Source organism: Desulfonatronum zhilinae, assembly GCF_900182865.1.
In the GTDB taxonomy this organism is placed as follows: Bacteria; Desulfobacterota; Desulfovibrionia; order Desulfovibrionales; family Desulfonatronaceae; genus Desulfonatronum; species Desulfonatronum lacustre.
The window spans coordinates 57,451-115,121 of sequence record NZ_FXUJ01000010.1 but is presented as its reverse complement, the minus strand read 5'-3'; the positions used below and the strand labels follow the sequence as shown (position 1 = coordinate 115,121).

The 57,671-nt window shown below is 56.1% G+C and carries 41 protein-coding genes (2 of these 41 only partly in view); 9 read left to right on the top strand and 32 right to left on the bottom strand.

Annotated features, from left to right (window positions below; translation table 11 throughout):
• From AC559A_RS09950 to AC559A_RS09925, 6 genes are all read right to left on the bottom strand, one after another.
• Positions 1 to 1,409 carry the 5' portion of an XrtA system polysaccharide chain length determinant gene (locus AC559A_RS09950; protein ID WP_498817808.1) on the bottom strand. 151 nt of this gene lie to the left of the window's left edge, so only the first 1,409 of its 1,560 coding nucleotides appear in the window; it begins with the start codon at positions 1,407 to 1,409; its stop codon lies beyond the left edge, outside the window.
• Positions 1,410 to 1,618: 209 nt separating this feature from the next.
• Entirely contained in the window at positions 1,619 to 2,416 is a 798-nt protein-coding gene (locus tag AC559A_RS09945) for an XrtA/PEP-CTERM system exopolysaccharide export protein (protein ID WP_498817807.1), read from the bottom strand.
• Between the two features lie 173 nt (positions 2,417 to 2,589).
• Positions 2,590 to 3,945: a TIGR03013 family XrtA/PEP-CTERM system glycosyltransferase gene (locus AC559A_RS09940; RefSeq protein WP_498817806.1), complete on the bottom strand. Its 1,356-nt coding sequence runs from the start codon at positions 3,943 to 3,945 to the stop codon at positions 2,590 to 2,592.
• Between the two features lie 22 nt (positions 3,946 to 3,967).
• Positions 3,968 to 6,634 (bottom strand): XrtA/PEP-CTERM system TPR-repeat protein PrsT, encoded by a 2,667-nt coding sequence (prsT, locus tag AC559A_RS09935; RefSeq protein ID WP_498817805.1) that lies wholly within the window; start codon positions 6,632 to 6,634, stop codon positions 3,968 to 3,970.
• A 317-nt stretch (positions 6,635 to 6,951) separates the two neighbouring features.
• Positions 6,952 to 7,638, bottom strand: a complete 687-nt coding sequence (locus tag AC559A_RS09930; RefSeq protein WP_498817804.1) for a CAAX prenyl protease-related protein — start codon at positions 7,636 to 7,638, stop codon at positions 6,952 to 6,954.
• Between the two features lie 238 nt (positions 7,639 to 7,876).
• A complete protein-coding gene (locus AC559A_RS09925; RefSeq protein WP_498817803.1) occupies positions 7,877 to 8,665 on the bottom strand; it encodes a THxN family PEP-CTERM protein in 789 nt (262 codons plus the stop codon).
• Between the two features lie 558 nt (positions 8,666 to 9,223).
• On the opposite strand from AC559A_RS09925, the gene pepA reads away from it, so the two are divergent.
• Complete coding sequence (pepA, locus tag AC559A_RS09920; RefSeq protein WP_498817802.1) at positions 9,224 to 10,102, top strand: flocculation-associated PEP-CTERM protein PepA; 879 nt, start codon at positions 9,224 to 9,226, stop codon at positions 10,100 to 10,102.
• Positions 10,103 to 10,192: 90 nt separating this feature from the next.
• Here the strand turns inward: pepA and AC559A_RS09915 are convergent, their stop codons facing one another.
• From AC559A_RS09915 to AC559A_RS09880, 8 genes are all read right to left on the bottom strand, one after another.
• Positions 10,193 to 12,250, bottom strand: a complete 2,058-nt coding sequence (locus AC559A_RS09915) for a ThiF family adenylyltransferase (protein WP_498817801.1) — start codon at positions 12,248 to 12,250, stop codon at positions 10,193 to 10,195.
• 46 nt (positions 12,251 to 12,296) lie between these two features.
• Positions 12,297 to 14,588 (bottom strand): efflux RND transporter permease subunit, encoded by a 2,292-nt coding sequence (locus tag AC559A_RS09910; protein ID WP_498817800.1) that lies wholly within the window; start codon positions 14,586 to 14,588, stop codon positions 12,297 to 12,299.
• A 187-nt stretch (positions 14,589 to 14,775) separates the two neighbouring features.
• Positions 14,776 to 16,314: a DUF1302 family protein gene (locus AC559A_RS09905; protein WP_498817799.1), complete on the bottom strand. Its 1,539-nt coding sequence runs from the start codon at positions 16,312 to 16,314 to the stop codon at positions 14,776 to 14,778.
• A 322-nt stretch (positions 16,315 to 16,636) separates the two neighbouring features.
• A complete protein-coding gene (locus AC559A_RS09900) occupies positions 16,637 to 17,407 on the bottom strand; it encodes an outer membrane lipoprotein-sorting protein (RefSeq protein ID WP_498817798.1) in 771 nt (256 codons plus the stop codon).
• A gap of 233 nt (positions 17,408 to 17,640) precedes the next feature.
• Positions 17,641 to 18,540, bottom strand: coding sequence for an N-acyl amino acid synthase FeeM domain-containing protein (locus AC559A_RS09895; protein WP_498817797.1), 900 nt, complete (start codon positions 18,538 to 18,540; stop codon positions 17,641 to 17,643).
• The gene (locus AC559A_RS09890; protein ID WP_498817796.1) at positions 18,537 to 19,433 is read right to left on the bottom strand and encodes an N-acyl amino acid synthase FeeM domain-containing protein; all 897 of its coding nucleotides are present in this window, start codon (positions 19,431 to 19,433) and stop codon (positions 18,537 to 18,539) included. The genes AC559A_RS09895 and AC559A_RS09890 overlap by 4 nt, the downstream gene beginning before the upstream one ends.
• A gap of 57 nt (positions 19,434 to 19,490) precedes the next feature.
• A complete protein-coding gene (locus tag AC559A_RS09885; protein ID WP_498817795.1) occupies positions 19,491 to 20,528 on the bottom strand; it encodes an SDR family oxidoreductase in 1,038 nt (345 codons plus the stop codon).
• 255 nt (positions 20,529 to 20,783) lie between these two features.
• Positions 20,784 to 23,660, bottom strand: coding sequence for a putative bifunctional diguanylate cyclase/phosphodiesterase (locus AC559A_RS09880; RefSeq protein WP_498817794.1), 2,877 nt, complete (start codon positions 23,658 to 23,660; stop codon positions 20,784 to 20,786).
• 59 nt (positions 23,661 to 23,719) lie between these two features.
• On the opposite strand from AC559A_RS09880, the gene AC559A_RS09875 reads away from it, so the two are divergent.
• Both AC559A_RS09875 and AC559A_RS09870 read left to right on the top strand, forming a co-directional pair.
• Positions 23,720 to 23,923 carry a hypothetical protein gene (locus AC559A_RS09875; RefSeq protein WP_498817793.1) on the top strand — a complete coding sequence of 68 codons (204 nt, stop codon included), beginning with the start codon at positions 23,720 to 23,722 and terminating at the stop codon, positions 23,921 to 23,923.
• Positions 23,924 to 24,578: 655 nt separating this feature from the next.
• Complete coding sequence (locus AC559A_RS09870; RefSeq protein ID WP_498817792.1) at positions 24,579 to 25,481, top strand: ice-binding family protein; 903 nt, start codon at positions 24,579 to 24,581, stop codon at positions 25,479 to 25,481.
• 322 nt (positions 25,482 to 25,803) lie between these two features.
• Here the strand turns inward: AC559A_RS09870 and AC559A_RS09865 are convergent, their stop codons facing one another.
• The 18 genes from AC559A_RS09865 to pepD form a co-directional block, all read right to left on the bottom strand.
• The gene (locus AC559A_RS09865; protein ID WP_498817791.1) at positions 25,804 to 27,474 is read right to left on the bottom strand and encodes a sigma-54-dependent transcriptional regulator; all 1,671 of its coding nucleotides are present in this window, start codon (positions 27,472 to 27,474) and stop codon (positions 25,804 to 25,806) included.
• Positions 27,474 to 29,327, bottom strand: a complete 1,854-nt coding sequence (locus AC559A_RS09860) for a PAS domain-containing protein (RefSeq protein WP_498817823.1) — start codon at positions 29,325 to 29,327, stop codon at positions 27,474 to 27,476. Before AC559A_RS09860 ends, AC559A_RS09865 begins: the two co-directional genes overlap by 1 nt.
• 938 nt (positions 29,328 to 30,265) lie before the next feature.
• Positions 30,266 to 30,925 (bottom strand): response regulator, encoded by a 660-nt coding sequence (locus tag AC559A_RS09855; protein ID WP_498817790.1) that lies wholly within the window; start codon positions 30,923 to 30,925, stop codon positions 30,266 to 30,268.
• A 680-nt stretch (positions 30,926 to 31,605) separates the two neighbouring features.
• Complete coding sequence (locus AC559A_RS09850) at positions 31,606 to 33,363, bottom strand: PAS domain-containing sensor histidine kinase (RefSeq protein ID WP_498817789.1); 1,758 nt, start codon at positions 33,361 to 33,363, stop codon at positions 31,606 to 31,608.
• Positions 33,364 to 33,498: 135 nt separating this feature from the next.
• Positions 33,499 to 34,689 (bottom strand): ABC transporter permease, encoded by a 1,191-nt coding sequence (locus AC559A_RS09845; RefSeq protein WP_498817788.1) that lies wholly within the window; start codon positions 34,687 to 34,689, stop codon positions 33,499 to 33,501.
• Complete coding sequence (locus AC559A_RS09840; protein WP_498817787.1) at positions 34,686 to 35,381, bottom strand: ABC transporter ATP-binding protein; 696 nt, start codon at positions 35,379 to 35,381, stop codon at positions 34,686 to 34,688. The genes AC559A_RS09845 and AC559A_RS09840 overlap by 4 nt, the downstream gene beginning before the upstream one ends.
• 56 nt (positions 35,382 to 35,437) lie before the next feature.
• On the bottom strand, positions 35,438 to 35,686 hold the full coding sequence (locus AC559A_RS09835) for an AbrB/MazE/SpoVT family DNA-binding domain-containing protein (RefSeq protein ID WP_498817786.1): 249 nt from the start codon (positions 35,684 to 35,686) through the stop codon (positions 35,438 to 35,440).
• 276 nt (positions 35,687 to 35,962) lie between these two features.
• Complete coding sequence (locus AC559A_RS09830) at positions 35,963 to 37,708, bottom strand: PAS domain-containing protein (protein ID WP_498817785.1); 1,746 nt, start codon at positions 37,706 to 37,708, stop codon at positions 35,963 to 35,965.
• A 17-nt stretch (positions 37,709 to 37,725) separates the two neighbouring features.
• Positions 37,726 to 39,411 (bottom strand): TolC family protein, encoded by a 1,686-nt coding sequence (locus AC559A_RS09825; RefSeq protein ID WP_498817784.1) that lies wholly within the window; start codon positions 39,409 to 39,411, stop codon positions 37,726 to 37,728.
• Positions 39,412 to 39,505: 94 nt separating this feature from the next.
• Positions 39,506 to 40,189 (bottom strand): pentapeptide repeat-containing protein, encoded by a 684-nt coding sequence (locus tag AC559A_RS09820; RefSeq protein WP_498817783.1) that lies wholly within the window; start codon positions 40,187 to 40,189, stop codon positions 39,506 to 39,508.
• Between the two features lie 189 nt (positions 40,190 to 40,378).
• The gene (locus AC559A_RS09815) at positions 40,379 to 41,935 is read right to left on the bottom strand and encodes a C69 family dipeptidase (protein WP_498817782.1); all 1,557 of its coding nucleotides are present in this window, start codon (positions 41,933 to 41,935) and stop codon (positions 40,379 to 40,381) included.
• A 128-nt stretch (positions 41,936 to 42,063) separates the two neighbouring features.
• The gene (locus AC559A_RS09810) at positions 42,064 to 42,243 is read right to left on the bottom strand and encodes a hypothetical protein (protein WP_498817781.1); all 180 of its coding nucleotides are present in this window, start codon (positions 42,241 to 42,243) and stop codon (positions 42,064 to 42,066) included.
• Positions 42,240 to 42,530 carry a type II toxin-antitoxin system RelE family toxin gene (locus AC559A_RS09805; RefSeq protein ID WP_498817780.1) on the bottom strand — a complete coding sequence of 97 codons (291 nt, stop codon included), beginning with the start codon at positions 42,528 to 42,530 and terminating at the stop codon, positions 42,240 to 42,242. Before AC559A_RS09805 ends, AC559A_RS09810 begins: the two co-directional genes overlap by 4 nt.
• Positions 42,527 to 42,790: a type II toxin-antitoxin system Phd/YefM family antitoxin gene (locus tag AC559A_RS09800; RefSeq protein ID WP_028571792.1), complete on the bottom strand. Its 264-nt coding sequence runs from the start codon at positions 42,788 to 42,790 to the stop codon at positions 42,527 to 42,529. Before AC559A_RS09800 ends, AC559A_RS09805 begins: the two co-directional genes overlap by 4 nt.
• 166 nt (positions 42,791 to 42,956) lie before the next feature.
• Entirely contained in the window at positions 42,957 to 43,721 is a 765-nt protein-coding gene (locus AC559A_RS09795; protein ID WP_498817779.1) for a hypothetical protein, read from the bottom strand.
• A 568-nt stretch (positions 43,722 to 44,289) separates the two neighbouring features.
• Positions 44,290 to 48,588: a PTS glucose transporter subunit IIBC gene (gene ptsG, locus AC559A_RS09790; RefSeq protein WP_498817778.1), complete on the bottom strand. Its 4,299-nt coding sequence runs from the start codon at positions 48,586 to 48,588 to the stop codon at positions 44,290 to 44,292.
• A 72-nt stretch (positions 48,589 to 48,660) separates the two neighbouring features.
• The gene (locus tag AC559A_RS09785; protein WP_498817777.1) at positions 48,661 to 48,813 is read right to left on the bottom strand and encodes a hypothetical protein; all 153 of its coding nucleotides are present in this window, start codon (positions 48,811 to 48,813) and stop codon (positions 48,661 to 48,663) included.
• Positions 48,807 to 50,375 carry a beta-Ala-His dipeptidase gene (gene pepD, locus AC559A_RS09780; RefSeq protein WP_498817776.1) on the bottom strand — a complete coding sequence of 523 codons (1,569 nt, stop codon included), beginning with the start codon at positions 50,373 to 50,375 and terminating at the stop codon, positions 48,807 to 48,809. Before pepD ends, AC559A_RS09785 begins: the two co-directional genes overlap by 7 nt.
• 936 nt (positions 50,376 to 51,311) lie before the next feature.
• On the opposite strand from pepD, the gene AC559A_RS09775 reads away from it, so the two are divergent.
• From AC559A_RS09775 to AC559A_RS09750, 6 genes are all read left to right on the top strand, one after another.
• Positions 51,312 to 51,854, top strand: coding sequence for a flavin reductase family protein (locus AC559A_RS09775; protein ID WP_028571794.1), 543 nt, complete (start codon positions 51,312 to 51,314; stop codon positions 51,852 to 51,854).
• A gap of 48 nt (positions 51,855 to 51,902) precedes the next feature.
• Positions 51,903 to 52,022: a hypothetical protein gene (locus AC559A_RS09770; protein WP_498817775.1), complete on the top strand. Its 120-nt coding sequence runs from the start codon at positions 51,903 to 51,905 to the stop codon at positions 52,020 to 52,022.
• Between the two features lie 799 nt (positions 52,023 to 52,821).
• Positions 52,822 to 53,655 (top strand): DNA adenine methylase, encoded by an 834-nt coding sequence (locus AC559A_RS09765; RefSeq protein WP_498817774.1) that lies wholly within the window; start codon positions 52,822 to 52,824, stop codon positions 53,653 to 53,655.
• The gene (locus tag AC559A_RS09760; protein WP_498817773.1) at positions 53,648 to 55,666 is read left to right on the top strand and encodes an ATP-binding protein; all 2,019 of its coding nucleotides are present in this window, start codon (positions 53,648 to 53,650) and stop codon (positions 55,664 to 55,666) included. Before AC559A_RS09765 ends, AC559A_RS09760 begins: the two co-directional genes overlap by 8 nt.
• A gap of 5 nt (positions 55,667 to 55,671) precedes the next feature.
• On the top strand, positions 55,672 to 56,970 hold the full coding sequence (locus AC559A_RS09755; RefSeq protein WP_498817772.1) for a hypothetical protein: 1,299 nt from the start codon (positions 55,672 to 55,674) through the stop codon (positions 56,968 to 56,970).
• A gap of 276 nt (positions 56,971 to 57,246) precedes the next feature.
• Positions 57,247 to 57,671, top strand: partial view of a deoxyguanosinetriphosphate triphosphohydrolase gene (locus AC559A_RS09750; RefSeq protein WP_498817771.1) — the beginning only. 895 nt of this gene lie beyond the right edge of the window; the window shows 425 of its 1,320 coding nt (coding positions 1–425); the start codon lies at positions 57,247 to 57,249; its stop codon lies beyond the right edge, outside the window.

The window sequence follows — 57,671 nt, the reverse complement described above, 5'->3', positions numbered from 1 at the left end:
GCCAAGAGGTAGAGCGCCAGATTTCTGATTCGTTGACGCCTCGCCCGAACGGGATCGGGCATTTCAGGAACCACGGCCAGGACAGGCAACCCCAAGCCCTTGAGTTTATCGACATGACGCACGGAGCGATCCAGAACATCCAGGCCGAGGGTCAGCCCGATACCAGCTCCCAGTCCTCCGAAAAGCCCCAGGAATGTGAGCAACAGGCGGTTGGGGCTCACTGGTTTGGTGGGCAGGATGGCCGGGTCGACAATACGATAAGAGGTGGTTTTATCCTGGAGTTCCATCTGCCGGGAAACTTCGGCCTGACCGTAACGATTCATCAGCTGCTCCAGGACGCGCTGCTCTTCGGACCTCTTGTGTTCAAGTTCCGTGAACTCTGCTTGCGCCAGGGGAATTTGCTGAAGAAGTTCAGTGTTGTAGGTTATCAGTCGCCGCAAGCGCTCTTCCTGGGTTCGCAACTCCTGGGCCTGGATACTGAAGACACTTGTTCCTCGAGCTCTGGGCTGTGAAACCGCGACGTTATCAGGCGTATCCTTGATGATCTGCTCCAGCAATTGTATTTCTGACTTGACCTGGACAACTTCCGGATAGGCCGGACCGTAGCGCAGCAACAGATCGCCGAGTCGTCGTTCCAGGGCATCCAGTCGGTTCAATCGGCCATGCACGGAGTTGCCCTGCCCGTCAAAGGCCAGGGCTTCTTCCGAAGAAGCCCTGGAAAGCAGCTCGAAGCGACGCAGGGTCAATTCCTGAAGCCGGTCCTCGGCCATGGCGATCTCTTGAAGCAATTGCCCTGGGTCCCTGTTCAGCAGATCCCCCTTTTGGATACGAAATTCCAGGACAGCCGCGTCAGCCGCTTCCAACCGTTTCCTGTGAACTTCACCCTGCTCGGCCAGAAACCTGAAAGCATCATAGGTATCCTGGCGACTCGACGTGAGGTTCTCTTCGATATAGCGGCGCACTATGGTGTTCACAAAGTCGCGGGCCTCGCGAGGCTCCTTGTGAGTGAATGAAACGACGAACAGGCCGTCTCTGGCACGTAGGCGGATGCCCATGGATTTTCTCACGTCGTTGATCAACGCCTCGAGGTTAGCATCGTTGCTGACCTGCAGATCCATATTCAATTCTCGGAGAACATTCAGGATCATGGTTCTGCTTTCCATGGCCGTGGTGAGTACCCGAATCTTGGCATCCATGGATGGCGTCACGGCGATTCCCTTCATCAGGCTGGCCATGACGTTTTCCTCGATGAAGACCGTACTGCTGGCTTGATACTGATTGGTCTTTGCAAGGCTGAACAGGATGGCCAGAAAGGTGATGAAGATCGTGACGAAGATAATCAAAAATCGTCGTCTGTAAGCCAGTTGAAGATATTTTTTAATGTCATGATCAGACTGAAACGCGGACATGAAATACTCCAAGAGACATGGTGAAGAACGTTGCGAAGTGAAAATGTGGCATGCTGACTATCTGTCGCCGAAATTGTGTTAAATTTCATTCATCGTATAGCTGTAAATGCCGTTTTCGTAGTCATCCGACTAAAGTCGGAATCCTTTTTTTTCAAGAGTTTCTGAACCCCGGCCTTCGCCGGGGTGACGCATTGGTTTTCAACGGACAACTAGAACAGCCCCTCGTGGACGATCACGTAGTCCCCGGGCTGAAGCTGGATGTTCTGGGCCGTGTCTCCCTGCAACAGATCCTTCCCGCGAACAGGAATAGAGACTTCCTCTTCACCCTTTTTGCGAACAACGACGGTGCGATTCTCGCGGGCAAACGGGGTAAAGCCGCCAGCCTGCAGTATGGCCTCCATCACTGTCAAACCCTCACGGAAGGGAATGAATTTCGGCTCCCCGACAGCGCCGAGAACGTAAACATTCGGCTCCCGCAACGGCGGAACAAAGATGACGTCGTTGTTTCTGAGCTGAATGTCTTCACGTAAATCGCCGTCCACGATCAATGCGTGAAAATCCTGCTTGATGATCTGTCCGTCGCGCATCACGTAGGCAGCGCGAAGATCAGCACCTTGCAGGTTGCCGACGGTGCTCAGCTTCTGGAGCAGCGTTGTCTGACGCAACAGGTCCTGAGCACCGATTTCCAGCCCGCCCCCGAAAAAGAAAACCCTGCTGTTGGTAATGTTCTGCACGGAAACCGTGACGATGGGGTTGCGAACCAGGGCCTGCATTTTCTCTTCCAGAGACTTTTGCAGCTCTCCTGGGGTATTTCCGCTGGCTACAACATCACCAAGACCGGGTATTGTAATCTTTCCATCCGGCCTGACCGTGGATGAAACACTCAGCTTTGGTTCATCCCATACTGAAATTTGCAGGACGTCCCCTTCCCCGATCACATAGTCAGCCGCGTTGGCTTGAATTGCAATAAGACTGAATAACAGGAAAGCCATGATAATACGCTTCATCACTTGCTCCTTTGACAATACCGCGTGACATTTTGTTTTGAATGCGTACCACTGAAAATACTGAACTTTTGAGTGATACGAAGTCCGATCTCTTGAAACCATTCGTAAACATGAATTCTTGAGCATGGGAATACAAAGTTTCCTGAACAACATATTTTTCTTCATAAATTCCACTATCGACCTCCTTCACGAAACAAAACCACGCCTATGGTGCGCACCATGATACGCAAGTCAAAGAGGATGCTGATATTTTTAACGTAGTACATGTCGAAACGCAGCTTTTCAACGGCGTCTTCCACGGAAGATCCGTAAGGGTAGCGGACCTGGGCCCAGCCGGTGACTCCGGGTTTCACATAGTGCCGCTCGGAGTAATAGGGGATCAAGGACTTCAGTTTGGCCACGAATTCCGGACGTTCCGGACGGGGGCCGACCAGACTCATGTCTCCAAGAAGCACGTTGAACAATTGTGGGATTTCATCAATGCGCGTCTTGCGCAGGAAATGTCCCAGTCGGGTAATCCGCGGGTCATCCTGCTGCGCCCAGACGGCGCCGCTGGCCTCTTCCGCGTCCTGGCGCATGCTCCGGAACTTGAAAAGCGTGAACTCCCGGTCGTTCTGGCCAACACGAACTTGACGAAACAGCACCGGACCGGGGGAATCCAGCTTGATCAGCATGACCACGATTGGGAAAAGAGGCATGGTCAGGATCAAGCCGAGGGTGGCGCTGACCACGTCCAGGATGCGTTTGACGATCCGGGTCAGGAAGTTGATCCGAAAGCCGCTGGAAAAGATGAACCAGCTCGGGGTGATGTTCTCCAGGAGCAGCTTGCCCGTGACCTGTTCGTAGAATGAGGGAGCGTCCATCACTTCCACTCCGCTGATCTTGCAACTGAGCATGTCCTGCAGGGGAGACGTGCCGCGACGCTGGGCCAGGGAGACCACGACCTGGTGCGGTTTGAGCTGTTTCACCAGATCGAAGAGACCATGCCCGTTGGGCACGATTTCTTCGCGGGGGATATCCACGGATTCGCATTCCAGGTTGTAGTAACCGGCCAGGACATATTCCTGGCTGTTGCAACCCACGAGGGCGCCCATCTGCTTGGCCAGCGGCCCCGTACCCACGATGAGCACCCGCTTGGCCAGTCCGGGCACGGAATCCAAACGCTTGAGGAGCAGATGCCAGCAATACTGAAGAACGCCGAAAATCCCCAGGGCCATGAACAGCACGCCGCGGCCGTACTTGGTCGCCGGCAGAACATAATATAGGGCGGAGAGCAGAAAAAAGGAGAGCGTCAACCCGATCACGACTCGCGTGGCCAGTGTCCGTGCCGTGGCCTCTTGGGGCTGGCTGTACATTTCCACGAAAATGGACGAGAGAAGCATGATCAGTACAAAGGCTCCGACTTGCTCCGGAGTGGCCAGTGCCTTTTCCTGGACGACTTCACCGAAACGGAGCACCAAGCCCGCGTGTATGGCGACAAACGCCAATGCCAGGTCGCCCGCGGAAAGGGTGATGTGAAATCTGTTCATTGCTGCTCCTCCGCGCCTGTGGTTACGAGCTGCCGCCCTCAAGCTCCCGCTTCATTTCCCGGGCTTCCTGAAGTTCGGGAAAATTCTCGCTGGCCAGAGCCTTGTTCAGTTGCTCCAAGGCCTTTTCCGGTTCTCCTGTCATCTTGTAGGCCATGGCCATATGAAACCGCACCGTGGGGTGATCCGGCAGCAATTCCACGGCTCGCTCCAGGATGCGACGCCCCTCCTCGGCCCGGTCGTTCTTGAGCAACGCCAGTCCCAGGGTGTCCAGTACGCCGGGATTGTTCTGTTCCTGGCGAAAGGCCAGGGCCGCCATTTGCAGGGCCTCTTCGTTGCTGCCGCCGTGCCCCTTGAGGGCAAGGTAGGCCAGATTGTTCAAGGCTGGGACATAATTGGCATTGATCCGCAAAATGCGTTGATACTGTTCCATGGCCTGGGGAATCTCGCTTTGGGCTTCCAGCAGGTTGCCCTGGGCGAAAATGGCCGGAATGAAATTCGGATCGACTGCCAGGGCCTGGTCGAAGGTTTGCATGGCCTGGTCCATCTCGCCCCGGCGGGCCTGAAGGTTTCCAAGCCTGAAGTACGCCTGGGCACTTTCCGGCTCGGCCTGCATCGCGGCTTGAATATGCTCGTCGGCCTGCTCCAGGTCGTGAACCGTTTCAAAAATGGAGGCCAGGAGCAGATGGCCACGGGCTGAGTCTGGACGGAGGGCGATCAGTTCCCGGCATTGTTCAATGGCACGCTGGACATCCCCTTTCTGCAAATGGGCTCCCACCAGCAACTGCATGCCGCTTTCCGCCTGGACGGTCTTAATGTCTTCAAACAGGGCAATGGCTTGATCATACTGCTTCTGGGCCATCAGAATGCGTCCCTTGGATTCCTTCAGCGCCAGGTGATCGTCCGTGGCGGCAATGCCTTGATCCAGGATGTCTTTGGCCTGTTCGGGTTGTCCTTTGCGCAGGCGGTATTCAGCTGATGCCAAAAAAGCCAGGGGCTGATTGCTCCGCCGGGCCGCGGCAAAATACTCATCCGCCAAATTGTCTTTGCCGAGAGCAACGGAAATCCCGGCGGCCGAAAGCAGGCCTCTCAGGTTGTCCGGCTCGTGGGACAACAAGGCCTGGTATTCCGACAGCGCACGCTCCAGCTCCCCCCGGGCCTGATAATAGGCGGCCGTGTTGAAATAGGCCGAGACATACGCCGGATTGCTTTCCTTGGCTTTCGCGAGCAGTCCCAGGCCTTCTTCGGGCTTGTTCTGGGCAAAACGGACTGCGGCCATATTGTTCAACATCAGTGCGTCACCCGCCGTTCCGCTCATTCCCTGCTCCATCGTCGCATAGGCCTCGTCCATCTGGCCCTGCTGCATCAGATTGGCGAACTGGAGCAGGCGCACGGTGGTCTGCTCCGGCGCAAGCTTGATGGCGGCATCGAAGTTTAAAGCAGCTTCCTGGCCCCGCCCCGTACCCAACTGAAAAATACCCTGTTTGAAAAAGGCGTCGGCCAGCCGCGGATTGAGTTGCGTGGCCCTGTTCAAGGCCTGCATGCCCTGTTCATGGTCGCCCTGGGCCATCAGCACGCTGCCCAGGATGTTGTGAGCCATGGCGTTCTGCTGATCACGGGTGATGATTTGCTCCGCTTCCGCCTGGGCTAGGTCAAGACGATGCTGCTGCATCAGGATCATGGCCGTCATCAATCTGGCCTCGATGGAATCCGGGTTTCGGTCCAGGATGGTCCGGAACTGGCTCAGAGCGCTTTCCAGATCACCCATTTGATGCAGACTCAGGCCCAGATAAAAATTGGTGTCCAAGGTCGGCAGGATACGCTTGGCCTGCTGCAGGGAGACCATCGCTTCCGGATAATTCTGTTCCTTGAAATATTTCAGACCGCTGAGCCGGAATCCTTCGGGCCGACGGGGAAATTTCCGCTCCATCGTTTTTGCAATTTCATCTGCTTTGCCGATCTCGTCCTTGTCCAGCAGAAGAATGCCTTGTTGATAAAATGCGTTGACATCTTGCGGATTGATCCGCGTGATCTTTTCATACGTCTCCAACAGCAGATCAGGATCATGATCGTTGCGCAGCAATTCGACACGGACGTACAGCGCTTCAAGGTTGTCCGGTTCTGCTGCCAGAACGATCTCCAGCTCTTGTTTGGCTTGCTCCGGTTGATTCTGGAACAGATGAATCTTGGCCATTCCAAGATGCGCCGGGATGCTGCCCGGTTGAAGTCGCAGAGCCTGTTGATAGCTTTCCCTGGCCAGGTCCAGCTCACCGAGTCGGCCTTGAATCTCACCCAGAATGACCAGCGCCTCCGCGGACAAAGGCTGGGCCTGAAGGTATTTTCCAGCCTCGGCGTCGGCCTGATCCAGTCTGTCCGTATGCATGTATATCCGCGCCATATCCAGGGTGATGCCGGGATGATTCGGGTTCTGGAGCTGGACCTTGCGGAGTTCCTGCTCGGCCTGATCGAACCTCCCCAGTTCCAGGTAGGCCTTGGCCATTTGATAGCGGGCGTCCGTGTAGTTCTGATCTTTCTCAAGGGCATTGCGAAAGGCCACGATGGCTCCGCTATAGTTGGCCTGTTCCATCAGCTTCATGCCTTCCGCGTAGAGCTCCTCCTTGGTGCCTGCGCCGCAGGCCGAGGCGATGAACAGAATCAGGACCATCAGGATTAATATGGCTTTGTTTGACAAGGGCGCACCCTCCTAAAATCTGGGGTTCATTTGCGGTCCGCGGTTGAGCATGGCGCGACCGTTCTTCCACTTCCACACCACGGCTTATCAAGAAACATGCCGAAGTCGCCGGACCATAATTTTACCTTCAATCTGTTGAATTTATACTAACAATTTATATTGATCATAGTCCGGGTCGTGCGACCGGGACAGCCACGATCCAGAGAAGGCGGACGGTCCAAGAGGCTTGAAAAAGGACGGAACGGAGGGGAAGCGTTGAGGAAAACGGCAATCCGAGAAAGGTGGACTGGGGAGATTGGATCCTGTGGGGAATCAGATCACCAGAAATACCACCGCCCGGTCTGAAGCACGTACGCGGCCAGAGCCAGGTTGGTCACGCCGTGGGCCAGAATGGCCTGGGCCAGGCTTTTGGTTCTGTAGAGCAGCCAGGAGTAGGCCATGGCGGCCATGATTCCGGCCAGGATGAAGTGGTGGGCCAGGCCGAAGAGCACGGCACAGATCAGGAACGAGGAGAGTGTGAACGTGCCCAGGGGCACTTTGAAAAACTCCGGGTTGATGATGTAGCGCAGCAGGAATGAACGCCAGAAAAGCTCCTCCATCACCGGGACCACCAGCACGGCGCTGGCCACCCGGATCAGGATCATGGTCAGCCGCATGGTATCATGGGAGAAAATGGAGGGATCATAGCCTGGAGGGGCGGGAAGCGACTCCAAGGACCAGTCCATGTTGATCCAGAGAACAAAGACCACCAACCCCACGACGATACTGATCAAGGTCGATCCGGGTTCCTTCAAGTCCGCCCAGCGCAGTTCCGTGTAGACCCGGCGCAGCAGGATCAGAGCAACCAGGGCGGCCAGGGGTTTAAGCGGGTAAAGCAGCGCAAACATCGCATCACCGAGGACCACCCACCCCCTGCCGTCCATAAAGCGCAGACTCTCTTCCAGACCGATTACGGCCATGAACAGGGCAAAGGGCAGTATCCGCGGCCAGGCTTTGTTTTCCATGAAACCATGGGATGCTATTTTTATGCCGGGATACCAGAGTCCCAGGGCGTTGCCCTGGGGGCTATCGTAACCGCCCCGTTGGGGCTGAAGAGCAAGCCCTGAAAGGGCGAAATATGGCAGCCCAGGGCAACGCCCTGGGATTCAGGGTGATATTCTTCAAAGCCCTGAAGAGGCGCCCTAAAAGGAAAGGCAGGGCCATTGCTGGCCCTGCCTTTGAAGCATCCGTTGAACGACGTGATTACTTGTTCATTTTTTTCCGGATAACGCCCGCAAGCGCGAGCAATCCGACTCCGAGAAGCATTACCGTGGATGGTTCGGGAACGGGATTGGTATCAAACGGCCGGGTGGAAATCGTAAATGAGAATCCAAGGGTAGTGGATTCATTTTCCGGAGTTATAAAGCCCAGCGTCCCAACCGGCACTCCCACCATTGACGCATGGGGATCCTGGAGCCCGCTCAGCACGCCACCTGTGCTGGGAAATACGTTGACGTAATAGGTTTGCAGGCCGTCCGCGTCTCCGGCGTCATACTGGAAATTAAAATTCGGGAAACCGTCCAGAAGGGCGAAAATGTCCCAATCTCTAATATCTCCGTAATCATTGGGAGTCTCCAGGAAATCAATGAAGAACGTGAACGTTTGCTCCGGCAGAGCGGGTAGATCCGGAACCTGGGGTTTCAAGAGAACCGACATTTGCAATGTGGTGAAATCAAGGGACGGAGGTTGAACCACGAAGTTGTTATGCGTCAGGTCAATGGATTCAGCCCAATACGTACTGGGAATGTTTCCTCCACCAACAAACGTATCAACTGAGTCATTGATTACTGACGGAGCCATTACCAGACTGCTCTGGTTGGAACCACCGCCCCATTCTAAAGTTGTTCCGTCGGGCAGAGGCGTTCCGTCGACCAGTTGTGCATTGATAAATAGACCTGTAAGGGTGTAGTCCCAGGTGACAACGAGTGCATGAGCAGTGCCGCCAAACGACAGCAGCACGAAGCTCGCCAGCAGTAAGAATAATTTTCTCATTTCCAAACTCCTCTATGGTTAAAAGCTCTCAAGGACTGAATAATGTCCCCGACACACAGCATGACCGACATGACCTATTGGATGCGCGCAACCCTGCAGTTTGAAACAGAACAAGCAATTCGCGTGCCGAAGAGTAACTATATAGAATTATGGGCTAAATATTTATTTTTTCGGCAAGTGTAATATTATTGGACAAGGAGAATCACGCGTGCGGACATTTTCCAGTACACCTCTGATTGGAGTGAGTGCATGATTGTATGTTCGCTTCACAGCCACGCGCAGCCATGCATGATCTTAAAATCCGTCCCGTATTTTCGACGTTTCGGCCATCGAAAAAGCCGTGGGGTATTCAGTTTCGTTTACGCCTTGGTGCGGCATTGACGACCATATTTGTATGGATACTCCTTCGGACCTATGTCGAAGAATTTTACACCTGCCAGAAAGCAACACAAAATAACGATACAAACAAACATATTACATCATGGTACGCCATTTGCTAAACCTCTATCGTCCGGGGAGAGTTCCCGCATGCACACTGTAAACGTCGGAGGAAGCACAATGCGAAGCCTTAGAAAGTCAATCACCAGCACTATCCTCGGCCTGTTTTTGGCCCTGTTCCTTATTCCTGGAACGGCATCGGCTTTTTTGAGCAACTGGTATCTTGACCTGGACGGCGCAGGCCCCTTGCCAGCGGTACAGATCAACGAATTTCTGGACATTGTCGGTCCGGCCTACATCCAGAGCACATTTACAAGCCCGACCGGCGGCACCTTTCAAGAGTGGGGCGCATTTAAGGCCAACGAGCATGATGGCGGTGCGAGTTTTGCCGCCACGGACCTTGGGTACCTGGGATACGAAGTGACTTCCGTTTTTTATGCAACCGGCACGTTTGCTCTGGATGGATCATTCTCCTTCGATCCAGGCGGTTATTTGGACATTTATGTCAACAGCACGCCTCAATTCGCCACGACCAACGGCATCTACGGCGCCAATGTCGGCACGTTGATCGGCACGTTCGAAGTTGTTGGCGGAACTGGAAGCATCGACGCGGCGGGTATCCCGAACGGCCAGATCACCACGCTGCTCTCATCCACCGGGTTGACCCCGGGCTACTGGTTCGACAGCAACATGAACGATCTGTCGCTTACCGATCCCATCTCCTGGTTCATCGGTTTCGGCACCACGAACGCTTCCTGGATCGCCAACCCAACAACGACAGTAGTGAATGAAATCGTCGGTGATTTCGCGAACCAGATGGCGAACTACTACAATAGACCTTTTAATCCAGCCAACCCGACCCCCTCCTTCGACCTGGTCGTCAGCGCCAATGGTCAGTACCGGGTGAATGTCGTCCCCGAACCCGGCACGATCCTCCTGCTCGGCGTCGGCCTCCTGGGCTTGGCCGCCATCGGCCGCGGGAAGCTCCGCAAGAGCTGACAGTTCGTCCCGGCAAGTGCTACGCACAATAATAAACGGCCTGAGCGAACCAACGCTCAGGCCGTTTATTATTTTGTGGCATACCCATCACTACTTGATCAGAAAATCCCCCACATCCTTGCGCGGGGTGCGATGACGTATTCCCGGACCGTAGCCGGTCCGAAAAAGCATGCACAGTCCTTGCCTCTGGAAATCCACATCCGGGAACACGCCTGGAATTGCTTGCCAGACCTGTTCCAGCAACCTCTGATGCGTGTCTGAAAAACTCCCCGGCCCATCCCACTTCCAGCGCAGATGGAACAAGGTGAGCGCGGTCATGGGCTGCATCCGCAGACCGTGATGCTCAAGAGCCAGCCAGATGCGTTGCAACGCCTGGCCGCCTTGCAAAAAATCTCTCCTTTCCATGCCGGAAACCACCACCATGCCCACGGCCCCGCTGGCCAGGATGGCCTGGGCCGAGTGCATGGCCACCATCCGGCCCAGACCGATGCGGTTCACGGCGCGCATGACCGGCCACGGCTTGGTCAGACGAAGAAAGAGTTCCCCGGTCCATCCGGCTTCCAGGTTTTTCAAGGGCAGGCCGTCACCGGACCGCCGCGCCTCGTCGGCGGCGAAACGGACCATGGACGTGAAATGCTCGTGCAGTCCCTGGTGCTCCGTTCGAATCCGGTCCGCCAGATAGACCATCCTGGCCACTCGCCTGATCAGCGGGCGCGTGGTCAGCAAATGCAGACGTGCTCCGGGTATGTCCTGGATGCGTTGTTGAAGATCGGCCTGCAGCCAGTCCGGCAGGACATCCTTGCGATAGGGACGGCGATTCGTGCAGCGGTTCCAGATCTGGTCTGTAAGTGGATTCGACAGCGGGTCCGCCACCCTGTTCGACTGACAAGCGCCGGGGGAAAGGCGGATGGTGGCCATCAGGTTGTCGTTTTCAGATGGCGGAAGCAGGTCGATGGCCGACTCCAGACCAAGGGAGCCGGCAGCCAGCCTGATGTTCTCGACGGCTGCTCCGCAAGCGATGACGGAGGCTGTCTGGCGGATGTTGAAAAAGGATTCGTCAGCCTGGGGATTCAAATACACATCAATGGCGTCGGTGGTTCGGGAAAATTTCCAGGGCTGGGCGTTGTCCCCTGACGGGGCTTGGATTCCGGCCCGGATCAGATAGGTCAGGGCATCGACGGGGAGTTCCCCGGCCGTGCCGGGCATGGCCGGGCGCTTCGGAACCACCGGCCTGGCCCGCTGGGTGGCTTGCAGAACGTGACGCACGTACAGGATCTTGGCGCGTTGGAACGGGGAACGATTGCCCATGATCAGCCGCCCCTTGCGCAGTGTTTGGCGGTATGGATCAAACTGCACGAAATGCGGTGCCGGCTTCAACTCCGGCTTGCCCAGAGCGATGCGTACGGCTTCGGTGGCGGCCAGGGCGGAGCACAGTTGGCAGGCGATGTTCAGGGACGGGCCTTTTCCGCCCTCAAGGTCCACTCGCGACAAATCCATATAGGCGATGTGCGTCGGACTGGGCGCCAAGCCCATGGCAAAGCGCAGATATTTTTCTTGCGCGGGCAGGCTGTCCTGCACGTCGAAATACTCGTCAAAGCTCATGCCTAGGGGGGAAAAAATCAGCAGGGCCGAGCTGTAGCCCAAAGGACCGGCCGTGATCACGGGAATGCCCATGGCCCGAGCCGTGTTGAACAGGGCCCGGCGGATCTCGAACTGGAAGAAGTCCAGGCCGTCCAGGACCACGTCCACCCCGGTCAGGAACGCTTCCAGGTTGTCCAGGGTCAATCCCTTGTCGAACAGCTTGAGGTCCAGAAACGGATTGATGGCCAGTGCTTCCGAAGCCAACACCTCCAGCTTGGGGCGGCCGAAGGAAGGAACAGCCGCGCCATACTGGCGGTTCACGTTGACCGGTTCAAAGTGGTCAAAGTCGGCCAGATGGAACCGGCCAAAGCCCGTGCGCACGAGATTGATCAGGTGCCCCCCCCCCACTCCGCCCATGCCCGGGATGGCTGCCCGAACCTGGGCCAGCCGTTCCTGCTCGCCCGGGGAAAACAGGCCGATGTTTCTGGAAAAGGCCGATTCACGGTAGGTCTGCGCCGAGTTGATGCCCAGAGACTGCAACGTGGTTGTCAGTGCTTCACGGTCCATAATGCTTCCTTGTTTTTAGTCGATCCGCATAGTTGCTCTGATCATGTCATACCCGAACGCCCATCCCATCCTCGGCCCTCCCTCGATGAAACGCCAGCATTATCGCCGGCAGGACGACCAGATCCCCGACAAGCGCCGTGACCATGACCACCGCGCTCAGGCCGCCGAAGCTGATGGTCGGCACGAAATTGCTGAACAGCAGCACGCCAAATCCGATCACCAGGATCATTGAGGTCGCGCAAAGGGCCGCGCCTTTTTCCAGAGTGGCCTCGCGCAAAGCGTCCGGGATGGACATCCGGTCCGCGCGTCGACGGTTGTATTCCGTCAGAAAATGGATGGTATCATCCACGGCGATGCCCAGGGCCACCACGGAAATCAGGGCCGTGGACGTGTTCAGGGGAATACCCAGAGCGCCCATGATCCCGAAATTGATCACCAGCGGGAAAATGTTCGGGATCAGGCTCAAGGCGCCGATACGCACCGAGCGCAGGGCGAGAAACATGATCAGGCTGATCACGGCCGCGGCAATGGCCAGGCTGTGAATCTGCCCCCAGACCAGGGCGTCGATGATGTTTACATCCTGGACCGCGCGGCCCGTGACCCGGATTTCCAGATCCTGACGGTCCATCATGTCGATGAACTTCCGCAGGGCATCAATGAAGACGGCTTGGCCGGAGGAGCCGTGTTCGGATATGCGGATCAGAATGCGGGCATGGTCATACTCCATCGTGACAAAATCATCGATATCATCGGAATCATAGAGCAACAGGTACTGGGCGACAAGCTCCCGGCTATACGGGATGACATGGAACGTGGCATCCTCGTCATGAAAGGCCTTGTTCATGTCCTTCAGAAAATCCACGAAGGACATGGTTTTATCCACATGGGGCAGGGTCTCGGCAAAATGTTGGATGGTCTCGATCACGACCAGATTCCTCGGGTTCAAGAAGGCTTCCGTGTCCCGGGATTTCAGGGAGACATCCACGGTGCCCACGCCGCTGAGCCGAGTTTCCACAAAATCCAGGCTTTGGCGGATGGGGCTGGAATACTTGAAGTATTCCAAAAGGTTGGTTTCCACCTGAATCGTGGACCCCGCCCAGACGGAGCCGACAACCAGCAAGGCGACGATCATCGATATGCTCCGGGGATAGCCCTGGACCGCGTTCACGAGTCGGCGTAGCGCCGGGCCGAAACGCCGCTCTCGATCCTGTCCGAAATATATGGATTCCGGTTTACAGAGCAGGAGCAAGGGAGGCAGCAGCAGGAAAGAGAAAATAAACTTGAACACCATGCCCGCCGCGGCCACGTAGGCGAATTCCTTGATGGGCGGAACATGGCTGACCGAGAGGGAGAAGAAGCCCACGGCGGTGGTCAGGCTGGTCAGAAAGCAGGGCATGATCACCTTGGCCAGGACGCTCTCCAAGGCCCGGGCCGGGTCGGGACTCCGGCGCAGCACGCTGGTCTTCAGGTTGGAGAAAATATGCACGGTGTCGCCAAGGGCCAGGGCCATGACCAGGGGCGGGACGATGGTGGTCACGTTGTTCAGGGTGATGCCCAGCACGGAGAACATGCCCATGGTCGCGCCGGTGCAGACGGAAATGTTGGCCAGGGCCAGCAGGGTCAGCCGCAGGTTGCGAAAGACCAGCCAGATGGTCAGGGTGATAAACAGGTAGGTCACCGGGATGAACACGGCCACGTCGGCCTTCATGTACCGGCTGAGGCTGAAATTGGTCACGGTCCAGCCGGCCAGATGGAATTCATCCACCAGGTCGCGGTGCTCTTCCAGGATGACGGTTGTGTGCTCCAAAATCCGCTTGCGAAAGCTGCCGTCACCTGTATCACTGAGCTGGGGAAACACGGCAATGGCCGTGGTCCGTCCGTCTTCGGAGATGAGATTGCCCACATACAGCGGGGTCTCCAGGGCCTGACGACGAAGGGTCTCCAGTTCAACCGGGTCTTCGGGAATGCGCTCCAGAAATGGACGCACTTCAAAATAGTCCTGCTCACCATGGATGAAGTCCACATTGGCCAGACTCTGGACCTCCCGAACTTCCGGAATGGAGCCCAGTTGGTCCGTGAGCGCGACGATCAGCGTCAGAAAGGGGGGGGTGAACAGATCAGGATGGGTGAAGGCGACGACAAAGAACTCATCCTCGCCAAAGGTTGCCTTGATGGAGTCGTAAAATGCGACGTCCGGATCATCCTCAAGGGTAAAATAGTCCACATTGTCCACGGTTTGGACATGGGGAAGATGAGCCAGAAACGGCGCGACGAAAAGCAGGGAAAGAATCAGGGAAATAAAGGGATGCCGGGTGACCAGGGTTGGTATACGGTTCATGATCGTTCACGCGCTTTATGCTCCGCGAGAGTGGGCAGGAGGCATGTCAAATGGTGGTGGGACAGGCATCTTGCCTGTTCGTGCAGGCAGGATGCCTGCACCACCCAATTCACAAACGGTACTTCAGTAACAGCCATATCCCTAAACTTGGCGGCGACGCAGCAATTGGGAGTTTTTCAACGGACTGTTAGAAAAAAAACCTGGCCAGTATGTAGACCTGATCATTGTCCCGGTACTGTCCTGGAATCGTGTCTCCTGGTCCGCCGAGGAGATCAAGGCCCAGGGTGAATTCCCAGTTCTTGATAAAGCGCAGGATCACGTGCGGGTTCACAAAAAAACTTTGATCAGTGATGCCGTAATGATAGCGGAGCACGGCCTTCAGATTTCCACGCTGGAATTCCTTGTTTAATTCGCCGTTGATGGAATACTCATTGCGCCCCTGAAACAGGATCGTCGAGTCATGACCAAAAACAACCTGATGTCCAAACTGGACGTTCACATACCAGTCCTGCTCCCCCAGGTGGTCGACGCCCAGGACGTAATGCAGCACGGGCTTGCTCGTGGAGACAAGACTGTCGGTCAGAAGGGAGCGGCGGGCAGAGTATGCGGCCTCGCCCCGAAAACCAAACTGGTCCAGCGTTGTTTCAAATTCCAACCCCAGGGTGTGGGAACGTTTGAAGACCACCTCGATATTTTCCCGCGTCAACCATGCATTGCGCGCAGCCGTTGTGATGGATTCAGGGGAGAGCCCCCCTTCCACATGCAACCCCTTCACGGGAAAACTGCTGATGTGCGGAATTTTTTCCCAAGCATACAAATAGCTTGCGGCCAGGTCCCATCCGCTGATGCTTTTGGAAACGCGAGCGCCCCAGTCTCCATTGGTCGCCCGGCGCGAAGGCGTATTTTCATTGACCGAGAGCGCGGAAAGATACTCCGACATGGGCTCGGGCAGGTTGGAACTCCGGGCGTCCTCTTTGAGATGCCGGAACATGGCCCAATCCGTGTCGAAATAGTCCAGCCTGGACGATTCGAAAAACGGCACATACACGCCTTCCACGGTGAACCAGTCCGGAAAGAAGCGGACTCTGGCCATCCAATTGGGTATTTTGCGGTCCTCTCTCGGCGGCAGGAGAAACTCCCGGAGATCTTGCGGGTTGAGATTATCCACCGGACTGATCTCATCGGTCTTGCCCCACCGCACCCGTTGCCGCCCCAGGCGGACTTCCCAGGGAGCTTTGGCCCAGTGCATGAAGCCCTCAAACAGATCCAGATCGTAGTCCTCGGTTGTGTTGTCCGGCCCAAACCAGAGATAGTCGGACTGTAGGGAAGCCAGGAAAAACAGGGAGGATTCAGAGGGCCGGCCCGCCCTCTCGGAAAGGTGCCGCCCAGGCGTCCATCTCCCTTCCAGGCGGATGCGATGACGCAGCATGCGATCATGTTCAAAAGTATCGGATCGCTGGGTATCCAGGGCGGTTTTCAACTCCATGAAGCCGCTCAGGTCAAAGGCTTTTGGCCAGACTCGGGAATCGTTCCCAGCAGGAGTCCGCTCGCCCGGCCCAGATGGTTCAGATGGCTCAGAAAAGATCAGCACTTCGCGCGCGTCGCCCTGCGCAGTGGACGCCAAAAGGGCATCGGCCCCGGCCGCTGAAAGGGCCGACGCCGAACACAGATGGTGGAAAAAGAGCACGGCCAGCAGGATGAGCGGTCCGCGGCGAAATTTCGGCATATGTTTCTCGGATATCTCCCTGAATTTGGTGGTGCAGGCATCCTGCCTGCACGGACAGGCAAGATGCCTGTCCCACCATTTTGACAATGCCTCCTGCCACACTCTCGCGGAGCTTCCATAAAGCAACGTTGACTGTAACTACTCAGTACATTTTGTGTCCGATCTTGCTCCGGCAATCGGTGTCGGGGTCGGCGCTTCGCTATCGGAGTCGGAATCGAAACAGGAAGAATTTTGAACGCATCCCATCGTTTTCGATCCCGATCCCGATTCCGATTCCGACCCCGGCAACAGAATTACTCTGTGCTGAGTAGTTACCGTTGAATTACCAATTCTCCAGGTTCAGCTGTGTAAACAAATTGTCCGACAAACCCAGGTCGTACCGGATGTCCCTGGTTTCCAGCGTGGTGCTGTGTCCCGAGGGGAGGTCCTCCATGATCACTTTGGTCTCTGTCCAGATTCCCTGGATATTCTCAAGCTGCAAGACTCGATACTGCTTGATGTGCTGATCGCGGTCGTCAAAATAATCAATTTTCAGGGGTACGCTTAAGTCTTGGGCAATCCACAGCCGGACCAAACCGTACTGGGATTGTGTTTCCGGTTTTGGTCGACTTTCAAGGATCCATGTTTCGACCCCGCTAAGATTCGCGACTCCGGCGATGAGATATTCGAAGTCGTCCACCGGGCGACGCTCCATGTCTTCATAGGTGAAGTCCGTATTCACGAAGCTCCGGTTTTTCTGTGTCGTTGCGATGCGCCGGGTCCGGTTCAGGGCCGGCAGGAAGAGAAACTGCTCGGTCCCGCCCTGACCGTCCTCAATGGAAAGAAAGCCGGTTCCGTTGATATCCGCCGGCGAGGTGAAACGCATGATTGTTTTTCGGATCGGGCCGTCCGCCTTGGCGAGGACGGTCATTTCCCGCACTCTTCTCTGACCGCCGGCACTGATCAACTCCATGAGCACCTGGCTTTGGGAGTCTTGCCCGAGATCTCGATCATGGACCTGTTGCGCCACCTCGCGGCCTGAGGGAACAGTTTGGTCGGTGCTCCAGGTGATCACGGGCAGAGTGAAATAGAGAAGGAAGGTGGCTACAATCACTCTGTTTATCATACTCGTCCAACCGCCTTACTGCACAGGGTAATTTTGTTCTCGATGCTTCTCACGCTCTACCGGTTCGGTATCGAAATCGAAAGCGATTTCTGATATATTTTTCGATTTCGATTTCGATTTCGATAGCGATTTCGATTGATGTTGGCGCTCTCCCTGGGAACACGCTGACCCCAGGCATCTACTGTATCGGTATTATTTACAGATAACAAAATTGTCCTGCCTCACTGCATATTTGCCCGGACATCGGCGGTGATGAGGTCTCGCAACCCGGGATAAAAAGAACTAAGAAATTTTGCCTGCCTTCCATCCAGTATCTCCAAAATGTCAGTTCTCAGTCTGATAAAAAAAGCGAACGTCTCCTCGGACATCGGTTTTCTGAGGGGAACGCATGTGTTGAAAACGATTTCCGCGTATTTGCCTGATTCATCACAAAAAAAGGAGTGAAGATTGCTTTCGAAGGCGAAGTTGGCATAGGCTTGCCGGGATCGTTGCCCGATCAAGTCCAGATTCAGGCGCAGGGCCACGGCGGGAGCGTTGACCTCGGCATAAAACCGTTCCGGTCCAAAGTCTTCAAAGAGAAATAAGGTCTTGTAAAACGAGACGTGCTTGGGATTGACCATGATGCACAGGTCGTTGACCCCGGTGTACATGGAATAGCGCAGGATGGCCCGGGAAAGATAAACAAAAAAATACTCCCAGCGGTTGCTGGAATGCGTTGCCAGGCTGGATATCTCGGCAATCCTTCTTTTCCTGGAGCGCAACCTGTTCAATTCCGCCCCGTACAAGGCGTCCATGGGCAAGCCGAAAAATGTGCTGTCCCCTATTTGAGTCACCGTGGAAATGACCCTACGGTATTCGCGAAACAGGAACGTCGTTGTTTGGGGCAGAAGTGAAAAAATATTATAATGCAACGAAACGGAACCGTCCGCATGCACATAGCCTGCATTGACATACTCCTCATGCACCAGGGCGAAGGATTGTTCAAAATCATCTTGTTCCTCGGCGAGCTTGATGCTTGGTCGATCAATTTTTTCCAGATTGACCTTGAGCAGCGATGAACGCCGGAGGCGGATGGTTCTTCTCCGTTCAAGAGCGTGTTCCTGTTGATCTTGGATAATCATGGGGTAGGCGTCAAATTGTTTATGTGAGTTTTGATATCCGGATAATGATATTGCAGAGATGCTATCTGTAACGCATTGAGTTCATGAAAAATTTCCTTTCTGATGTTCAAGAAGTACAGGAAATCCTCATAGTCCATTGGCTTTCGCTTTGTTGGACAGATATTGTCGCCTTCAATTTCCTCCATCGTGCTGTTTACCTTGCAAAAGAATGCATAAAGATTTGTCTCGAAATCTAAATCTCCATAAGCTTGATTCAACTTTCCTTCTATACTGTCATAATTTATCCGCAAGGCGACTGCTGGAGCACCTACGGTTTCATAATATTTTTCTTCACCAAAATCTTCAAAAAGAAATATGGCCTTATAGAATCTGACATGTTTTGGGTTGACCATGATACAGATATCATTGACCTTGCTCAATTTGGAGTATTCGAACATGGTCTTGCACAGATAGACCATCAGGTTGCACCAACGCGCTTCCTTTGGTGTCGCCAGGGCGGAGAGTTCCGTGACGATACGGCCTTGATCACGCAACGTGTTCAGTTCGTCGTGGTACAAAATATCCATGGGCAGACCGAATTCAGGGCTGTCGAAAATCTGCGTCAGGGTGGAGATGACGCTCAGATAGCTTTTGAAAATGAAAACACAAGTGGAAGGCAAAAAATTATAAACAGTGTATGAGAGTTTGGATGGGTGAGCTTGTTTGATGTATCCCTGCTCAAGATATTCCTTGTAAACAAGGGCAAAGGACTGACGCCATTCATCACGAATTTCCGCGACCTTGATGGCAGGCCGGTCTATGTCGTCCAGGTTCGTCTTGAGCAAGGCTGAACGCCGAATCCGGATGGTTCGTCGGCGTTCGTGCATCAATGCAGCATTGTCGATGGATTCCATACAAATTCCCCTGACGGATCACCCGCCGATCCCCGGTCTTGCGCGGCAATTTCGAGATCATCCCATCTGGTGCATATACCATTGCCCGGCCAAGGTGAGGCCGTCATGGACGGAATAGCCCGGGCGGTAGCCGAGAAGGTTTTGAGCCTTGCCGATATCGGCCAGGGAGTGGCGGACGTCCCCGGCTCGGAAATCCTGGTAACGTGGTTTTACGGCGGAGATGGCGGGATTTTCAGTGGCCACCAAATCCCGAATGTGCGTGAAGAGCTCATTCAGGGTGGTCCGCTGACCAAATGCCACGTTGTAGACCTGGTTCACAGCCTGCTCCCTGGTCGCGCCCGCGGCCAGGATGTTGGCCTGAATCGTGTTTTCGATATAGCAGAAATCCCGGCTGGTCTCGCCGTCGCCGTTGATGAATGGCACGTCCCCCTGAAGCAGGGCGGCAAACCATCTGGGAATCACCGCGGCGTACGCGCCGTTCGGATCCTGGCGTGGACCGAAAATATTGAAATACCTCAAGCCGATGCACTTGAAGCCATAGCAGGAGGCGAAAACTTCCGCGTAGAGTTCGTTGACGTATTTGGTCACGGCATAGGGAGACAAGGGTCTGCCGATGGCGTCTTCATGCTTGGGAAGGCCCGGATGATCGCCATACGTCGAGCTGGAGGCGGCGTAGACGAATCGTTTGACCATGTTGTCCCTTGCCGCCAGGAGCATGTTCAGGTGTCCGGTGATGTTGTTCGAGTTGGCCTCTCCGGGATCTTCCAGGGACCGCGGCACGCTGCCCAGGGCGGCCTGATGCAGAACGTAGTCCACGCCGCACATGGCATGCCGACAAGACTCCAGGTCGCGAACGTCCGCTTCGTGAAACTGGAACCTGGCCCATTGGTCGGCACCCACCAACTCCCGGACCTCATCCAGATTCCTCTGGTGGCCGGTGGAGAAATTGTCCAGACCGACCACGTGCTGGTCCAGCTTCAAAAGCGCCTCCAGCAGATTGGATCCGATGAAACCGGCCACTCCCGTGACCAGCCAGGTCTTCGGGGCGGTGCGCAGTTGGGCGAGCAGTCGTGGATAGGTATCGTCTTGGGTCATGATTTTTCTTTTGTATCTACTCAGCATTTTGTGTGTCCGCTCTTGCTCCGGCAATCGGAGTCGGGGTCGCTATCGGAGTCGGAATCGAAACAGGAGGAATTTAGAACGCATCCCAGCGTTTTCGATCCCGATCCCGATTCCGATTCCGACCCCGGCAACAGAATTACTCTGTGCTGAGTAGTTACAGGGACTCTTCGAAAACTCGTTATGCTCCTATCAAAAACCATCCGGATCCCGCCCGCCGCCCCCGCTTAATCACTGTCCTTTCGCGGCTCTGCCCGCCATGAAATATTCCCCCCGCGACAGTGGCCTTGCATCCCGTGAAAAGGCAGGCCTACGATCTTGTAAATCGCGTTCACGGGCTTGATCCTGGATGCAGCACGCCAGAAATTCGTCCGCGGTTTCATCCGCCATCGGCCTGGAAAACAGGTAGCCTTGAGCATAATCACACCCCATTTCGGCCAGCAGTTTCAACTGGTCTGGAGTTTCCACCCCCTTGGCGGTGACTTCTATTCCCAGGCCATGGGCCAACGTAATGGTGGTCCAGACAATATCCTTGCTCGTGCTATGTTCGCTCAGACTTGTGATCACGGACCTCTCGAGTTTCACATTATCGACGGGCAGCAAGGAAAAGCCCCCTAATTGACGGAACAAGGACTGACCCGTGCCGACGTCGTCAATACTCAATTGAACGTCCTGTTCCTTCAAACGCAGAAGCAGTTCGCCGGTATTCTGGAAATGCGTCATGTCCTTGCTCGGAAAATCCAGCACCAAGCTTCGTTCATCCAGGCTCGAAACTTCAAGCGCGGACTCGATGCAGTGCATAATGCCCGGAAAGGTGATTCGCTTCATGGACAGGTTGACGCAGATGGACAGCAGCGGGTGACCGGCATGTCTGTTTTGCCAGGAGTGCATCCGCGCGCAGGCCTTGTGAAGCACCAGTCGGGTCAGGGGGATGATCTGGCCGTCTTGTTCGACAAGAGAAACGAAATCAGCTGGATATAACAGGCCCCGGCGAGGGTGTTCCCAGCGGATCAGGGCCTCGAAGCCGTTGATCCTCTTGCTGCTGACCTGGAAGATAGGCTGGTAGTGCAAACAGAACTCGCCCCGGTCCATGGCCCCGGGAAGGTCGTGCCGGAGGTCGTCTCGACCGTTGGACAACGGTTGATTGGAGAACCTCTGCAGGTGGATCGAACCTTTTTTCTGGATTTTGGCGTTGTACATGGCCAGATCCGCATCTCGCAACATCTCGGAGGAGGATGCATACCCCGAAGACAGAACCAATCCCGTACTGACGGTGCAGACAAATTCGTGCTGGTCGTTGATCAGTGTCGGGTCGGCCAGTTCCTCCTGAATCCGATGAAGGATGTGCATGGCCTCTTTTTCATCCAGAATATCCTCCAGCAGGATGACGAACTCGTCTCCGCCGAACCTGGATACCGTATCCACTTCGCGCACGCATTTCATGATTTTCCGAGCCACCTCGACAAGCAACGTGTCGCCAGCAACATGGCCGAAGGTGTCATTGATGTGCTTGAAGTTGTCGATATCCAGAAAGGCCAGGGCAAACAACGCATCGTGACTGCGTTTAAGCTGCTGCAGGGCCATCTCGATCCTGTCCATGAACAACGCCTTGTTGGGCAGACCGGTGAGCTGGTCATGAAAGGCCTGATGCAGGAGTTGCCTTTCCATTTTTTTTCGCTCCGTGATGTCCTCGAATACTGCGATGAAGGCGTAATCGCACTCAGCCTGATTCTCGACGGTGTATGCGTCCAGGAGCAGTTGGCGGGGTTCTCCCTGGCCGGACCGGACCTCGAGTTCAAACCTGTCAACCGCCCCGTGTTCACGAATCTCTCGGAAAAGATCGAGATATTGAATGGGAGCAAGACAGTTTTCCTGCCACCATGTCATACCTTGGGCCTGCGTAACCGCTTCGGGCGAAGAGCCCAGGATATCCGCCAACGCTTTATTCACAAAGAAGATGCGTCCATCCGCGGCGATCTTGGCAAGTCCGCGTCCGGACAACTCAAAAATACGCTGGTAATGATCATGGACTTGGCCGGACGCATCCGGTTCGCATGGCTTCAATCGCCTTTCCTGGACCACCAGCAGCCTGACCAGGGTATCACTGCCAAGGGCACCCGGAATGTGAAGCACCGTCAGGGACACCGGCATGGTCGCCCCGCTCAGGGCCACGATTTCCCCGGACGCCGTGCCCCCCTGCTGATCTGGAAACATGGACGCCGTGCTGATGTCGCCATGGAAACGGACCACGGAAGTGAGGGGAAACCGCGTTCCGTTTCCGCCAATTTCAAGGCCCGTCAACGCGGCAAAGGCGGAATTCCAGTGGATCATCTCGTCTTGGCCGTCAATGACGCAAAAGGCCGGGCCATGCTGTTCCAGCAGGACAAAGAGGGCGGCATTCTGGTCGAACACACTATTCCATTGTTCGATGCCTTGCAGCAGCTCGCCGACCCCCTGGGATTCCGCGGAAACGCCCGACCAGTGAAGTCGGCAAAAATTGTGTCGGATACGTCCTTCAAGGACCACGAAAATGCAAACCCGCAACAGGGTATTGAAGGCGTCCAGGGGCAACCCCTCTTGGGGAAATTGCAGCAGCACCGGACTGTGCTGCTTTTCCTGGAATTTGCTGGTGATGTCCTTCAGGAATGGACGTAAACAGGACAGATCCACCTGCAACCCGACCATGTCCACGCTGATGTCGCAGACCTCGTATCCTTGATCCGCGGCCTCGCGACGTTCCTGTTCCAGGCGACTGAACAGCAGGGAGAGGGACAGCTTGCCGTTGCGCAGAAAACCGCCGGAATCAATGAACGTGATCTGATCGGGACGCAGTCCCTGCCCCTCAAGTTCCGTGATCACGCCCCGAAAAGAGGCGTGGCGTGTTGAATCCGGGTCCATGACGCAGAGACACTTGGCCCGTCTTTGGACCATTCCGAGCCAGTGGGCGCGGTTGTTCCTGAGCAGATCATCCGGCCCGCTGTAGAGCATGGCGAGCCGATCCTGGGGACGGATGGACGAGAAGGTTTTTGGGGTATGAAGCATCATGGCCTTGAGTCGCGGTTTGCGGTTCCCTGATGACGGAGGAAGTCCCAGCGTGCCTCTGGGCAAGACCAGCAGCTTCTTGATGCAACCGTCTCCAGGAGGCGCGCCTTGCTTCGGAAAGAACCATGAGTCGTCGTCATTTCTTCAAGATGCATGCCAAGGCATCCGTCGCGACTATTTATTTTTTAATGAGTAATTTAAAACTATTAGGAGAGACTGCCCAACAGGACATGGTCGACGCGGGATTTTTTCCTGGTTCCGCATCCGGCTTTGCAGGATTTCAGATTTTCAGGGAGCGTTCTTATTTTGGCAGGCATGCAGCGGCCTGAGGGGACTCGCACACCATCGGCATCACCCTTGAAAAAGCGAATCCAGATTTTGCAATCATCCGCATATCCTGGATTACTCACTATGCGTTCCGGACTGTTATTTGCTCTGAGATCCCAACGGGATTCTTGAAATTTGTGCCAGCTCTTACTCCGGCAATCGTTGCATATTCCAACTCCCTGAAGGGGATGCGTCGTAGAGCCGGTGGTTTCAACCACCGGTATACAATGCACAACGATTTCAAGTCCTGAAGGGACGACATGTGGCAGTTTCAACTGCTGACGTCGTCCCTTCAGGACTTGATCCGTAATCCACTCCGACCGGTGGTTGTCGATATTCTTTACACTGTTTCTGTTGCTGAAAAACACAAACATTTAGCATGATACAACTTTTTTATTTACGCGCTTGGTCACTGGTGTCAGGAAGTTTTACAATGGATCGTCTGCTGCATTGACAGGTTTCGTTCACCATTGATTCCGATCTGTTGATCAACAAGATAAATTGTTTATTTTCAAGCAACTACTTTTCAAGTTCGCAATTACGGTCATGCCTTGGCCGGGTTATTGCTCAGTACATAGCGTTCCATGTTTCTCTCGTTGTCATGCCAGGGCAACCAAAAGGGAATTCTCATCAACATCAATTGAAAGGAGGTTCGGAATGAAACCCAAATTAGTATTGATCATAGCAATTGCTGCATTCACCGCGCTTTTCTCCCCCTCCCCGGGATTGGCCCTGCCGATACTGGGTGATGATTTGGCGAGCTTTTCGGTGCTGGGCGCCTCGACGGTGACCAATGTCCCCACGAGCACCATCGTCGGAAGTGTGGGTGTCTGGTCGAGTGGAGGGGCGAATGCGATTACGGGTTTTATCTCTGAACCCGGCGTTGCGGTGTCGGACCCGCAGGTGACAAGTGGGAATGTCCACGCGGGCACCGCGCTTGCGGAATTGGCTCAAGGCCAGCTCACCACCGCGATAACCAATCTCGGTTCTCTGGGTACAGGCACCCTCTTGGCTGAGGACCTGGCAGGACTCACACTTTTTCCAGGCGTCTATACCGTTCCCGCGGGAACGACCAATTTGTCCGGGACCCTGACGCTCGACGGCCAGGGCAATGCCAACGCCGCCTGGGTTTTCCAGATGCCGTCAACACTGATCACCTCGCCCAACTCGGTGGTGAACATGATCAATACCGGTTCAAGCGCCGGGCTCTTCTGGAATGTCGGCAGCTCCGCGACCATTGATGTAAACACTACATTTAAGGGAAACATCCTCGCGTACACAAGTATCTCGTTGAACACCGTCTCTACAGTTTTATGCGGTAGAGCCTTAGCGAATAATGGTGCCGTGACGTTGCAGCAGAACAGCCTTTCCGGCTGTTTGAGCGGCGGCCTTGATGTTGACGGCACGGTGGTCACCTTCCTTCCGTACGAGTCAATTGGGAATGGTGGGAATGGCGGAATTCCACCCATTCCAGAACCCTCCACCTGGCTCCTCTTCGCAACCGGACTCCTTTGTCTTATGGGCTTTAGCCGAAAGAAGTTCAGGAGCAAGGCTGAATAAAAATGGGATTGTCCAAAGCCCAAAGCAATAACCGTCGCAGGTTGAATACCCGTGACGGTTATTTTTTTGTAACTACTCAGTACATTTTGTGTCCGATCTTGCTCCGGCAATCGGTGTCGGGGTCGGAATCGGATTCGGAATCGAAATAGGAAGAATTTAGAACGCATCCCAGCGTTTTCGATCCCGATCCCGATCCCGATTCCGATTCCGATTCCGGCAACAGAATTACTCTGTGCTGAGTAGTTACATTTTTTTTTTGGGGGAGGGTGTCAGCGGCCACCACGATCTAACGAAACCTCCGGGATTGCAGAAACTTCTCAGTTCAACGGAATGGAATGGAGTGCTTTTTGAGGAGTTCGTAGAACCTGGCCCTGGAAATGCCGGAAAGGCGCAGGACTTCGGGCAGGTCGTGACCGACACGCCGCATGATTTCATGAATGTATTCCCGTTCCAGGGCACTGACGGTCTGTTCCCGCAGTTCCCGCAGCGTCGGGAGGTCTTTGGCCATCAACGCACTCGCCTTGACGGACTCTGATTCCGAAAAGCCGAGTCCCGGAAGGGTGCGGGAGGAATTCAGGGCGGGCTCAATCACGGAGGCTTCAAGGTCTTCGACGAAAGCGCCCCGCTGCTCTTCCGGTTCGCCCTGCCGCGGGACTTTGGGAATCTGGGGAACCTCGTGAACCGACGAAAACTGGGCCTGGCTGGAGGATTTATGATCCTTGCGCAGGCATGCCTTTTTTGCCTTGATCCGCATCTCCATGGGTAAATGCTGCGGATAGAGGATCGGCTCGTTTCTGGCCGAAACCAGGACGTTCTCCAGGGTGCCGAACAACTCACGGACATTGCCCGGCCAATCGTAGTTCAACAGCGCCTCGGTGAATTCCGGCGACATGCCCTTGGTGGGCAGTCCGTATTGTTCACAGACCGTGTTCATATGGTGGACGGTCAGTTCCTTGATGTCCTCACGCCGGTCGATCAGGGACGGAAGTTGAATATGCATGGATTTCAGGCGAAAGAGGAGGTCCTGACGAAACGTGCCGGCCTGGGTCATGGCCTCCAAATCCTGGTTCGTGGCGCAGACCAGCCGGAAATTGCTCTTGATTTCCCTGTTGTCCCCAACCTTGCGGAAGCGATGTTCCTGGAGGACGCGCAGAAACTTTTTCTGAACAGACAGGGGCAGTTCTCCCACTTCGTCCAGAAACAGGGTTCCGCCATCCGCCTTGATGATCAGCCCTTCCCGAAGCGAATCAGCGCCCGTGAACGCCCCCTTGACGGAACCGAACAACTCGGACTCGACGAGGTTTTCGTGAAGAGTCGCGCAATCCACAATAACAAAGCGCCCCTTTGCTCTGGCGCTGTTCTCGTGAACGGCCCTCGCGAAAAGCTCTTTGCCCGTACCGGTCTCGCCCGTGACAAGCACCGACATGTCGCTCTCCGCGGCCTGGGCCAAGTGATCGAAACATGCCTTGATCCGAGGGCTTCGACCAACAATGCCGTTGACTTTCAGGGCCCTCAGGCCTGTGCATGTCTTTTTCTCACGGTATTGCAAGGCCCGGATCAACGGCAACAGCATCGACTTCAGGGAAGACGGCTTTTGAACATAATCCCATGCGCCGTTGCGGATGGCCAGTTCGGCGCCGTCCGGATCGGACTCGCCGGTAATGATGATCACCTCCGGGGGCTTGCTCCCGCGGTTGATCGTCGGCAACGCCTCCAGGCCGTTGCCGTCGGGCAGGCGGACATCCAGGAAAACCACGTCGAAGTCAAAGAGTTCAAGGAGTTCAAGGCCCTTGCGGATGGTATGCGCGCACTGAACATCATATCCCAATCGAAGGATCTTTTTAGACAGGACGTTGCAGATGATCTTGTCGTCATCAATGATCAGGACAAGAGTCCTTTTCCCCTCCCCGAACCGACCAGGATCATCCGAATGAAAAGGTTCCGGCATGGCGTCCTGATTGCCAGCCCGGGGGGAATCAACCTGGCTATCCATCAGGATATCCCTGGGGAAAGCGTCGGGGGAATGCATCGAGGAAGGTAGACATGGACCGTCGTGCCCCGACCTTGACGGCTGTCCAGGACAACGCCACCGCCCAGTTTCTGCGAGACGGCGTGAACGATGGGCAGCCCCATGCCCGTGCCTCCCGCGCTTTTCCTGGTGGTAAAGAGCGGTTCAAAGACCTGGTCGCGTATTTCCTCAGGGATGCCTCGGCCGTTGTCCCTGACCGCAAGGTGCAGGTATTCACCCTCGGGAAGCTGATTGTCGTAAACAGCCAGGGGGCCTTCAAGTATTGCCTCGGCCAGGGTCACTTTGATTGCGCCCTGACCGTCCATGGCCTGGGCTGCGTTGGTGCAGAGGTTCATGAGGATCTGATGCATATGCGTGGATTCGGCGACGAGCTGCCAAGTGGTCGGCTGTAATTTCTGGACGATGCGCACGCCTTTGGGCAACAACCCGCGAGTGACGGCAATGGCGCTCTGAACAAGATCAAGGCCGGCCGATGGAAGAACAGTCGGGGAACCCTGGCGCTTGAAAGTCAAAATCTGACTGACAAGTTTTTTGGCGTCTTCAGCGTATCCCAGGGCCAGCTCCAGATCCGTGCGCACGGGGTCGCCATCCTCAAGCTGCTCCGCGGCCAGTTCAATGGAGCCGATGATCCCTCCGAGAATGTTGTTGAAATCATGCGCGGTCCCCCCGGCCGCGATCCCGATGGCCTCCAGCTTCTCGACATTGCGGATGCGTCGCTCCAAACGCACCTCATGCGTCACGTCGCACAGGATGGCGACGTAATTGGTGATCGCCCCATCCGGGCCCTTCAGGGGGGAAATCTGTGCCCTGGTGTCGCGGCGCGAACCGTCCTTGCACCGCACGACAAAACTCCCATGCCAGATGCCTTTGTCGAGCATCAGTTTTTCCATTTTGTCTTTTTCCGGCAGGCAGGCGTGCTGGAAAAAGGGCAACAGGTTCATCTTTCCCGAGAGAACCTGTCGTCGGTCCAATCCGGTCATTTTCAAGAACGCTGGATTGACGTAGCTGATCCCCCAGTTGGTGTCCGTGAGCACGACACTCTCGGGCACGCGTTCGATGATCGAGGCCGTGCGCAACAGTTCGTCCTGAGCGGCGATCTTCTCACGGGCATGGGTGTCCCTGGTCCGGAACCGCGCCTTGTCGCCGACCTGCTGATGGGGGTTGTGAATAACGTAGACTGCTCCAACGGTGGTGTTGCTGGAGTCGTTGAACGGCGATACCGTGATCTGGAAAAATCCCCCCAGACGTTCAGAATGGATTGTCTGCTGAAGAACGTTTTTCTTCGCGGAGGAAGGATATTCTTGTTCAGAGGATAAACGAGGCAGGTAAAAATCAAAGAGTTCGTCACACTTTTTGCCGATCAATGCGCTTGGATGCATATTGAAATGCCGTGCAAAAGACATATTGACTCGTTTGATGACATTCTTCCTGTCCACAACGCATATTAAGTCATGGACTGAATCAATAGTATGCTCCAGCTCTTTCTTTGCGCTGAAAACAGCATCATTAACGCCCATGCTGTTTTCCGCGATTTTTGAAAATACCGTAAATGCACCGGTAAATTCTTGAATATTTCGTGGGAACGGAAAGACGGACACGCCAAGATGAACGAAAGCGCCATTCTTTATCGGAAGCTGGATGTCAAAAGAGATATTTTTTCCGTTTCCGAGCAAGAGCATCTGGTGATGGATCAAATTACGCTGATGTTGCGGAACAAGAGCATCGAGCCTTACCCCGAGGACATCGAATGACGTAAAACCTGTCAACTGATAAAATGTATTGTTGGCATAGGAAATCCTTCGTTGGGCATCAAGCATTACCAAAGGGACATTGATCCACTCCACAAGCGTCTTGAAGAACTGCTCACCTCCGTTTGGGTTCACGAATGCGGGAGGGCATGACGATCCCCTCCCAAGGACTCCAGCCAAAGGCAGCGAAGAGTGATAATTCATGATCGATGTCTCCGTGGGTCTTCGATGCTACCGATGTCGGCGATGGATTCGTGGCGGCGACGAAACAGGGAAATCCGGCCCTTCCCCCGTGATCGCGCGGCACTCCTCAGTCTCGGATTATAGAAGAAAAGTAACTACTCAGTTCATCCGAGTAATGCGGCCTGGATACCCGCCTTCGCGGGTATGACTGATTCGGAGGCGGCATGGCAAAACAAGTCATTCCCGCGCAGGCGGGAATCCAGTGCCGGGATGAGGCATTGCCCTCGATGTGCTGATATAGTTACGAAGAAAATTACATATTACGGACCGAAATATCCTCTTCAGATAGCCTCGTCTGTAGGGGAATCTCTTATTTATGCGGGAAATAATCTCTGGTGGAGGCGAGAATATTTCCCGGAAGAGGCGAAAAAGGTGTATCTACTCAGCACATTTTGTGTCCGCTTTTGCTCCGACAATCGGGGTCGGCATCAGAATTACTCTGTGCTGAGTAGTTACAAAAAAAATCTGTAACTACTCAGCTCATCCGAGTAAAAGCGGCCTGGATACCCGCCTTCGCGGGTATGACTGACTTGGAGACGGCATTGAAAAACACGTCATTCCCGCGAAGGCGGGAATCCAGCGTCGGAATGAGGCTCTACCCAGGATGTACTGAATAGTTACAAAAATCTCATGGAGAAGAAGAAAATCCCCCGGGAGAAGACAGGAATTTCTCCCGGGAGACACAGAGGAGGGTGTTTGATGCGTTGATCGAAGGGGCGTTGGGGGAATGCTTGCTTAGGCGTGAAACGAATCTGCCCTGGGGCTCAATCCTTCCACTGGTCCACATCAATCAGGCCGATCCTGACCGCGTAGCGGATCAGGTCCATGGGCCGCTGGAGTTCGAGCTTGCGCATGATGTTGGTGCGGTGGTTCTCCACGGTTTTCGGGCTGAGAAAAAGCCGCTTCGCGATTACCTTGGTCGAGTGCCCTTCCGCCAGCAGCCGAAAGATCTCCTGCTCGCGGGGGGTCAGGCTCCCGTACTCGCCGTTGGTGCCGGACGACCGCCCGTCAGGATGATTCACGATTCCCAGGACCACCTCACGGGAAACCGAACTGTCCAGAAAAAACTCGCCGTTGGCCACGACTTCCAGGGCCTTCAGCAACCCTTCTCCGGCGGATTCCTTGACCACATATCCCAGGGCCCCGGCCTGGAAGGCCTCGCTGATGTAGTCCATTCTGGAATGCATGCTGACGACCAGGATATGCGTCTCGGGCAGGACGCTTTTCAGGCTCCGGACCAGATCAATGCCGCTCTCCCCGGGCAGGGATATGTCCACCAGGGCAAGATCGGGTCGCAACGACTTGGCCTGTCGAAGTCCCTCCTCCGCGTCACCGGCTTCTCCCGCCATCTCGAATGTCGGGCTTCGAAGGATTATGGCCTTGAGGCCCTCCCTGTAGAGCGGGTGGTCATCAACAATCAACACTGTCTTTTTCGGAATCATACCGGTTCCTTGTTCGACTTTGCTTCCCAAATGGTAACTACTCAGCACAGAGTAATTCTGTTGCCGGGGTCGGAATCGGAATCGGGATCGGGATCGAAAACGCTGGGATGCGTTCTAAATTCTTCCTGTTTCGATTCCGAATCCGATAGCGAAGCGCCGACCCCGACACCGATTGCCGGAGCAAGATCGGACACAAAATGTACTGAGTAGTTACCCCAAATGACAGCTTGGGCCGCCCTTTCAGGGCTCTTTTGTTTTCTCATCGCCATCCTCATCGCCATCCCGGGGCGTTGCCCCGGGCTATCGTATGCCGACCCTTTGGGGCTTCAAGCTAGCCCTGAAAGGGCGAAATAGTCAGCCCAGGGCAACGCCCTGGAGAAACGTCCCCCAACAACCATTCAGCCCTGAAGGAGCGGCCTCAAAGGGTGAAACGCTTCCAAAGAAATCATGACGCTCCCCTTGGCACATCAGTAAATATTGTAACTATTCAGCACCGAGTAGTGCCGTTGCCGGTGTCGGTGTCGGTATCGGAATCGGGATCGAAAAGGGTGGGGCTCGTTCAATTATTCTCCGTTCCGATGCCGATACCGATAGCGACCCCGACCCCGATTGCCGGAGTAAGAGCGGGTAAGATGTGCTGAGTAGATACTAAATATTTAACCTCAAACAGTATAAATTGAAGTCGGTATCGAAATCGAAATCAAAAAAACAAGTGCGTCACCGAAGACGGCTTTAGCAATTTCTACACCATTTCGATTTCGACCACGCCCCGCGCTCTTTACGTCATGTGATGGAACACTGTTATCAGAGGGGAGTTCGACCAGAATTCTCGTTCCTTGCCCTATGCGCGACTGGATGCGCATCGTTCCCCCGAGCAGGGTGGCCCGTTCCAGCATGCTGCGCATGCCCATGCGCTTTTCCAAGATCGCGCTCGCCAGCCGTTGCACCGGATCAAAGCCGAGGCCGTCGTCTTCGATCCGCAGGATGATGCCTGAAAAGGACTTCACCACTTTCACGGTAACCCGATGGGCATGGGCATGCCTCTGGATATTGCGCAGGCCCTCCTGAATCAGACGGTACAGATTGATGTCCATGTCCCCGCCCAGGGCCAGGTCTTCAAGGCCCGCAAGGCTCAGATCCACGTCAATGCCGGTTTTTTCCCTGAACTCGCTAACGTGCTGCTTAATGGTCTGCGCAAATCCGAACTGCTCCAGCCCCAAAGGGTGCTGTTCATAGGCCATATCCCGGATACCCGAGATGGCCTTGCCAATTTGACTGGAAAAGCCCGCGATCCTGTCCAGAATTTCCGGACAGAGGTCAGGATAACTCTGGCCCAGTTCGTCCAGGCCGATTTTCACGGTCACAAGATCCTGCCCCACACCATCATGCAGTTCACGGGAAACCATCCTCCGCTCGTCCTCATGGCCCAGGATGAGCTGCCTCGATAACTCTCGCTGGGCCTCCTCAGCCTGCTTGCGGGCCGAAATGTCCTGAACCTGTGCCATGTAGCCGATCACGGCGCGGCGCGGCTTCGAACCTAACGGGGTAATCTGCACATCCAGATACAATGTTCCGGTCTTTGTTGTTCCATACGCTTCACGGGCCGCGGGGTTCTGACAATCAAAGGACACCACCTCGCTGACCTTGCCACCTTTCAGCAACCTTCGCCTTGCTTTTCTGCTCAGAAATGGATCGTCGAAAAGCGCTATGCCTTTGATTGGACTCTCATCATGTATTCCGTAAATTTTCTGGAAGGCCTTGTTCATCGACCGCATAATACCCAGTTCGTTATACACCGCAATGCCGATGGGCGATGCATAAAAAACGCTATCAAACTGCTCTTCTTTCGCCTGGACCAACATCTCGTTGGCTCGCTTGCGATCGGAAATATCCTTGATGACAACCCGACACACCGGAGTACCGTCGAGGTCCCGCGCCGCGGTGGCGGTCAGGTCCGCCCAGATGTGGCTGCCGTCCGATCCGACCAGCCGGAGCTCGCATTTCTGAAGTTCGCCCGTCCCAAAGAGTTTTTTGCGAAACAGGTAGTAGATGTCCTGGTCTTTCTTGTAAATGAAGCGGGAGATCGGCTGCATGAGCAGGGCGCTTCGTTCCGTAGCCAGCAGGACCGAGGCGGCGAGATTGGCCTCCAGGATCAGTCCCGGCTCGGAGAGGGTGACGTAACCCACCGGGGCCAGGTCATAAAGCTCGAAATAGCGCGCCCGGCTTTGCTCCAGGGCTGCCTGGGCGTGGCGAAGCTCCTCGTTCTGCAGTTCCAGCTCGATCTGATGGACCTGGTACTCGTGGATCAGAGCCTTGATTTCTTTCACGGACAGATTTTCAATCGGCCATGGTGTTTTGGCCAATCGTGCTTCAGCCTGCTTTCGCAAAAGCTGCTTTTTAGCTCCAAAATCAGGATCCATGAGAACACTCCTTCCCAAATCCTTACTTTTGATGGGTCTTCAATGTTCGACGTGGGGAGCCATGATTCACGGCATCCAGGGTCATTCGGGCACCGTGGGTCGCGTTCACGGTGCAAAAAGAAAAAATCTGGATCTTCACTCGGCCCGCAGGGCCTGGATCGGGTTGAGAGCGGCAGCCTGGCGGGCCGGGTAGTAGCCGAAGAAAATGCCCACGGCCGCGGAGACACCGACGCCCAGGAGCAGGGCTCCGTGGACCAGCTCGAACCGCCAGCCGGAGTAATGGGCGATGCCGTAGGAGGCTCCCACGCCGATGAGGATGCCCAGAATCCCGCCCACCAGGGAGAGCAGCACGGACTCGATCAGGAATTGCCATTGGATGTCCCGTTTCTGCGCACCCAGGGCCCGACGGATGCCGATCTCCCGGCGGCGTTCGCTGACCGAGACCAGCATCACGTTCATCACCCCCACTCCGCCCACGACCAGGGAGATGCTGCCGATGGCCCCCAGGAGCAGGGTGAACATCCGGGACTGGCGCTCCATGTGCTCAATGATCTGTTCCGGGCTGGTCACCCGGATCTGCTTGGGCCGGGACAGGCCTGCAAAATAGGCCTGCACTTCCGCGGTGGCTTGGCTGGCCGCGACGCCCGGCTCCAGCCGGGCCATGATCGTGCGGATGGCGTTTTGGGGCGAGACGCGCAGGACCGTGGTGATGGGCAGCATCAGCCCTTCGCTGGCCTCGTAGGGCCGCATGGCGCCCATGGCCGCGGGGCGCAGGATCCCGGCCACGGTCAACTTGCGGTTGTCGAAATAAACGTGCTCCCCCACCCCCACGGCCATGCCCTGGCCCAGCAACCGCTGGGCCAGGTTGCCGCCCAGCACGGAATGGGACATCAGCACGTCCAGGTCCGAGATGAACCGGCCCTGCTCCAGCTCCAGCTTGTTCATGTCCAAAAAGGATTCAGTCACGCCCAGCAGCGGAATGGAAATTCGCTGGCCTTCCCGACGCAGTTCGCCAAAGGCCGAGGCGTACGGGGCCACGGAACGGATCGTCGCCAACCGCTCCGGCAAGGCCAGGGCCTCTTCCAGACTGAAGCCGGTCGGCGCGCCGCCCCGCTCTCCCCGCCCCTGCTCCATCTGGATGGAGATGATGTCCGTGCCCATTTCCATGAACTGGCGCAGGGTTTCGCGCTGGGCCAGGGCCCCGGTGGAGACCAGGGCGATCACCGAACCGATGCCGATGACAATGCCCAGCAGGGCCAGAATGGAGCGCTGCTTGGCAGCGATCAGGGACCGGGAGGCCTCCCGGAGGTTGGCCTTGATCATCATGGCGTGGTCCTTGCCTGGGAGTTGTCCGCGATCATCCCGTCCTTCATCCGGACCACCCGTCGGCACTGGGCCGCGATATGCGGATCGTGGGTGATCAGGATGGTGGTAATTTTCTGGGTGGTGTTGAGTTCCAGAAACAGGTTCATGATGTCCTGGCCCACCTGGGTGTCCAGGGCCCCGGTGGGTTCGTCGGCCAGGATGATGGACGGCGATCCGGCCAGGGCACGGGCAATGGCCACCCGCTGCTGCTGGCCGCCGGACAATTCCGTGGGCTTGTGCCCAGCCCGCTCAGCCATGCCCACCCGCTCCAGCATTTCCCGGGCGATCCGCCGCTGCTCCCGCTCCCCCATGCCCCGGTAGATCAAGGGCAGGCAGACGTTTTCCAGGGCAGTAAGTCGGCCCAGCAGGTTGAATTGCTGAAAGACAAAGCCGATCTTCTGATTGCGGATAGTGGACAACTCCCGGTCCGACAAGGACGAGGTTTCCCGGCCCTCCATCAGATAGCGGCCCGAGGTCGGCTGATCCAGGAACCCGATCACGTTCATCAACGTGGACTTGCCGCACCCGGACGTCCCCATGATGGACACCAGCTCCCCGGCCCCCACCTCCAAATCCACCCCCTTGAGCACCTCCACCTGCACCGGTCCCAAAGTAAAAGACTTGCGAATATTTTCCAGCTTGAACAGGGACATGGTTACCACTTGGTTTGAGGAAAGTCGCTCATCCGTACGCAAGTAAACGTGGACACCTACCAGACCTCCTTCCCCTCCGCCTTTCCCCAATCCATTTCCAATGGTTGGGAATCTTTCGGGATACGGGCCACCAGATCTTCCAATCGGTATTTTCCGCGTTTGGTCCGTGAAGGCGCGATGACGATAAGACCGCCTTGCACAGCCACCGAGACTTGATCCCCCACTTGGATACCAACATCCGCGAGCACGTCGCGAGGCAGTTGCAGGCCCTGAGCATTTCCCCATTTTTGCACTGTTGTAAGCATGGTTGCCTCCTGGGGCTATAAAAAAATGGTATCTACTCAGCACATTTTGTGTCCGATCTTGCTCCGGCAATCGGAGTCGGGGTCGCTATCGGAATCGGAATCGAAACAGGAAGAATTTAGAACGCACCCCAGCGTTTTCGATCCCGATCCCGATTCCGATTCCGACCCCGGCAACAGAATTCCTCTGTGCTGAGTAGTTACAAAAAATGTACATCCTGCGCATATCCATGTCAGCGTTCAGACGTCAATAACTTCTTCCGCGGAGGAGAGATCGTCTCACCACTCCACCAACCGTTCTTCAACATGCAGCCCGGAGAGAATTTCCACCGCGTTCAGCGTGGTCATCCCGGTCTGGACTTCGCGTTCTTCGATCTGGTCGTTGTCCAGGAGAACCCGGACCAGCGACTGGCCGCGCTGGGGGCGGACGAGGTGCAGGGGCAGGAGCAGGGCCGAGGGGTTGTCGTGGACCAGGACCTCCAGGTCCGCACTCATGCCCACGCGGATCACCTCTTCGGCCTCCGGGCTCAGTTCCGGAATGGTGATCTGGACGTCGAAGGTCGGGGCCTGGTGCCCGGTGCCGCCGGTGGCCTGGGCCGAGATATGGGCCACCAGGCCGGACAGGGTCAGGCCGGGAAAGGCGTCGCCACGAGCCGTGACCTTCTGGCCCGGGACGAGCTTGCCGATGTCCACCTCATCCACCTTGGTCAGCACCCGCAGCCCGCTCAGATCACCCAGGGCCAGCAGGGCGGACCCGGCCGTGACCCGCCCTCCCCGGTCCAGGGAGGTCTTCTTGTCCTCCTCCACCGTGGGCCGGACCACCACGCCGGAGGCCGGAGCCAGCACCCGGGCCTGGGCCGTCTGGCTCTCCAACTCCGCAAGGCGCAGCTCGGCGTTGTCCAGCTCCATGCGGGCGATCATCACGTTGTCCGGGTTGCCCTTGTCCCGGGTGGAGGCCAGGTCTTCCTGGCTGGAGATCAGATCCGTGGTCGAGGACTGGAGCTGCTGCTTGGCTGTGTCCAGTTCGTTGGCCGGAATCAGCCCACGGGAATAGAGCAGCTCGCTTTCATCCAGCTTGCGCCGGTCTGTCTCCAGCTTGTTCTCGGCCCGCTCCACGCTGCGCCGCGCACGGGCCATTTCCTGGCCACTGTCCCAGTCGCGCAGTTCGGCGTACTTTTGCGCGGCCTTGATCCGGTTGCCCCGGGCCTCGCGCAGCTTGACCTCCAGTTCGGACACGTCCAGGACCAGCAACAGGTCGCCCTGACGCACTCGCTGGCCGAAAATGAAGTGATTTTCCAGAATCCGGGCGTCAAAGGGCGCGGTGACCACGATCTCCTCCACCGGCTGGAGCCGACCGGACAGGGAAATGGTGGCCGTCAGGGGCTGGGCGCGCACCGTATGGATCTGGCTGGTCGGACCGTCGGAGACCGGGGCCGGGGTGGCCAGGCCGGGCAGGGACTTGAGCGGGGAGAAGCCCTGGAAATGAACGACTCCCAGGCCGACGAAAAAGAGGATCACGCCCAGGGTGGCCAGAATACGCACCACTTGGGCCCGTTTCATGGTCTGGGTCAGGCGGGCGTTGGATTCTTCCAGATCGGTATAGGCCCGGGCCAGCTTGCGGCTGTTTTCCCGCTCCTGCTCCTGCAGGGTCTTCAGGGCCGTGATGTCTGAAAAGACCAGGATCACGCCACGGGCCTGGTCGTCCTCCTCGCCGCGCAGATAGGACGAGGTCAGGGACAGGGTGGCCCGCGCCCCGCCGGGACGGATGAAGTCCACGGTCTCCTGCCGACCCACGGCCTTTTCAAAAACCGCGTCCAGCACCACCTGGTTGAACTCGTCGTTGGCCTCGTCCATGCTCAGAAAGACTTCGGCAAAGGTCCGCCCGCGCACCCGGTCCCGGTCCAGGCGCAGAATCTCCGCGGCAGCCGGGTTGAACAGGGTGACCCGGCCTTGAAAATCCAGGGCCATCACCCCGTCGCGCATGTTTTCCAGGATATTTTGATGCAAATGGTCCGCGGGGTTCATGACGGATCCTTTTCAGGTTAGCGGTCCAGCAACCAGACGTTGCCGCCAAGATACTGTTCTTCCAGGTCGGCGCGCTCCGCGACAAAGGCGATGCCCCAGGTATCCAGGGTCGTGGCCAGGAGGGCGTCCAGTTCGGTCAGGGAATTCTGGTAGTTGAGGATGGAATCGTTGAAACTGTTGCGGGCGTTGCGCAGCCGGTCCTGCTCGGTGATGAAGTTGGTGTTGGACATCTGTCCCAACTGGTATCTCAGTTCACTGAATTGGTAGGTCTGTTCGGACAGCTCATAGGTCCGCCGGGCCAACTCGACCTGCTTCAGGCGGGATTCCACGTCCAGCACCCGCTGGCGCACAGAATTTTCCAGGTTTTCCCGGACCGTGATCAGGGCCATTTCAGCCCGGCGCAGGGCGATGCGCGCTGAAAGCAGGGGCTGCTCCCGATCATACTTGGGATCGCCGTAGATGGGCAAGGGGATTTTCAGAGACACGCCCACCCGCCATTCATCCTGCCGGGAACTCGGGTCCGGGTGGCGGTGGCGCCAGCCGTCGGAGTAGGCCCCTTCCAGGTCCAGGTCCCAACGCCGCTGATTCAGAACGTCGTCCAGGCTCATCCGGGCCAGTTCCAAGGCGTTTTGAGCAGCCAGATAGCCCTGGTCGCGCTCCAGGGCCAGCTCCAGGCAGTCTTCGAAAACCGGGGTTATGGGCTGCAACTCAATGGGCTCGGTCAGGGCGATGGCCGTGCCGCTGTCCAGCTCCAAGCGGCGGACCAAGTTCAACCGGGCGGTATCCAGTCCCTGGCGGGATGTTTCCAGATCCAGTTCCTTTTGGGCCAAGTCAGCCTCAGCCTGCAAGCTTTCACTGGCCGCGCGGCGGCCCGCGGCGATGAGTACCCTGGTATCATCCAGGTGTTTGCGGGCCTTGGCCAGGGCGTCCTCGGCCAGTTCCAACCGCTGTTTGGCCCCCATCATGGCGCGGTATTCCCTGATCACCCCGTTGATGGTGCCTATGAGCGTATCCCGCAGGGCGCGAACGTTGTCTTCCTCCTGCATCGCGGCCCGGACCAGGGATGCCGTATTGTACCTGGTTCCACCGCCCTTGAGCAAGGGCTGACGGAAGCCCACGGACCAGCCGGTCAGCCCGCTCTCCCGGCTCATTGTTTCCCCGTCATGGCTGCGGATTCCGGTGATGGTGTTGTCCCAGGCAAAGGACAGCTCCGCGCCGGTGGGCACCTTCTGAGTCACGCTGGTGGTGAGCCCGGCGTTCACGGTCTCGGTCCGCGACCGTTCCGCTTCCGGACCGTCCGCGACGTATTGCGCGGACGAGCCAGCGATGGAGGCATCCGTCCTGGGCGAAATTTCCAGATTCGGCCAGAACTTGGACAGATCTTTGCCTAACGAAAATTTCTGAAGGATCCGGCCCAGGTAGGCGCTCTCAATCTCTCGGTTCTGGCGCAGGGCCAGATGGATGGCCTCGGTAAGGTTCAGTTCCAGGACTTCGGGCAGGCCGGGCTGATCAGACGACGGCAGGACGTATTGCGTGGACCCGGACGGATTATCCGTCCGGTCTTGGAGTTCGATTTGTGGATCATTTGAGATTTGAAGCTGGGACCGCAACAAGTTCAAACCCAGATTCTGGCCCGTATCCTGCGTTATTTCCTGGGCTTGGCTCAATACGGGCCAAAGTGCAAGGAACAGTATCAGTGGCAAAAACGCCCAATTCGTTTGACGGAAAAAATATGGCATGCACGAGCCTGTCTTCGGTTCTGGAGCTGGGCCGTTGATTTGGGAGGGAGCGCCCTGCTTACCTGCACTCGCCGATGGAGTCCAGAGCACAGACCCGGCCGTCCGTCCAGATGGCCTGGGACAGGTCCGCGCCGCGTAGATTGACATTACGCAGATCCGCGTCACGGAGATCCGCTCCGCGGAGGTCGGCGTCTTCCAGGTCAGCGCCGAAAAAGTTGGCTCGGCGCAGCATGGCCAAGCCCAGTTTGGCCCGACGCAGATCAGCATTTTCCAGAACCGCCGAGATCAGCCAGGCCTCGCCCAGATTGGCCTCGCGCAGGTTGGCTCCGGCCAGCGTGGCCCTGTTCAGGCTTGCTGTGCGCAGGTCGGCCCGCCGCAAACCAGCGTCGATCAGCATCGCATCGTTCAGACTCGCCCCGCGCAGATCGGCCATATTCAGTTTCGCACCGCCCAGGCTGGCTTCCATCAGCCTGGCCCCGCGCAAATCGGCCCTGTCAAGGTTCGCACCGCGCAAATCGGCCCGAGCCAGATTGGCCTGGAGCAGCGAGGCGGAAAGCAAGATGGCGTCAGGCAGGACATGCCCTTCCAGATCGGCATGGTCCAGGTCGCACTGCTCGCAGTGCCCGGTCTCCATCAACCGCTCAAGATGTCGCGCATCATAGGCCCAGCCAGGCCCGGCTGTGTATGGGGCCAGAAACAGCCCCAGGCTGACGGCCAGGAACAGCGCCCGCGTTCTTATCATGGCCTTTCTCCTTATACCTCGACAAACCCTTGCCCCGCATCCCATCCATCCAAAGCGCCAGGGGGACCATTACGAATTACAATGTTGTCGCCGAAAATGGCATGTATTCGCGAATCCGACCTTCCCAGACATGGGCACTGCCGTTGCCAGGGTCGGAATCGGGATCGGGATCGAAAACGCTGGTGCGGATCACGCACCGTGAAAATGGTATTTCTTCTCGATGCCCATGATCAGCTCAAAAAACTGCTCGTCGGTCAGGGATTCCAGGCCCAATTCCTTGGCAAACCGCGCGATCAGCTCGTCGAGCATCTGCTCCAGGTCAGCCACGGCCTGGTCGGTGAAAACCTGGATCAGGGCCTTGGCGGCGTCCCGGTCCTGCTGCCACAGCGCGAGGTACCCGGCTTCCATGGCCGACTGCCCGGTCGCCAGTTCCTGCTCAAAATCGGCAATGACCTGATGCGCGACAGGGGCCAGACGGGGATAGTCCTGCAACACCAGGGCCTGCATCTTGCGGGAGCGCCAGAACAAGGAGTGGTCGTCCATCTCGCCGGTGGCTCCCTGGTAAGCCGCGGGCATGTCGGTCACGCCCTTGTAAAAGGGCATGTACACGCCCAGGTCGGGCATGCCCAGGGCGATATATTGAATAACCGCGAGGTCGCCGGGCAGGTCCGGCCGGGTCTGGGTGATGTGCGAGAGGGAGGCGCGCATCACACTGACGGGCCGGTAGGGTTCCTTGGGATTCTGGTGCATATACGGATCGTGCGGGGTGCCCTGATACCGGTTGCGCAGACCCTGGGCCACGTCCTGGACCGTCAGTTTCCGGTCGGGCCGGACAAAAACCGGATACAGTCCGTCCTCCTGGGCATACTCGATGCCGGAGTAGAGCTTGAGCAGTTCGCGCACCCGGGGATAGTTGTAGGTGTGGTCGTGCTCGCTGTCGCTGATGCAGCAGGTGAAGAAATTGAACGGGCTTTGGGCCGGATCGGACAGCTTGTTTTCCACAAGAAACTCCACGAACCCGGGGGACGTCATCACGTTCATAGGATCGGCGAAGTCAGCGGACTGGAAGCGCCCCTGGTTGGCGGAAACGAAATACGTGTCCGCCGGGAGGCGCTGGGCCAGCCAGTGATGGCCGGAGGCGGTCTCCAGGTACCAGATCTCGTTGCGGTCGCTGAGGGCCACGCCAAAGCCTTCACCAGCACCGGCCGTTTCGATGATCCGCCCCAGCAGTCGAATGCCTTCCCGAGCCGAGGTGGCATAGGGCAGGACCACCGAAGTGATGGAATCCTCGGTCAGGCCGGTGTCTGTCACGTAGGGATCAATGGCCAGAATGGCGTTGCTGTTGAAAATGGTTTCCGTGGCCGAGATGGCGATACCGTAGTCGTTGATCCCGGTTTCCTCAAAGGACAGGTCCTTCTGGTCTTCGGACTGCCATTTGGGAAAGGCTACGTAGCCCAGCCCATTCGGCGGCATGGGCCAGGTGAAGTCGTTGTCGTTGGCGTTAAAAGTAAAAGCCTCGTTGCGAGGAGCGTGACGCACGATGTTCTGGGCGTCTGACGCACCGGCGTTGTCTTCATTGCGGGCGATGATCAGGGACCCATCCGCGGTGGCTTCGTGGCCGACGAGAATGGTGGTGCAGGCTTCTGCCGGGGCCATGGGCAGCGCGATGAAACCGGACAACAGGAGCAGAAACAGTGCCGCAATGGGCGAGGCAATGCCCCAGGACGAACAAGACTTGGATTTCATGTGATTTCCTCCATGTGATGCGTAAAATGTGTATCTGTTCAGCATGCGAAGCAGATGTTGCCTATCAAGCACGATCCATGCCATAAAAAAGACAAAAAATTTCGTTATATTACAAAATACGCCAACCATTAAACGCCATACTGCTTGCGCCAACTTTTCTGGCACTGCCAACATTCATGGCGGCCTGGAGATGCCTGAACATGCCTGGACATGTTGGTGACGTGTCCGGATCGCACGGGCAGGAAGGCCAGGGAGAGGCTTCGCTCCGGCTGTCTGCTGTTATCAGGATCTTCCCCCAGGAAGTTCATTCCCTCCTCTCCATGCGGGCCGTTTCCTCATAGATCCGGTCACGGGGGCCGATGGCGATGATCTGGACTTCTCTGTTTGCAGCCAAGTTGTAAATGATCCGAAATCTGTTGACGCGAAAGCTTCTGAGGCCCTCCAGTTCTCGCTTCAAGGGCTTCCCCAGTGCCGGATTCTCCACGATCAGCACAAGTGCCTCGCGGACTTTTCCTTTCAGCTCTGGATGCAGACCGCGAATCAGTGCTGCCAGATCGTCTGAAACGCGCAGTCGATACAAGGGACTCCGGCTCATTCGGCGAAAAGTTCGTCAATGGTGTACAGGCTGGCCTTGTTTTCCTTCATATCCCGCATTCCCGAGGCAATTTCCTCCAAAAGCCGTGGATCGGACTGGATGAGCAAGGTTTCCGACCAGCTTGAAAACTCGTCAGGGCTGACCAAAACAGCGGCAGGTCGCCCGTTTCTGGTGATCACGACCTCCTGGTCCGTGGCGTTGACCATGTCCACAAGATGGCTGAACTTCATTTTCGCCTCAGAGAGGGAAAGTATTTCCATGTTCGGACCTCCATTCTGGTTGACCTGAATTCAGGTCATGCTTCCTGATGCCGGTTTGGTTGTCAAGCACATCACCCCGAGCTCCCCCACCGCCCCGAACACGATGACCTGGAGAATGGCCGGCAGAATTGCCGGCCAGATTATCGGGGTCGGCGTCGATACAAAATCATTCGGGAACCGAATTCAGGTAGTCCTGGGTGGTTCGGACCGACCGGACGCCCACGGTGGAACCCGGCCAGATCACGAACTCGCTGAGTCCGGTGTCGCAGCCCTGCCCGCGATACCAGTCGCAGGTATATCCCAGGCGGGTCCACGGATAGGGCTTGCTTCCGCCATAGCTGGAAGCCCGGTTGGCCTCGAACCATTGCCTGTAATCCGAGGACAGTTCCTGGAAGCGAGGCGGCGGGAAGTCCAGCTCGCAAACCGTGTCCGTGATCTCCGGATCCGGGCAGGGGCGGACCATGTCGTTGGGATTGACCCAAACTTCGACGAACTTGATGTTCGCTGTATCCGGAGGCATGCCCAGGAGCTGTTCAACCCTGCGCTTCAGGATGGCCTCGCTGGAAGAAGGCCTGGGCGCGAAAAAAGCCTGTATTTCCGGGACCGCCGTCACCCAAAGCCGCAGCCAATCAGGCAGGGTGTAATCCTGCCCCACGGAGTTGTCGTAGTAGTCGCCATCCACCCAGGTAACCATCAGCACCCGCGACGCCCCCGGCTCCCCTTCCCAGATCAGATCGGCGTTGTACCCGACGATGGGGGTCAGCGAGACCACGATTTCATCCGGCTCGGCCACAATCGCATCCGCCACGGCCCGCTGATACGCGGCCTGGGGATCGCCACCGCCCCCGGAACCTCCCGAGGACCCGTCCGACGACCCGCCGCCACAGGCGGCGAGAAAAAGGAGCATTGCCCAAATAAGGGCGAATTTCATTGCTCTGCCTGATGAATAGCTCTTGGGCCCCATGGCTGCCTCTCCTGTTTATGACCGGTTTTCCGGCGCGATTTGGGATCAGGGCGCTAACCTGATTGTTGAAAAAGACGTTGTCCGGCAGTTGCCCTGACGGACAGCACGGTCATTGGACAGGCAGGATGCTCGCCCCACCATGAAAAGGCTGCCCGGAGTCAGGGTGTTTCAATGCGCTTGCGCCGCTCTCTACAATGGAACTTCACGAAACGGCAAGACGCCCTTTCCGAAGATGGGGTCGAGATGGGGTCACGAGATGGGGTAAGCCTCGTCCTGGGGCTGCGCCTCGCCGCCATCCGCTGGAAGCTCTCCCTGCCGCTATTCCAGGTGAACCGAGCTGGAAAGATGCGGAAGCCAAAAACTCGCCGCCTATCGGCGATGCTGATCCCTCCCGACAGGGAGGGGCAATGTTTTGGAAAGCAGCTTTTTCCCTGCTTTCCAAAATCTTTTCCTTGGCGTACCTCGCGCCTTGAGCGACCAACGGGAGCGGGCGGTTCCTTTCCCAAAACTGTTACGTTATTTTCAGGGAGCTGCCTTACCCAGCAGAGTGGATCATCTCCGTCGTCGGGGGAAAATGCTTCCGGGAAAACTCCCGGACCTGGGCCGCTGAATCCAGATTCAGGGCCTGGGCCGCCAGTTCCCGGCAGCGGGCCATGTTCAGGGTGCGGACGAGGGCCTTGACCCCGGGGATGGAGGCCGCGCCGACGCTGAGTTCGGTGACGCCCAGGCCGATGAGGATGGGCACGGCCTCCGGGTCGCCGGCCAGGCCGCCGCAGACGCCGCACCACTTGCCGTGGGCCGCGGCGGCCCGGGCCGCCTTGTGGATCAGGGCCAGCACCGCCGGGTCCAGGCCGTCGCAGTGGGCCGCCAGCCGGGGGTGGCCGCGATCCATGGCCAGGGTGTACTGGGTCAGGTCGTTGGTGCCCACGGAGAAGAAATCCGCCTCCCTGGCGAACTGCCCGGCCAGCAGGGCCGCGGAGGGGGTTTCCACCATGATGCCCACGGGAATGGACACCGGACTGCCTTGGCCCTTCAGGGCATCGCGTTCCTCCTCGAACAGGGCCTTGGCCTCGCGGAATTCCGCCAGCCGGGAAATCATCGGGAACATGATCAGGGCCCTGGCCGCGCCCTCGCCCTGGGTCTGGGTCTGGGTCTGGCCCTGGGTCTGGCCCCGATTCAGGCCCTGATCTTGGGCCTGGGCCTGGGCCTGCATGGCGGCCCGGATCACGGCCCGCAGCTGGGCGCGGAGCACTTCGGGCCGATCCAGGCCGACGCGGATGCCCCGCTCGCCCAGGAAGGGGTTTTCCTCGGGGGCGATGGGCAGATAGGAGAGGGGCTTGTCCCCGCCCACGTCCATGGTCCGGATGACCACCGGCCGCCTGTTGCCCACGGCGTTGAGCACGGCGGCGTAGATCTCGGTCTGCTCATCCTCGGTGGGGGCCTGGTCCCTGTTCATGAACACGAATTCCGTGCGCATCAGGCCCACGCCCTCACCGCCCATGGCCGCGCACTTTTTGGCGTCCTCCAGGCCGCCGATGTTCCCGGCCACCTCCACGCGCACTCCGTCCGTGGTGATTGCGGGGTCGTCCTTGGCCGCCAGGTCGCGGCGGCGTTTTTCCTCTGCCCGGGCCATGCTCGTCCGCAGCTCCGCCATTTCCCGGTCCGAGGGGTTGAGGCGCAGGACGCCCTTGGTTCCGTCCAGGATGGCCGGAGTGTCCTCGGGCAGGTCCAGCAGGCGCGGGTCAACCCCGACCAGGGTCGGCAGGCCCATGGACCGGGCCAGGATGGCCACATGGGACGTGGACCCGCCGGTGACGCTGCACAGGCCGACCACCGGATTCGGGTCCGGTTCGGCCAGGTCGGCCAGATCCGACGGCGTCAGATCCCGGGCCGCGAGGATGGTGTCCGGGGGATAGACGGCTTTGGCGGCGACCGCGCCCGTGAGGATGCGCAGCACCCGCTGTCCCACGTCGTGCAGGTCATGGGCGCGCTGGGCCAGCAGTTCGTTGTCCAGGGCGGCCAGCTGCTCGGCCTGGGCCGTGTACGCCCGGCGCCAGGCAAAAGCCGCGCTCTTGCCCTGGGCGATCAGGCCTTCGGCCTGGTCCATAATCTCGGGATCATCCAGCAACTCCTTGTGGGCCGCGAAGATATCCGCTTGCGGCGACGTGCCGAGCTTGCCGGGCTTGTCGGGCTGGGCCGACTTCCGCCGCATGGTCTCGATCTCTTCCGCAGCCCGGGTCGCGGCCCGGCGCAGATCAGCGCGCTCGGCGTCCGGATCCCGGCCTGCTTCCTGAATGTCGAAAAACAGGCCCTGCTTGCGGCGGATCCGGCCCACGGCCAGACCCGGGGAGGCCGGGACGCCAATGATCAGGTTCGGGTCGTCCGGTTCAGATGAATGAACATGAGCTTTGCCGCGCGGGACGGAGCCCAGACCTGTGGCCGGGCCTGTGGTCGGGCCTGTGGTCGGCTGGGGTTTGGCCGCCGGGCCCGCCTCCCCCAGGCCGGAGGCCAGGGCTTGGACCAGGGCCGGGATGGCTTGGGCCGCATCCGGGCCGACGGCTTCCACGGTCACGAGGTCGCCCTGCTTGGTGGCCAGGTTCATCAGGGCCACCACGCTACGGGCATTGGCCTTTTTGTCGTGCAGGATCAGGCGCACGTCGGCCTGGAATCCCTTGGCCAGATTGGCCAGCACCGCGGCCGGCCGGGCGTGCAGGCCGCTGGGATTGATGATGGCCACGGGCTCGGAGACCAGGGCGTCCCCTTCGGCCCGGGACGCTGCCTCCCCCGGAGCAACCGTTGCGGCCCGGCCAGCGAAGCTGATCCGCAGAGCCACGTCCCGCCCGGCCACCACCTGGCCCTGTTCCGGGGTGAACAGCGCCCCGTCCCCGGCATTGTCCACGACCATCTGGGTCAGCAGGCTGGGCGCATTTTGGGAGATATAGTCCGGATCAAAAACGATCAGCGGCGCTCCGGTCTGGACCACGTCGCCCTGGCTGACCCGGGTGGTGAAGCCCTGGCCGCGCAGCTTGACCGTGTCCAGCCCGATGTGCAGCAGCACCTCCAGGCCGTTTTCGGCCTGGATGGTCAGGGCGTGTTTGCCGGCATGGAGATTGACCACCCGCCCGGCGCAGGGGGCCAGCAGGGTGGAACTTTCCGGCTGGATGGAAATGCCGTCGCCGACCATTTTTTGGGCAAAGACCTGGTCCGGAACCTCTTCCAGGGGAACCAGCCGCCCGGAAAGCGGCGCGAGCAGGGCCAGGGGCTCGTGCCGAAGAGGCGGCGGAGGCGTTGCCGCATCGGACATTTCCGCATCGGCCTTTTCCGTCCCGGACTCCTCGCCGAGCAGAAACTGCTCCATGGCGGTTTTCAGGTTTTCGGACCGGGGCCCGAAAATGGCCTGCATGTTCCGGCCCACCACCATGACCCCGGTCGCGCCCAGGGCCTTGAGCCGGGCCTGGTCAGCCCGGGCGATGTCTGCCACCTCCACCCGCAGCCGGGTGATGCAGGCGTCCAGGCTGACGATGTTCTCCCGGCCGCCAAAGGCCGCGACCAGGCTGCGGGGAAGTTCCCGGGCCACATCGTCGGTCGGGCCTCCGACCGTGCCCGCGTCGATCCCGGTATCGGCCGCAAGGTCCTCCCGGCCCGGCGTCTTCAGATCCCAGGCCCTAATCAGCACCCGGAAGGTTCCATAGTAGATCAGGCCCACCAGGGGGCCGAAGACCAGGACCAGCCAGGGCCTGGTGTCCAGGGCGAAAAACAGGGCAAAGTCGATGAAGCCCTGGGAAAAGGTGAAGCCCAGTTTCGCGCCCAGCAGGCTGAACAGGAGTTGGCAGCCCGCGGCAAAGACCGCGTGGATGGCGTAGAGCACCGGGGCCACGAACATGAAGGAAAATTCAATGGGCTCGGTAATGCCCGTGAGAAAGGAAGTCAGGGCCGCGGAGAGCATGATGCCGCCGGTGCGCACCCGGTTTTCCGGCCTGGCCGTGTGCCAGATGGCAATGGCCGCGGCCGGCAGGCCGAACATCTTGAACAGATAGGCCCCGCCCAGGATGCCGGCGGTGGGGTCTCCGGCGAAAAAGCGGTTGATGTCCCCCCGGACCACTTCTCCCGCCGCCGTGGTATAGGAGCCGATCTCGAAGAAAAAGGGCACGTTCCAGATGTGGTGCAGGCCAAAGGGGATCAGCAGCCGCTCCACGAAGCCGTAGATGGTCACGGCCAGGGTCGGGTTGCCGTAGGCCGCGTACTGCGAAAACCGTTCGATCCCGGTTCCGGCAAAGGGCCAGATCAGGCTGAGTACGAAGCCCAGGGCAATGGCCGCGAAGGCCGTGACAATGGGCACGGACCGCTTGCCCGCGAAAAAGCCCAGATACTGGGGCAGTTCGATGCGGTAGAAGCGGTTGAACATCCTCGCGGCCACGGCCCCGGCCAGAATCCCGCCAAGAACCCCGGTATCCATGGCGTTGATGCCCATGATGGACTTGGTGACGATGGTCAGATCCAGAGTCTGGGTCACGAAGTCCCATTGCTGATAGATCTTGCCCAGCACGCCCAGGGTGGCCAGCATGACCACGTACCCCACCACCGCGGCCAAGGCGGCCACCCCGTCGTTTTTCGTCAATCCCAAGGCCACGCCGATGGCGAAAATCAAGGGCAGACTCCCGAAAATCGCCGAACCGGCCGCGGCCATCAGCAGGGAAAGCTGCACCGGCATCCAGGAAAACTGGGCGCTGCCCACGCCCAGCAGGATGCCGGCGATGGGCAGCACGGCCACGGGAAGCATCAGGGCCTTGCCGATTTTCTGCAACGTGGCGAAGGAATTGGTCAGGATGGGCATGACGGGAACGCTCCGTGTCGCGAAGTTTGGGGTGGGCTTGTAGAAGCGGCGGCATCCTGTACGGAGGACATATCACCGGGAAAGCATGCCGGCCGACGAGGCCGGAAAAAGGCTGTTGCGGGCAAGCAGGCAGTCCCCTTCGCGGCAGTTGGTGTTTCCCAGGCAGGAATACACCGGCGTGCGGGGACCGATGTCCGTGACCCGGACCGAGTTGGGACTCACCATGCTCCTGACTCGCCAAGATCCCCCAACAACTCCCGCAGAAAAAGCGCCACCCGCTCCACGGACGGCACATTCAGGCGTTCCTTGGGGGTGTGGACGTATTCCAGGGTCGGGCCGATGGAGATGATTTCCATGTGGGGGTATTTTTCGGCGATAAAGCCGCATTCCAGACCGGCGTGGAGCACTTCGGTCCGGAGCGGGGTGCTGAAGGCCCGTTCGTAGGCCGCCAGGGCTTTCTTGTAGAGGACGGAATCCGGGTTGGGCGGCCAGGTGGGGAACTGGCTGCGGCGACTGGTGGCCGCCCCGGCGTCGGCCGCTGTCCGTTCAATCGCCTTGGCCAGGTTTTCCAGCTTCTCCGGGCTGAAGCTGCGGTGAAAGATCGTCAGCTCCAGAGCCGCGTCCGTAGTCAGCAGGATTCCGATATTATTGGATGTCTCAGGAAGTCCGGAAAAGGTCTCGGACCATTCGACCACGCCTTGGGGGATGGCCAGGACCAGTTCGATCACCTGCGCGGTGTCCGCTTCGGAAAGGGCCGTGTCCGCCCCGGCGGAGACTGGTTGCAAGGTCACGACAAGGCCGGTTTCCTCGGGATACTCCCGGCGGATTTCCTGTTCAAAGGCGGCGATCCGGGCTTTCAGCGCGTCTTCACGGCCAGGATCCAGGGCGAAAATCAGTTCCGAGGTCGGGGTGATGGCGTTGTCCGCCGAGCCTCCGGCGAAGCTGATCAGCCGAAACGGCACAGCCTCGCCCAGGGCGTGGGCGGTGAGGACGTTGGCATTGGCCCGGTTCTTGTGGATTTCGACGCCGGAATGGCCGCCAAGCAAGCCGTTGATACGCAGGGAGTACGTCAGTTGACCGGAGGGAAGGGGAGCAAAGGCCAGGGGCAGCGTGATTTCCATCTTCACCCCGCCGGCCGCGCCCAGGGTCACGAACCCTTCGGTTTCCGAATCAATGTTGATGAACCGCTGGGCGCTCAGGGCGTCCTCGGCCAACCCTTCCGCACCGGACATGTCCACCTCCTCGTCCGTGGTGAAGAGCAGCTCCAGGGCCGGACGCTTCAGCCCCGGCTCCTCGGCCAGGAACAGGGCGATGGCCATGCCGATCCCGTCGTCCGCGCCCAGGGTGGTGTCCGTGGCCCGCAGCCATTCGCCGTCCCGGACCAGGTGGATGGGGTCAATGGTGAAATCGTGGTCCGAATCCGCGGTTTTCTGGCAGACCATGTCCATGTGCGCCTGCAGGGCCACCACCGGCGCGTCCGTGAAGCCCTCGGTCGCGGGCACGGAAACAATGACGTTGTTGAAGGCATCGGTTTTGACCGGCAAGCCCCGCTCCTCGGCCCACTGGATCAGCCAAGCCGCAATGCGCTTCTCGTCCTTGGAGCAGCGCGGCACCTGGCTGATGGCTTCGAATATGGCCAAAATGCGCTGGGTGTCCGCGCCGTCCCCGGCCAGGGCCGGGCCCTCCTGATCAGGCACGACCTCGGCGGCCAGGGCCGAGGTCGGGAAACCGAGGGTGAAACAGGCCAGAGCGGCCCACAGCAGTCCCATGGTGATCATGCATTTCATCGCGTACTCCTCTCGGTTGAGCAGTTTTTCCGGGTGGTTATCTCACCGGGCTGGTGCCTTTCTCTCCGTAAGAGAAAAGCTCAAAAGTCTTTAAATTTTCGTAACTATTCAGCATAGAGTAATGCCGTTGTCGGGGTCGGAGTCGGGATCGGTATCGGGATCGAAAACGCTGGGAAGCGTTCAAAATTTTCCTGTTCCGATTCCGATTCCGATAGCGACCCCGACTCCGATCGCCGGAGCAAGGGCGGATACAAAATGTGCTGAGTAGATACAAATTTTCATGAAAAACACTCTACTCGTTTCAGCATATCCCTGGATTTCTTCCGCGCAACATCCGCTTTACCTTGCATTCTCCACCGGGCATCCCTTGTGCCTGATGCAGCTTCTGCCTAATTCGGACGACAAAGTAACTCAATGGTGGGATAGGCATCTTGCCTGTCCGCCCAGGGTTTCCGGGCACTGGGCAGGTCACTTGCGCCGATCTCTACAATGGAACTTCACGAAACGGCAAGACGCCCTTTGCATGCACGAAATACAATACTTTTTAGCCACTCGCTTCGCTAGACCATGCAGGACGACAAAGGCAGACGGTAGATTTCGCCAGCCAAGTTGGCTGGAGAAAAGTCCTTCTTTGTCTGCCTCTCCCGTCTGTGGCCAAAACTCTGAACAGCAGGACAAACTCCTAATGCTCCCCCTGCTCCCCTGCTCTCCTACGGACATGATCCAACGCAGCCCAGCGACGAATCGCGGGTCAGGGCCAGCTTTGGTTGCATCCATTCCCAGCGTGGTCTAAGCGATTACCAGTCCGTTGAAAATCGCCCAATTGCTGCGTCGCTGCAAAAAAATCAAACTCTCACGTATGAGTAAATACGCTTCGACCTTGATTTTATTTAACATCCATCGCGTAAGCTTGGTATGACTATCGGAGGTGCTCTCATGAACCAGTTGGAACAGAGCAAGATTTTTACTCTGATGGAATCAGGGCCTGTGGTCCTCGTGACAACCCATGATGGGAAGAAAGACAACATCATGACTATCTCCTGGACCATGGTGATGGATTTCACTCCGGTATTTGCTCTCACCACCGGTGCATGGAATCACTCCTTCGCTGCGTTGCGAAAGAATCGGGAGTGCGTCATTGCGATTCCCACCGTCGATCTATTGGATAAGGTGGTTGGCATAGGGACGTGCTCTGGGGCAGACACGGACAAGTTTGCCAAATTCAAGCTCACACCGGTGCAGGCCAAGCTCGTCAGCCCGCCCTTGATCAAGGAGTGCTTCGCCAACATTGAGTGCAAGGTCATCGACATCGTTAAAAAGCACAACATTATTGTGCTAGAGGCGGTTGCCGCATACATTGATACCGCACGCAAGGAGAAGCGCACGGTGCACGCGGTTGGTGACGGAACGTTCATCGTCGACGGTCGCAAGATTGACCGGAAGAAGATGATGGCCTCCAAGCTCCCAGCAGGCGTTTAGCGTTCATTGGCCAGCCAGGAGGAAGTCCTGAGAGCAACTGTTTCCAAAATGGAAACAGTTCAACAGGAAGGCAGTCGGCAGGTGACCCGGACCAGGGACTTCTACAATCTCGACGCCATTAACGCGGCGGGCTACCGGGTCAAAGTTAAACTCAAGACCTATAGGTGACTTTGGCGAACGAGTGCGCGGGGATGGAATGCCGAAGTCTGATTTCACAAGGGAACCGCTCGCTTCGCTCAGGACGCCAAGGCCGCCAAGGAAGATTTTGGAAAGCAGGGAAAGAGCTGCTTTCCAAAAGATTCTCGCTCCCTGCCAAATGCCGTCAGGCGTGAAGCCTTTTGGCGGCTGCATCTTTCCAGCAGGAGCCAAAATTCTTTCTTCTTTGCGTTCCCCGTGCCCTGAGCGAAGCGGGCGGTTCACATTCAAGGTTCCTCTCTTCCAAATGCCGAAGTCTGATTTCACAGAGCCAGGAATGGGCCTGACTTGGCAATGATCCCTTTTCCGCCGTCATCCACCTGGCTCTCCTACTGAAATGATCCAACGCAGAGCACGCGACGAATCCCGGGTCAGGGCCGGCTCTGGTTGCATCCATTCCCAGCGTGGTCTAAGTGATTTCGGAAAATTGCCATTGGCTGGCGCTGCTCCAGACGCCCTACGGCGATGAAATGACGAGAGCGAGCCGCCCCCGTTCCCAGGGGATTATCAGTGCCCATTTTTTTCCGTGCTCTTCCATGAATTCCGTGGTTAACCAGAACGCATTTTCACGGCAAATTGAGCACGGATGAGTCCATGGACTTCTCCGAGGTCGGCTTTATGCACAAAATTTACCGATGAACCAGCGGTACAGTACAAAGCTGATTTCAGCCCAAGGCATAAGCTGACCGTGGTGTAAAAGAATAGTTGGTTCTCGCATTGTAGTATTCTGAAATAATGAATTAACGGCGGATATTTTGTTTTGTGTCAACTCATGAGTAATAAAAAAAAGGTAATTAATACTAAACCATTTTTAAAATGGGCCGGGGGTAAAAGATGGTTTGTTACAAATCATTCCGATCTTTTTCCTCAAAATTTCAATCGTTATATTGAACCTTTTTTAGGAAGCGGTGCGGTTTTTTTTCACCTGCAACCCCACAATGCTTTTCTCGGAGATTCAAACAAAGACCTTATTGATACATATAGAGCAATAAGAAGAGAATGGAAGCTTGTATATCGTTATTTACGAGCACACCACACAAAGCATTCGAAAGAATATTATTATCAAATTAGGACATCTCGACCAATTAGCCCTGCTAGAAAAGCTGCGCGTTTTATTTATTTAAACCGAACTTGTTGGAATGGCTTGTACAGGGTTAACTTGTCAGGCGTGTTCAATGTGCCAATAGGAACTAAGTCAACTGTAGTTTTTTCTGATGATAATTTTCAACAAGTTTCAGATCTCTTGTGTAATGCCACACTATATAATTGTGATTTTGAAAAACTTATCGACTTTGCTGAAGAGAATGACCTTGTTTTTGTAGACCCTCCTTACACCGTGCGCCATAACCATAACGCCTTCATAAAATATAATGAAAAACTCTTTTCATGGGCTGACCAAGAACGTCTCTTTGCTTCACTTAGCAGAGCAAAGCAAAGAGGTGTTCAAATTATTGCCACAAACGCATACCACCAATGCGTACGCGATCTATATGACAAAAGCTTTTCGACTATTGCGGTTAAAAGAAATAGTTCTATTTCTTCAAAGATAGCAACAAGAAGGAAATTCAACGAATTAGTAATTTATACGGAGAAAATTAATGAATAGCCAATTAAACGATTTTTTTACGGAAGCAGAATATCAAGACAGCCCGCTTAGGGCTTTATCTGATTTTTTGGTCGCTGAGGAAAGAAATGAAGCTGCTAAAAACTATCAAGCAATGCGATTTGTTGGATATGTACTAGAAATTGGCTTTGACAACGCAACGATTATTACTTCAGATCCATTTAAACAAGCTGTAGGTGGGGTTCCTCGCGGGTCTTTTTTGATAATGGCTCCTAATTCACTACAAGGCATGCCCCCACATTTCTCTCTTCTACGTGTTACCGATACTGCTCCGACACCATTATCAAAAGAAGTTCAGCAAACATATTTTGAGTTACATAAAAAATCTATGCCGGAATTAGACATATGGACAAAAGGGGAACTGCAATGGGGAGCTTTCTCTGCAAAAGTATTGGGGATGTTTTTTCCGAATCCTCAAGATGCTACGCAGGTATCATTTTCAGGTGATGTCAATAATGTGGTGAGTGCCCACAGATATAAAGTCTATGCACCAACTCAAGACCTCCTAGAACTTATTGTTAACAAAATTGTCCGTCAGGAAAATCAATTTTCCATCGGTAAGCTCCGGCTAACGGAGTGCGCTCTGCCCTTCGCAAATATTACCCCTTTAGATATTGATGCAAAAGTTTCAACAAACGATTTTCGAGGATTCCGCACGGCTATGTTTGGCAAAACTCGACTTGGCAAGAGTAATGTCGTTAAAATTATCGCTCAATCAATCATTGAAACAACTGATAATGATCATAGCGTGGGGCAGTTGATTTTTGATATTAATGGTGAATATGCCAACGACAACCCACAGGATGGAAGTAGATCCCTTAATAGCACCTACCCCAGCCGTTGTGAAGTATACGCCTTAACGCCTCGGCCAAACACTCCATCTAAGCCATTAAAATTAAATTTTTATGAGCAGCCTGACTCATGTATCCAAATATTGAGGACGTTACTTGAGCAAAGTAATCAGAATGCACAGTATGTCCGCAGCATGTTTAGTGTCCAGTTGCCAAATATTGAGGAAGTGAAAAGACTTTCTCCTGGAAGTCAAAGAACACGAGCTATTAGAAAAATTCAAATGTATTGGGCCATTTTAAAAAAAGCTGGTTTTGCAGCAAATGAAAGCCGGCTTAAAAGCATTGGTCTTACAGGTGGTTCCCAGCATGCTCCTTCTCACTTCGATCCTCATTTCAATAAAACTATAATTGAAGCTGTTTATGGAACTAGCAACTCTTTCAATGCTCCTCAGAATTTAGATGAGTTGAAGAGTCATCTAGAACAAGTTGAAATCTTTCGTCAACAAAATTGTAATGCCCGATCTCTTCAGGGTAATAGTGGGCCAGTATTTGACGCCGACGATATTGCTCTCCTCAATTTTCTGAACCCAGCAACCGGGGGCGGTCCTAGAATTTTACGCCCTTTTATGCAATATCATGATCCTCAGGCTGGAGATTTCGTGAATCATATCCTTCAATCAATGGATAGTGGTCAAACAGTTATCTTGGATCTCGGCAACGCGGCTGATGAAATTAGACGTTATTTTTCGGATCTTCTATCACGGGCAGTTTTTTCTCATCAGGAAACAAAGTTCACAAGCAATAATTTCGATGGCCACTATGTACAATTATATTTTGAGGAGGCTCACAATCTGTTTCCTAGGGACAACAAAGATTTTACTGGTGTCTACGCTAGATTCGCTAAAGAAGGGGCTAAATTTCACATCGGAATGGTTTATTCAACCCAATCTCCTTCGACAATTAACAAAGAGCTATTAGCTCAAACTGAAAATTTTTTTGTTGCCCATATGTCTTCGCAGGATGAAGCTAATACACTAGCCAAATTGCAAATTCAGTTTGATGGCCTCCAACAAGATATTCTTCACACGAGAACCCCTGGTTATATGAGAATCTTAACTTTCTCACATCGGTTTGTTATTCCAGTTCAGGTAAATAAATTTGAGGCTGTCAGTGCTTCTAATCAACAGAACATAAGAGGTTAGTGGTTATGCCCTATAAAGGAGGCACACGACTCTCTGGTGAACGAGCCAGCAAACTAGGCCATTTAGATATCATCCAGAGTGACCTCGTAAACGAGTTAATAGATCAGTTTGAGAACTTTGAGCCGGAAGAAATTGAGACAGATGCAATATGGAAAAAAATTGATCTGACCGAGGAGCCTTTACGGCTTGTGTTTGCTGTGGATGGTTCCAAGCAAACCGTTCGCTCGAATTTTCCACCCTATAAGGAACTTTCTTTTATAAAAACAGCCTTGCTGAGGCTTGATCAACACGCTTTAAGTAAACTTGATCCTGACGCGCCTCATCCATTAGCTTTACGTGACATTATGGCTGACGCAGCTATGTATCATGCAACCGTACTCCCTTTGAAAGGTGTTCGAGTAAAGGGAAAGACTAATTATGACGCAGTTAGACAAATAATCTTTGAATCTCTCAGAGATCATTCTTTAAATCAAGAGCCTTACAATACGCTGAGATGGTTGGCATACGAATTATGGACAGGGCGGCCCAAAAAATCTCCTAGTTTTAGCTGTCCCCATTGCGCTGAGGAAGTTGAAGGGTTGCCATATCTGTCAGACGAAGGTCAATGCGAGCGTTGCTCCGGCCATCTATATCTCTCTGACATGATTGGTTTTCACCTTGAGATGGGTGAAGATGTTGCTCCTGATTCTATTTCAACGGCTTATATGCTCATACATGAAACTCTTTTGGTGTTTACCGGGATTCGTTATTTTTTGGAGAAGAAAAAATATAAGGTGCTCAGCAATGCTTTATTTTTAAAAGACGGCCCTCTTACTTTGAGGAGTCAATACTCAAAATTGGTCATCCCAATTCGAAATTTTTTTGAATTTACCAAAGCTCAGGGAATTGAAATACATATTGCTGGTCAGGAAAAAACAGGGGCTTTTGTGGATCACCTTGAAATTATAGCAAAACACGCTCCTGTCGATTCCGTATTAGCACCTAATAACAATTATATCCGAAAAGAAATTCAACATCGTCCGGAACGTGCAGAACCTTATGGCTCACGAACAAACTACGGGAACAAATTGTTTGTAAAAATTAACGATTACCATCACTTAGTCATGAGCATACCTACTGGGAATTACACCGACACGAGATCCACCGCCGACATGTTGGGCATAAAGAAAATTCTAGCCACTTTGCCAACCATCTTGAGCAATCGTTATGAGTGTGGTCTCGTCCCTGTAGAACTTGCAAATGGCATAGCCTCGCTTTCTAGCTATCCTTCTGCTGCGATACTTAAGATGTTCGCTGATATATAAATGTACCGAACTAGGCGCTGTGCACTTGATGCCGGAGATCGTCTGCGGCGCGATTGTCCATTCTGAGAAACCTTTCCTGAAAAAACCATTACATCTCTCCAGGAGAAATTCGGTTCACTGGAATCCTCGGATTCAGCGCTTCGCACTGCGACATCAAAATACGAGTTCACAAATAGAGCGAATTCAAAAGATAGCTAGTTCTCGAATGAATTTGCCTAACCCATCAAGCCGACGCTCATGCGCGGCGTTGTACACTTAAATTCGGAGGTTTGCTGCATGACTATGAGTTGGAATTCATTGTTATCTTCTCGTAGGTTGTCATCGGGAGAAGATAGTCAAGATAATAGCGGAAGAACCACCTTCCATAAGGATTGTGACCGGATTATATTTTCAAGCTCCTTCCGTAGACTTGGCAAGAAAACCCAAGTTCACCCACTTGCTGCAAATGACCATATTCATACACGTTTGACTCATAGCATTGAAGTTGCAAGCGTTGGTAGAAGTCTTGGAATTACGATTGGTGAAAGAATTCAGGACGAGTTACCAAAAGGATTGTCACCATCAAATGTGGGCCAAATCGTACAAGCTGCATGTTTAGCGCATGATATTGGTAATCCTCCATTTGGCCATGCTGGTGAAGAAGCAATTAAATCTTGGTTTTCTCAACCCCAAATTTCACATCTTCTTGAAGGATTAGAGGA

What these genes read in the sequence shown, in the direction of transcription:
- AC559A_RS09945 (WP_498817807.1), bottom strand. Translation starts at nt 2,416, where the DNA reads ATGAAGCGTATTATCATGGCTTTCCTGTTATTCAGTCTTATTGCAATT.
- AC559A_RS09940 (WP_498817806.1), bottom strand. Translation starts at nt 3,945, where the DNA reads ATGAACAGATTTCACATCACCCTTTCCGCGGGCGACCTGGCATTGGCG.
- AC559A_RS09930 (WP_498817804.1), bottom strand. Translation starts at nt 7,638, where the DNA reads ATGGAAAACAAAGCCTGGCCGCGGATACTGCCCTTTGCCCTGTTCATG.
- AC559A_RS09925 (WP_498817803.1), bottom strand. Translation starts at nt 8,665, where the DNA reads ATGAGAAAATTATTCTTACTGCTGGCGAGCTTCGTGCTGCTGTCGTTT.
- pepA (WP_498817802.1), top strand. Translation starts at nt 9,224, where the DNA reads ATGCGAAGCCTTAGAAAGTCAATCACCAGCACTATCCTCGGCCTGTTT.
- AC559A_RS09915 (WP_498817801.1), bottom strand. Translation starts at nt 12,250, where the DNA reads ATGGACCGTGAAGCACTGACAACCACGTTGCAGTCTCTGGGCATCAAC.
- AC559A_RS09910 (WP_498817800.1), bottom strand. Translation starts at nt 14,588, where the DNA reads ATGAACCGTATACCAACCCTGGTCACCCGGCATCCCTTTATTTCCCTG.
- AC559A_RS09905 (WP_498817799.1), bottom strand. Translation starts at nt 16,314, where the DNA reads ATGCCGAAATTTCGCCGCGGACCGCTCATCCTGCTGGCCGTGCTCTTT.
- AC559A_RS09895 (WP_498817797.1), bottom strand. Translation starts at nt 18,540, where the DNA reads ATGATTATCCAAGATCAACAGGAACACGCTCTTGAACGGAGAAGAACC.
- AC559A_RS09890 (WP_498817796.1), bottom strand. Translation starts at nt 19,433, where the DNA reads ATGGAATCCATCGACAATGCTGCATTGATGCACGAACGCCGACGAACC.
- AC559A_RS09885 (WP_498817795.1), bottom strand. Translation starts at nt 20,528, where the DNA reads ATGACCCAAGACGATACCTATCCACGACTGCTCGCCCAACTGCGCACC.
- AC559A_RS09875 (WP_498817793.1), top strand. Translation starts at nt 23,720, where the DNA reads ATGAGTCGTCGTCATTTCTTCAAGATGCATGCCAAGGCATCCGTCGCG.
- AC559A_RS09870 (WP_498817792.1), top strand. Translation starts at nt 24,579, where the DNA reads ATGAAACCCAAATTAGTATTGATCATAGCAATTGCTGCATTCACCGCG.
- AC559A_RS09865 (WP_498817791.1), bottom strand. Translation starts at nt 27,474, where the DNA reads ATGGATAGCCAGGTTGATTCCCCCCGGGCTGGCAATCAGGACGCCATG.
- AC559A_RS09860 (WP_498817823.1), bottom strand. Translation starts at nt 29,327, where the DNA reads ATGCTTGATGCCCAACGAAGGATTTCCTATGCCAACAATACATTTTAT.
- AC559A_RS09850 (WP_498817789.1), bottom strand. Translation starts at nt 33,363, where the DNA reads ATGGATCCTGATTTTGGAGCTAAAAAGCAGCTTTTGCGAAAGCAGGCT.
- AC559A_RS09845 (WP_498817788.1), bottom strand. Translation starts at nt 34,689, where the DNA reads ATGATGATCAAGGCCAACCTCCGGGAGGCCTCCCGGTCCCTGATCGCT.
- AC559A_RS09840 (WP_498817787.1), bottom strand. Translation starts at nt 35,381, where the DNA reads ATGTCCCTGTTCAAGCTGGAAAATATTCGCAAGTCTTTTACTTTGGGA.
- AC559A_RS09835 (WP_498817786.1), bottom strand. Translation starts at nt 35,686, where the DNA reads ATGCTTACAACAGTGCAAAAATGGGGAAATGCTCAGGGCCTGCAACTG.
- AC559A_RS09830 (WP_498817785.1), bottom strand. Translation starts at nt 37,708, where the DNA reads ATGAACCCCGCGGACCATTTGCATCAAAATATCCTGGAAAACATGCGC.
- AC559A_RS09820 (WP_498817783.1), bottom strand. Translation starts at nt 40,189, where the DNA reads ATGATAAGAACGCGGGCGCTGTTCCTGGCCGTCAGCCTGGGGCTGTTT.
- AC559A_RS09815 (WP_498817782.1), bottom strand. Translation starts at nt 41,935, where the DNA reads ATGAAATCCAAGTCTTGTTCGTCCTGGGGCATTGCCTCGCCCATTGCG.
- AC559A_RS09810 (WP_498817781.1), bottom strand. Translation starts at nt 42,243, where the DNA reads ATGAACTTCCTGGGGGAAGATCCTGATAACAGCAGACAGCCGGAGCGA.
- AC559A_RS09805 (WP_498817780.1), bottom strand. Translation starts at nt 42,530, where the DNA reads ATGAGCCGGAGTCCCTTGTATCGACTGCGCGTTTCAGACGATCTGGCA.
- AC559A_RS09800 (WP_028571792.1), bottom strand. Translation starts at nt 42,790, where the DNA reads ATGGAAATACTTTCCCTCTCTGAGGCGAAAATGAAGTTCAGCCATCTT.
- AC559A_RS09795 (WP_498817779.1), bottom strand. Translation starts at nt 43,721, where the DNA reads ATGAAATTCGCCCTTATTTGGGCAATGCTCCTTTTTCTCGCCGCCTGT.
- ptsG (WP_498817778.1), bottom strand. Translation starts at nt 48,588, where the DNA reads ATGCCCATCCTGACCAATTCCTTCGCCACGTTGCAGAAAATCGGCAAG.
- AC559A_RS09785 (WP_498817777.1), bottom strand. Translation starts at nt 48,813, where the DNA reads ATGGTGAGTCCCAACTCGGTCCGGGTCACGGACATCGGTCCCCGCACG.
- pepD (WP_498817776.1), bottom strand. Translation starts at nt 50,375, where the DNA reads ATGAAATGCATGATCACCATGGGACTGCTGTGGGCCGCTCTGGCCTGT.
- AC559A_RS09775 (WP_028571794.1), top strand. Translation starts at nt 51,312, where the DNA reads ATGAACCAGTTGGAACAGAGCAAGATTTTTACTCTGATGGAATCAGGG.
- AC559A_RS09770 (WP_498817775.1), top strand. Translation starts at nt 51,903, where the DNA reads ATGGAAACAGTTCAACAGGAAGGCAGTCGGCAGGTGACCCGGACCAGG.
- AC559A_RS09765 (WP_498817774.1), top strand. Translation starts at nt 52,822, where the DNA reads ATGAGTAATAAAAAAAAGGTAATTAATACTAAACCATTTTTAAAATGG.
- AC559A_RS09760 (WP_498817773.1), top strand. Translation starts at nt 53,648, where the DNA reads ATGAATAGCCAATTAAACGATTTTTTTACGGAAGCAGAATATCAAGAC.
- AC559A_RS09755 (WP_498817772.1), top strand. Translation starts at nt 55,672, where the DNA reads ATGCCCTATAAAGGAGGCACACGACTCTCTGGTGAACGAGCCAGCAAA.